This is a genomic window from Nocardia sp. NPDC049707 (assembly GCF_040674855.1).
Lineage (GTDB): Bacteria > Actinomycetota > Actinomycetes > Mycobacteriales > Mycobacteriaceae > Nocardia.
Genome location: NZ_JBFANN010000017.1, coordinates 56,917 through 113,531 on the forward strand (window position 1 = coordinate 56,917; position 56,615 = coordinate 113,531).

The 56,615-nt window shown below is 65.6% G+C and carries 54 protein-coding genes, 1 tRNA gene and 2 pseudogenes (2 of these 57 only partly in view); 35 read left to right on the forward strand and 22 right to left on the reverse strand.

The window, feature by feature from the left end; all coding sequences use genetic code 11:
- The 3 genes in view from AB0J29_RS17350 to era are tightly spaced (each overlapping or abutting the next) and all read left to right on the forward strand, a layout consistent with a single transcriptional unit that may run on beyond the window.
- Window positions 1-751 carry the 3' portion of a hemolysin family protein gene (locus AB0J29_RS17350; protein WP_364786608.1) on the forward strand. 584 nt of this gene lie to the left of the window's left edge, so the window shows 751 of its 1,335 coding nt (coding positions 585-1,335); its start codon lies off the left edge, out of view; the stop codon is at window positions 749-751.
- Window positions 748-1,107, forward strand: coding sequence for a cytidine deaminase (locus AB0J29_RS17355; protein ID WP_364786434.1), 360 nt, complete (start codon window positions 748-750; stop codon window positions 1,105-1,107). The genes AB0J29_RS17350 and AB0J29_RS17355 overlap by 4 nt, the downstream gene beginning before the upstream one ends.
- Window positions 1,100-2,011 carry a GTPase Era gene (gene era / locus AB0J29_RS17360; RefSeq protein WP_364501619.1) on the forward strand — a complete coding sequence of 304 codons (912 nt, stop codon included), beginning with the start codon at window positions 1,100-1,102 and terminating at the stop codon, window positions 2,009-2,011. Before AB0J29_RS17355 ends, era begins: the two co-directional genes overlap by 8 nt.
- Before the next feature lie 80 nt (window positions 2,012-2,091).
- Here era and AB0J29_RS17365 read toward each other — a convergent pair whose 3' ends face one another.
- Window positions 2,092-3,522 carry an amidase gene (locus AB0J29_RS17365; RefSeq protein ID WP_364786437.1) on the reverse strand — a complete coding sequence of 477 codons (1,431 nt, stop codon included), beginning with the start codon at window positions 3,520-3,522 and terminating at the stop codon, window positions 2,092-2,094.
- 246 nt (window positions 3,523-3,768) lie between these two features.
- Between AB0J29_RS17365 and AB0J29_RS17370 the strand changes: the two genes are divergently transcribed.
- The 10 genes from AB0J29_RS17370 (at window position 3,769) to AB0J29_RS17415 (ending at window position 11,736) form a co-directional block, all read left to right on the forward strand.
- A complete protein-coding gene (locus AB0J29_RS17370; protein WP_364786440.1) occupies window positions 3,769-4,635 on the forward strand; it encodes an alpha/beta hydrolase in 867 nt (288 codons plus the stop codon).
- Window positions 4,622-5,221, forward strand: coding sequence for a TetR/AcrR family transcriptional regulator (locus tag AB0J29_RS17375; RefSeq protein ID WP_364786443.1), 600 nt, complete (start codon window positions 4,622-4,624; stop codon window positions 5,219-5,221). Before AB0J29_RS17370 ends, AB0J29_RS17375 begins: the two co-directional genes overlap by 14 nt.
- 343 nt (window positions 5,222-5,564) lie before the next feature.
- On the forward strand, window positions 5,565-6,338 hold the full coding sequence (gene recO, locus AB0J29_RS17380) for a DNA repair protein RecO (RefSeq protein ID WP_364786446.1): 774 nt from the start codon (window positions 5,565-5,567) through the stop codon (window positions 6,336-6,338).
- Window positions 6,339-6,418: 80 nt separating this feature from the next.
- The gene (locus AB0J29_RS17385; protein ID WP_364786611.1) at window positions 6,419-7,240 is read left to right on the forward strand and encodes an isoprenyl transferase; all 822 of its coding nucleotides are present in this window, start codon (window positions 6,419-6,421) and stop codon (window positions 7,238-7,240) included.
- A gap of 13 nt (window positions 7,241-7,253) precedes the next feature.
- Window positions 7,254-7,682 carry a hypothetical protein gene (locus AB0J29_RS17390; RefSeq protein WP_364786449.1) on the forward strand — a complete coding sequence of 143 codons (429 nt, stop codon included), beginning with the start codon at window positions 7,254-7,256 and terminating at the stop codon, window positions 7,680-7,682.
- 84 nt (window positions 7,683-7,766) lie between these two features.
- Window positions 7,767-8,729 carry an ABC transporter ATP-binding protein gene (locus AB0J29_RS17395; protein ID WP_364786452.1) on the forward strand — a complete coding sequence of 321 codons (963 nt, stop codon included), beginning with the start codon at window positions 7,767-7,769 and terminating at the stop codon, window positions 8,727-8,729.
- Window position 8,730: 1 nt separating this feature from the next.
- Entirely contained in the window at window positions 8,731-9,510 is a 780-nt protein-coding gene (locus AB0J29_RS17400) for an ABC transporter permease (RefSeq protein WP_364786455.1), read from the forward strand.
- Window positions 9,494-9,868 carry a hypothetical protein gene (locus AB0J29_RS17405; protein WP_364786458.1) on the forward strand — a complete coding sequence of 125 codons (375 nt, stop codon included), beginning with the start codon at window positions 9,494-9,496 and terminating at the stop codon, window positions 9,866-9,868. The genes AB0J29_RS17400 and AB0J29_RS17405 overlap by 17 nt, the downstream gene beginning before the upstream one ends.
- A complete protein-coding gene (locus tag AB0J29_RS17410; protein WP_364786461.1) occupies window positions 9,859-11,019 on the forward strand; it encodes a sensor histidine kinase in 1,161 nt (386 codons plus the stop codon). Before AB0J29_RS17405 ends, AB0J29_RS17410 begins: the two co-directional genes overlap by 10 nt.
- Before the next feature lie 111 nt (window positions 11,020-11,130).
- A complete protein-coding gene (locus AB0J29_RS17415) occupies window positions 11,131-11,736 on the forward strand; it encodes a response regulator transcription factor (protein ID WP_364786464.1) in 606 nt (201 codons plus the stop codon).
- Between the two features lie 228 nt (window positions 11,737-11,964).
- On the opposite strand, the gene AB0J29_RS17420 is transcribed toward AB0J29_RS17415, so the two are convergent.
- On the reverse strand, window positions 11,965-12,585 hold the full coding sequence (locus AB0J29_RS17420) for a TetR/AcrR family transcriptional regulator (protein ID WP_364786467.1): 621 nt from the start codon (window positions 12,583-12,585) through the stop codon (window positions 11,965-11,967).
- Between the two features lie 102 nt (window positions 12,586-12,687).
- Between AB0J29_RS17420 and AB0J29_RS17425 the strand changes: the two genes are divergently transcribed.
- Window positions 12,688-13,665, forward strand: coding sequence for a hypothetical protein (locus AB0J29_RS17425; RefSeq protein WP_364786470.1), 978 nt, complete (start codon window positions 12,688-12,690; stop codon window positions 13,663-13,665).
- Window positions 13,666-13,734: 69 nt separating this feature from the next.
- Here the strand turns inward: AB0J29_RS17425 and AB0J29_RS17430 are convergent, their stop codons facing one another.
- The 3 genes from AB0J29_RS17430 to AB0J29_RS17440 all read right to left on the reverse strand — a co-directional run bounded on the left by AB0J29_RS17430 (window position 13,735) and on the right by AB0J29_RS17440 (window position 15,596).
- On the reverse strand, window positions 13,735-14,694 hold the full coding sequence (locus AB0J29_RS17430) for a hypothetical protein (RefSeq protein ID WP_364786473.1): 960 nt from the start codon (window positions 14,692-14,694) through the stop codon (window positions 13,735-13,737).
- Between the two features lie 114 nt (window positions 14,695-14,808).
- Window positions 14,809-15,243 (reverse strand): Fur family transcriptional regulator, encoded by a 435-nt coding sequence (locus AB0J29_RS17435; protein WP_364786476.1) that lies wholly within the window; start codon window positions 15,241-15,243, stop codon window positions 14,809-14,811.
- 2 nt (window positions 15,244-15,245) lie between these two features.
- Window positions 15,246-15,596 carry a metalloregulator ArsR/SmtB family transcription factor gene (locus AB0J29_RS17440; RefSeq protein ID WP_364786479.1) on the reverse strand — a complete coding sequence of 117 codons (351 nt, stop codon included), beginning with the start codon at window positions 15,594-15,596 and terminating at the stop codon, window positions 15,246-15,248.
- 195 nt (window positions 15,597-15,791) lie between these two features.
- Between AB0J29_RS17440 and AB0J29_RS17445 the strand changes: the two genes are divergently transcribed.
- Window positions 15,792-17,183 (forward strand): glycine--tRNA ligase, encoded by a 1,392-nt coding sequence (locus AB0J29_RS17445; protein WP_364786482.1) that lies wholly within the window; start codon window positions 15,792-15,794, stop codon window positions 17,181-17,183.
- An 87-nt stretch (window positions 17,184-17,270) separates the two neighbouring features.
- Here AB0J29_RS17445 and AB0J29_RS17450 read toward each other — a convergent pair whose 3' ends face one another.
- Entirely contained in the window at window positions 17,271-17,669 is a 399-nt protein-coding gene (locus tag AB0J29_RS17450) for a DUF1707 domain-containing protein (protein WP_364786485.1), read from the reverse strand.
- Between the two features lie 133 nt (window positions 17,670-17,802).
- On the opposite strand from AB0J29_RS17450, the gene AB0J29_RS17455 reads away from it, so the two are divergent.
- Window positions 17,803-18,723 (forward strand): NADP-dependent oxidoreductase, encoded by a 921-nt coding sequence (locus tag AB0J29_RS17455; protein WP_364786488.1) that lies wholly within the window; start codon window positions 17,803-17,805, stop codon window positions 18,721-18,723.
- On the opposite strand, the gene AB0J29_RS17460 is transcribed toward AB0J29_RS17455, so the two are convergent.
- Window positions 18,720-19,346: a transcriptional regulator gene (locus tag AB0J29_RS17460; RefSeq protein WP_364786491.1), complete on the reverse strand. Its 627-nt coding sequence runs from the start codon at window positions 19,344-19,346 to the stop codon at window positions 18,720-18,722. The genes AB0J29_RS17455 and AB0J29_RS17460 overlap by 4 nt on opposite strands.
- Window positions 19,347-19,417: 71 nt before the next feature.
- Between AB0J29_RS17460 and AB0J29_RS17465 the strand changes: the two genes are divergently transcribed.
- Window positions 19,418-20,683, forward strand: a complete 1,266-nt coding sequence (locus AB0J29_RS17465) for an acyltransferase (protein WP_364786494.1) — start codon at window positions 19,418-19,420, stop codon at window positions 20,681-20,683.
- 12 nt (window positions 20,684-20,695) lie between these two features.
- Here AB0J29_RS17465 and AB0J29_RS17470 read toward each other — a convergent pair whose 3' ends face one another.
- The gene (locus AB0J29_RS17470; protein WP_364786497.1) at window positions 20,696-21,091 is read right to left on the reverse strand and encodes a PPOX class F420-dependent oxidoreductase; all 396 of its coding nucleotides are present in this window, start codon (window positions 21,089-21,091) and stop codon (window positions 20,696-20,698) included.
- A gap of 48 nt (window positions 21,092-21,139) precedes the next feature.
- On the opposite strand from AB0J29_RS17470, the gene AB0J29_RS17475 reads away from it, so the two are divergent.
- Window positions 21,140-21,562 (forward strand): MarR family transcriptional regulator, encoded by a 423-nt coding sequence (locus AB0J29_RS17475; protein WP_364786500.1) that lies wholly within the window; start codon window positions 21,140-21,142, stop codon window positions 21,560-21,562.
- 83 nt (window positions 21,563-21,645) lie between these two features.
- Window positions 21,646-23,097 carry a molybdopterin-dependent oxidoreductase gene (locus AB0J29_RS17480; RefSeq protein WP_364786503.1) on the forward strand — a complete coding sequence of 484 codons (1,452 nt, stop codon included), beginning with the start codon at window positions 21,646-21,648 and terminating at the stop codon, window positions 23,095-23,097.
- Window positions 23,098-23,333: 236 nt separating this feature from the next.
- On the opposite strand, the gene AB0J29_RS17485 is transcribed toward AB0J29_RS17480, so the two are convergent.
- Window positions 23,334-25,313 (reverse strand): TPM domain-containing protein, encoded by a 1,980-nt coding sequence (locus AB0J29_RS17485; RefSeq protein ID WP_364786506.1) that lies wholly within the window; start codon window positions 25,311-25,313, stop codon window positions 23,334-23,336.
- A gap of 3 nt (window positions 25,314-25,316) precedes the next feature.
- Here AB0J29_RS17485 and AB0J29_RS17490 point away from each other — a divergent pair, with 3 nt between their 5' ends.
- On the forward strand, window positions 25,317-26,018 hold the full coding sequence (locus AB0J29_RS17490; RefSeq protein ID WP_364786509.1) for an MBL fold metallo-hydrolase: 702 nt from the start codon (window positions 25,317-25,319) through the stop codon (window positions 26,016-26,018).
- A gap of 5 nt (window positions 26,019-26,023) precedes the next feature.
- On the opposite strand, the gene AB0J29_RS17495 is transcribed toward AB0J29_RS17490, so the two are convergent.
- Window positions 26,024-26,893: an NAD(P)-binding domain-containing protein gene (locus tag AB0J29_RS17495; RefSeq protein ID WP_364786512.1), complete on the reverse strand. Its 870-nt coding sequence runs from the start codon at window positions 26,891-26,893 to the stop codon at window positions 26,024-26,026.
- Window positions 26,894-27,071: 178 nt separating this feature from the next.
- On the opposite strand from AB0J29_RS17495, the gene AB0J29_RS17500 reads away from it, so the two are divergent.
- The 3 genes from AB0J29_RS17500 to dnaG are packed head-to-tail and all read left to right on the forward strand — an operon-like array spanning window position 27,072 to window position 30,975.
- Window positions 27,072-27,755: a YdcF family protein gene (locus tag AB0J29_RS17500; protein WP_364786515.1), complete on the forward strand. Its 684-nt coding sequence runs from the start codon at window positions 27,072-27,074 to the stop codon at window positions 27,753-27,755.
- Between the two features lie 6 nt (window positions 27,756-27,761).
- Window positions 27,762-29,003, forward strand: a complete 1,242-nt coding sequence (locus AB0J29_RS17505) for a deoxyguanosinetriphosphate triphosphohydrolase (RefSeq protein ID WP_364786518.1) — start codon at window positions 27,762-27,764, stop codon at window positions 29,001-29,003.
- A gap of 46 nt (window positions 29,004-29,049) precedes the next feature.
- Window positions 29,050-30,975, forward strand: coding sequence for a DNA primase (dnaG, locus tag AB0J29_RS17510; RefSeq protein WP_364786521.1), 1,926 nt, complete (start codon window positions 29,050-29,052; stop codon window positions 30,973-30,975).
- Window positions 30,976-31,156: 181 nt separating this feature from the next.
- Here dnaG and AB0J29_RS17515 read toward each other — a convergent pair whose 3' ends face one another.
- Window positions 31,157-31,402: a hypothetical protein gene (locus AB0J29_RS17515; protein ID WP_364501699.1), complete on the reverse strand. Its 246-nt coding sequence runs from the start codon at window positions 31,400-31,402 to the stop codon at window positions 31,157-31,159.
- 216 nt (window positions 31,403-31,618) lie between these two features.
- On the opposite strand from AB0J29_RS17515, the gene AB0J29_RS17520 reads away from it, so the two are divergent.
- Window positions 31,619-31,691, forward strand: a tRNA-Asn gene (locus tag AB0J29_RS17520).
- A gap of 87 nt (window positions 31,692-31,778) precedes the next feature.
- Here AB0J29_RS17520 and AB0J29_RS17525 read toward each other — a convergent pair.
- Window positions 31,779-32,330, reverse strand: coding sequence for a dihydrofolate reductase family protein (locus AB0J29_RS17525; RefSeq protein ID WP_364786524.1), 552 nt, complete (start codon window positions 32,328-32,330; stop codon window positions 31,779-31,781).
- 268 nt (window positions 32,331-32,598) lie between these two features.
- On the opposite strand from AB0J29_RS17525, the gene AB0J29_RS17530 reads away from it, so the two are divergent.
- The gene (locus AB0J29_RS17530) at window positions 32,599-33,339 is read left to right on the forward strand and encodes an alpha/beta hydrolase (RefSeq protein ID WP_364786527.1); all 741 of its coding nucleotides are present in this window, start codon (window positions 32,599-32,601) and stop codon (window positions 33,337-33,339) included.
- A 319-nt stretch (window positions 33,340-33,658) separates the two neighbouring features.
- Here the strand turns inward: AB0J29_RS17530 and AB0J29_RS17535 are convergent, their stop codons facing one another.
- The 3 genes and pseudogenes from AB0J29_RS17535 to AB0J29_RS17545 form a co-directional block, all read right to left on the reverse strand.
- On the reverse strand, window positions 33,659-35,101 hold the full coding sequence (locus AB0J29_RS17535; RefSeq protein WP_364786530.1) for an ATP-binding protein: 1,443 nt from the start codon (window positions 35,099-35,101) through the stop codon (window positions 33,659-33,661).
- 524 nt (window positions 35,102-35,625) lie between these two features.
- Window positions 35,626-35,874, reverse strand: a complete 249-nt coding sequence (locus AB0J29_RS17540; RefSeq protein ID WP_364786614.1) for a helix-turn-helix domain-containing protein — start codon at window positions 35,872-35,874, stop codon at window positions 35,626-35,628.
- A 131-nt stretch (window positions 35,875-36,005) separates the two neighbouring features.
- Window positions 36,006-37,148 (reverse strand): annotated as a pseudogene (locus tag AB0J29_RS17545) (PucR family transcriptional regulator ligand-binding domain-containing protein); the annotation flags it as partial.
- A gap of 193 nt (window positions 37,149-37,341) precedes the next feature.
- Here AB0J29_RS17545 and AB0J29_RS17550 point away from each other — a divergent pair.
- The 5 genes and pseudogenes from AB0J29_RS17550 (at window position 37,342) to AB0J29_RS17570 (ending at window position 45,965) form a co-directional block, all read left to right on the forward strand.
- Window positions 37,342-38,130, forward strand: a complete 789-nt coding sequence (locus tag AB0J29_RS17550) for an FAD binding domain-containing protein (RefSeq protein ID WP_364786533.1) — start codon at window positions 37,342-37,344, stop codon at window positions 38,128-38,130.
- Window positions 38,127-40,825 (forward strand): annotated as a pseudogene (locus tag AB0J29_RS17555) (molybdopterin-dependent oxidoreductase); the annotation flags it as partial. The gene AB0J29_RS17550 and the pseudogene AB0J29_RS17555, both read left to right, overlap by 4 nt.
- 425 nt (window positions 40,826-41,250) lie before the next feature.
- Entirely contained in the window at window positions 41,251-42,735 is a 1,485-nt protein-coding gene (locus AB0J29_RS17560) for an ATP-binding protein (protein ID WP_364786536.1), read from the forward strand.
- Between the two features lie 224 nt (window positions 42,736-42,959).
- Complete coding sequence (locus AB0J29_RS17565; protein ID WP_364786539.1) at window positions 42,960-43,916, forward strand: cytochrome c oxidase assembly protein; 957 nt, start codon at window positions 42,960-42,962, stop codon at window positions 43,914-43,916.
- A 375-nt stretch (window positions 43,917-44,291) separates the two neighbouring features.
- Complete coding sequence (locus AB0J29_RS17570; RefSeq protein WP_364786542.1) at window positions 44,292-45,965, forward strand: LCP family protein; 1,674 nt, start codon at window positions 44,292-44,294, stop codon at window positions 45,963-45,965.
- Between the two features lie 229 nt (window positions 45,966-46,194).
- On the opposite strand, the gene AB0J29_RS17575 is transcribed toward AB0J29_RS17570, so the two are convergent.
- Both AB0J29_RS17575 and AB0J29_RS17580 read right to left on the reverse strand, forming a co-directional pair.
- On the reverse strand, window positions 46,195-46,818 hold the full coding sequence (locus tag AB0J29_RS17575; RefSeq protein WP_364786617.1) for a TerD family protein: 624 nt from the start codon (window positions 46,816-46,818) through the stop codon (window positions 46,195-46,197).
- Between the two features lie 809 nt (window positions 46,819-47,627).
- The gene (locus AB0J29_RS17580; protein ID WP_364786545.1) at window positions 47,628-47,804 is read right to left on the reverse strand and encodes a hypothetical protein; all 177 of its coding nucleotides are present in this window, start codon (window positions 47,802-47,804) and stop codon (window positions 47,628-47,630) included.
- A 95-nt stretch (window positions 47,805-47,899) separates the two neighbouring features.
- Between AB0J29_RS17580 and AB0J29_RS17585 the strand changes: the two genes are divergently transcribed.
- From AB0J29_RS17585 to AB0J29_RS17595, 3 genes are all read left to right on the forward strand, one after another.
- Window positions 47,900-48,265, forward strand: coding sequence for a hypothetical protein (locus tag AB0J29_RS17585; RefSeq protein WP_364786548.1), 366 nt, complete (start codon window positions 47,900-47,902; stop codon window positions 48,263-48,265).
- Window positions 48,262-48,462 (forward strand): DUF6186 family protein, encoded by a 201-nt coding sequence (locus AB0J29_RS17590; protein ID WP_364786551.1) that lies wholly within the window; start codon window positions 48,262-48,264, stop codon window positions 48,460-48,462. The genes AB0J29_RS17585 and AB0J29_RS17590 overlap by 4 nt, the downstream gene beginning before the upstream one ends.
- 191 nt (window positions 48,463-48,653) lie before the next feature.
- Window positions 48,654-49,352, forward strand: a complete 699-nt coding sequence (locus tag AB0J29_RS17595) for an AIM24 family protein (protein WP_364786554.1) — start codon at window positions 48,654-48,656, stop codon at window positions 49,350-49,352.
- 130 nt (window positions 49,353-49,482) lie between these two features.
- On the opposite strand, the gene AB0J29_RS17600 is transcribed toward AB0J29_RS17595, so the two are convergent.
- Window positions 49,483-50,499, reverse strand: a complete 1,017-nt coding sequence (locus tag AB0J29_RS17600) for an alpha/beta hydrolase family protein (RefSeq protein ID WP_364786557.1) — start codon at window positions 50,497-50,499, stop codon at window positions 49,483-49,485.
- A gap of 463 nt (window positions 50,500-50,962) precedes the next feature.
- Complete coding sequence (locus AB0J29_RS17605) at window positions 50,963-52,309, reverse strand: family 1 glycosylhydrolase (RefSeq protein ID WP_364786560.1); 1,347 nt, start codon at window positions 52,307-52,309, stop codon at window positions 50,963-50,965.
- Between the two features lie 727 nt (window positions 52,310-53,036).
- On the opposite strand from AB0J29_RS17605, the gene AB0J29_RS17610 reads away from it, so the two are divergent.
- On the forward strand, window positions 53,037-53,666 hold the full coding sequence (locus tag AB0J29_RS17610; RefSeq protein WP_364786563.1) for a hypothetical protein: 630 nt from the start codon (window positions 53,037-53,039) through the stop codon (window positions 53,664-53,666).
- A 167-nt stretch (window positions 53,667-53,833) separates the two neighbouring features.
- Window positions 53,834-54,463 carry a glyoxalase gene (locus AB0J29_RS17615; protein WP_364786566.1) on the forward strand — a complete coding sequence of 210 codons (630 nt, stop codon included), beginning with the start codon at window positions 53,834-53,836 and terminating at the stop codon, window positions 54,461-54,463.
- 13 nt (window positions 54,464-54,476) lie between these two features.
- Here the strand turns inward: AB0J29_RS17615 and AB0J29_RS17620 are convergent, their stop codons facing one another.
- The 3 genes in view from AB0J29_RS17620 to AB0J29_RS17630 are tightly spaced (at most 9 nt apart) and all read right to left on the reverse strand, a layout consistent with a single transcriptional unit that may run on beyond the window.
- On the reverse strand, window positions 54,477-56,129 hold the full coding sequence (locus tag AB0J29_RS17620; RefSeq protein ID WP_364786569.1) for a bifunctional 3'-5' exonuclease/DNA polymerase: 1,653 nt from the start codon (window positions 56,127-56,129) through the stop codon (window positions 54,477-54,479).
- Window positions 56,126-56,473: an SDR family NAD(P)-dependent oxidoreductase gene (locus AB0J29_RS17625; RefSeq protein ID WP_364786572.1), complete on the reverse strand. Its 348-nt coding sequence runs from the start codon at window positions 56,471-56,473 to the stop codon at window positions 56,126-56,128. The genes AB0J29_RS17620 and AB0J29_RS17625 overlap by 4 nt, the downstream gene beginning before the upstream one ends.
- Before the next feature lie 9 nt (window positions 56,474-56,482).
- Window positions 56,483-56,615 carry the 3' portion of a class II glutamine amidotransferase gene (locus tag AB0J29_RS17630; protein WP_364786575.1) on the reverse strand. It continues 734 nt past the right edge of the window, so 133 of the gene's 867 nt are visible here — the last part of the coding sequence; its start codon lies beyond the right edge, outside the window — the gene reads right to left on this strand; the stop codon is at window positions 56,483-56,485.

A 56,615-nucleotide genomic window follows, 5' to 3' on the forward strand; every position in this document is an offset into this window, starting at 1 on the left:
TCGCGCGGTCATGGTGCCGCGCACCGAAATGGTTTGGATCGAGGCGGACAAGACTGCGGCACAGGCGACGTCGCTCGCGGTGCGCAGTGGGCACTCGCGCATTCCGGTGATCGGCGAGAACGTCGACGACATCCTCGGCGTGGTGTACCTGAAAGATCTTGTGCCGTACGCGGATAGAAGCCGCAAGGTGCAGGTACGGGATGCCATGCGTCCAGCCGTGTTCATGCCCGACTCCAAACCACTGGACAGCTTGCTCGACGAAATGCAGCGCCGCAGAAACCATATGGCGCTACTGGTCGACGAATACGGCGGCATTGCCGGCCTGGTGACCATCGAGGATGTGCTCGAGGAGATCGTCGGTGAAATCGCCGACGAATACGACACCGACGAAACCCCGCCCGTCGAGGACCTCGGCGAGGGCCGCTACCGGGTTTCGGCCCGACTGTCGGTCGACGATCTGGCCGAGCTGTACGGCCTGGAAATCGAGGAGGAGGACGTCGATACCGTCGGCGGCCTGCTCGCGCACGCACTGGGCCGGGTGCCGCTGCCCGGCTCCAAAGCCGTTGCGCACGGCTTGGTGCTGCGTGGTGAAGGCGGTGCCGACGCGCGAGGGCGGGTGCGGGTGCACACCGTCGTGGTGCGTAAGGCGGCGGAGAAATCGCAGGCCGAGAATGCCAACGGCAAGCGCAGAAGTAACGGAGCGGAGCGGGAAGTCCCGCCCGATCGTGATGCGAACGGAGATGGCGAATGACGGAATTGGATGCCGAGGACACCAAACTCGTGGTGCTGGCCAAGGGGGCGCTCGGCCGTACCGGCGGCAGCTCGGGTGCGGCCATCCGCGATACCGACGGCCGCACCTACGCGGCGGGTGATGTCGTCCTGGAGTCTCTGCGCTTGACCGCACTGCAAGCCGCCGTCGCAGCCGCGATCTCCAGTGGCGCAGAGGGATTCGAGGCGGCCGTGGTCGTCGGCGGCAGGCTGTCGGATGCCGGTGTTTCCGCGGTGCGCGAGGTTTCGCCCGGGGCGCGCATCGTCTTCACCGATCGTTCGGGTGCGGTCTTCGAGATCGTCGACGACGCCGTGAGCGCGGAGGTGCAGGGTGGCTGATAAGTCCACCGAATTCCGTTCCGGCTTCGTCTGTTTCGTCGGTCGTCCGAATACCGGCAAATCGACGCTCACCAATGCGCTGGTCGGCCAGAAGATCGCCATCACCTCCTCGCGCCCGCAGACGACCCGCCACACCATCCGCGGCATCGTGCACCGCGATCACGCCCAGCTCATTCTGGTCGACACCCCAGGGCTGCACCGGCCGCGTACCCTGCTCGGCCAGCGGCTGAACGACCTCGTCCGCGATACGTATTCCGAAGTCGACGTGATCGCGCTGTGCATTCCGGCCGACGAGAAGATCGGACCCGGTGATAAATGGATTCTGCAGCAGATCAAGCAGATGGCGCCGAAGACCACCCTGCTCGGTGTGGTCACCAAGATCGACAAGGTAAGTCGCGACCAGGTTGCCGAACAACTGATGGCGCTGTCGCAACTGCTCGGCCCGGACCATGATGTCGTGCCAGTGTCTGCCGTCAAGGGCGAACAGGTCGAGGTTCTCGTCGACGTGATCGCCTCGAAAATGCCGGAGGGCCCGGCCTTCTACCCCGACGGCGAGCTCACCGACGAGCCCGAGGAAACCCTCATGGCCGAGCTCATCCGCGAGGCCGCCCTGGAGGGCGTCCGCGACGAGCTCCCACATTCGCTCGCCGTGGTCATCGAAGAGGTTCTCCCGCGCGAGGAGAACGAAGACATGCTCGACGTGCACGCCCTGCTCTATGTCGAACGTCCCTCGCAGAAGGCCATCATCATCGGCAAGGGCGGCGCCCGCCTCAAAGAGGTCGGCACCAACGCCCGCAAACAGATCGAACACATTCTCGGCGTCCGCATCTACCTGCACCTGCACGTCAAGGTTGCCAAGGATTGGCAGCGCGACCCGAAGCAGCTCGGCAAGCTCGGATTCTGATGGCGGAAATCATGGGATGTGATATCTCGATGCCGCTGCTGATGCACCGATCCAGCATCGATAGTTCTCGAACGCTGACCTCACCACCAGGGTTCGGGACGGCGGCGCTCCCAATGGAGTTCCGATTCTAGTTGTGCCGCAACGGAAACCAGGAGCGTCTCGGTGTTCGCGGTCCCCATGAGTTGTGCGCCCACCGGCAGGCCGGTGTCAGTGAAACCCGCGGGGACATTCACCGCGGGCCAGCCGAGTACATTCCAGGGCCAGGTATACGGGCAGGCGGCCGTGATGAGGTCGTTGGTCGCATTGACACCGATGCCGTCGATCTCCTCGGCGCGCGGCGGGGGAGTCGCGGTGGTCGGGGCCAGCACCAGATCGTAGTCGCGGAAGAAGCCGCCGATTCGCTTGTGCAGCAACGTTTCCGCCTGCCGTGCCGCGAACAGTGCGGGTCCGCTGAGCGCACGCCCGAACCGGACGTTCGCGATCGTGCGTGGATCCACCTGCACGCCAGGCATTCCGTCGTAGACGTGTCGGACACCTGCCAGTGAGCGCGGCAGGAAGGACGCGCCGATCATGATGCCGTAGTGCAGGTCTGCCACGGTCACCGTATGACCGAGGCGACGCAGTGTAGTTGCGACGCGCTGCACCGCGACCTCGACCTCCGGATGCAGCGCTGTTCTGGTGGCGGTGAACGGGATTCGCAGCGAGAGGGCGATGCGCAGCCGTCCCGGATCCCGGCCGACGGCATCGGAGACGGTGAGCGGTTCGGGGGTGTGCAGATCGCCGGGATGCGGTCCGGCGGCGATGTCGAGCAGCAGTGCGGCATCGGCGACGGTGCGTGCCAGCGGTCCGTTCACGGTGAGACCGTGGAATGCCTCGGCCGCCGGCCAGGTCGAGATGCGACCGCGCTGTGGTTTGATGCCGACCAGATTGGTCCATGCGGTCGGGATGCGGACCGAGCCCGCGCCGTCGGAACCCAGTGCGGCGGGTACCAATCCGGCCGCGACGGCGGCCGCAGAACCGCCGGATGAGCCGCCAGGGGTGTGCTCGGCACTCCACGGGTTGCAAGTGTGGCCGAAGGCGGCACCGCTGGTGAATGGCAGTTGGCCGAGTTCGCAGGTATTGGTCTTGCCGACGATTACCGCACCGGCCGCGCGCAGCCGTCGCACCGATTCCGCGTCTTCGGTTTTCGGCGGGAGATCGCCGCCGCAGCCGAAAGCCGTTGGTTCACCGGCGATATCGGTATCATCCTTGATCGCGATCGGCACGCCGAGCAGCGGGAGTCGTTCGCCGGCGGCCAAGCGTTGGTCGGCCGAGGCCGCCTCGGCGAGTGCCTTTTCGCGCCGGACGACGCGGAAGGCGTTCAGTGTCGGCTGGCTCGCCTCGATCCGGTCCAGGGCGGCGCCGACCGCCGCCACGGAGCTGATCCTGCTCTGCGCGAGGGCGGTTGCGAAGTCCGCGAGGCCGAGTTCGGCGGTTTCCCATGGGCGCAGGGTGGGGTCCGACTCCATCATGTGAGCTCAGTCTCCTTCGTCATTCGTTGCACGTTAGCGCGCAATCTGGTCAGTCGTCCACATTCCTCCCCGTACCTCGAGCCGCCCGGCGGGAACCTCGACGGTGCGGTTGCGGGCTGGCGGTTGAGCATCCGGCTGAGTTCTGGGCGTACACGGTGACCACGTGCTCGCGAGACCAGTTCGCTATAGACATACATACCGTATGTATGTAACAGTGGATGGAAGCTGCGAACACCTGGAGGAACCATGGGAATCAGTACGTCACTCGGCCGCACGCATGTGGTAGATCTCCCCGGCGGCCGCATTCGGTATCACGACACGGGGGAGGGCGCGCCCGTTGTCTTCGTGCACGGCCTGCTCGTCAACTCTGATCTCTGGCGCAAGGTCGTCCCCGTGATCGCGGCGGCGGGGTACCGTTGTCTCAGCCCGGACCTGCCGCTCGGCTCACACGAAATCTCCGTCCCCGCAGCGGATCTCACGCCCACCGGGGTCGCCGATCTGACCGCCGACTTTCTGGATCGACTCGACCTCACCGACGTCACCGTCGTTGCCAATGACACGGGCGGCGCGATCACCCAGTTGTTGCTGACCCGTCGACCGGAGCGGATCGGCCGCGTCGTTTTGACCTCATGCGACGCCTACGAGGCGTTCTTCCCGCCGCTGTTCGCGGCCCTGCCGGTGCTGGCGCGGATGCCCGGCTCGCTTCGGCCGCTGACCGAGTTGTTGCGCATTCGTCCGCTGCACCGGCTGCCGATCGCCTTCGGCTGGGTGACCAAGCGTCCAGTACCGCCGGAGATCGCCGACTCCTACCTGCTGCCGAGCCGGAATTCGGCGGCGATCCGCAAGGATCTGCGCCGGTTCCTGAAGACCGTGCATCGCCGCTACACCCTTGACGCCGCCACCCGATTCCCGTCGGTGCGAGTTCCGGTGCTGATCGTCTGGGCGCGCGAGGACAAGATCTTCCCCGTGTCGCTCGCGGAACGCTTGGCCGCCGACCTGCCGAACGCCACCCTGAAATTCATCGACGACTCCTACACGTTCCTCGCCGAAGATCAGCCCGAGTTGCTCTCTGAAACGATCCTGGAGTTCACTCGGCTGCATGCAACGCCGTAGTCAGGAGGATCGCTCCCGTGCCACCCGAGCCGCGCTCGAGCAGGCCGGTCGCCGGTTGTTCGGCGAGCGCGGTTTCGCGGCGACCTCGGCCGAGGAACTCGTGACCGAGGCGGGCGTCACCCGCGGCGCCCTGCACCACCACTACGGCGATAAGCGCGGGCTGTTCCTCGTCGTGCTCGAACAAATAGAGAGCGAGAGCACCCAGGAAATCGAAAAAGCCATCGGTGCAGGGAATCCCGACGACGTTCTTACCTCGATGGCCATCGGTCTCGATGTCTTCCTGGCCATCTGCCAGCGCCCCGAGATGATCCGCATCACCCTCTACGACGCCCCCGCCGTCCTCGGCTGGGAGGCCTTTCGCGAATTCGAGGCGCGCCACGGGCTGGGCTTGGTCATCGCTCAATTGGAACGCGCCCACGACTCCGGACTGATCGCCGATGCGCCGATTCCGGTCCTGGCCCAATTGATCTTCAGCGCGGTCTCCGAGGCAGGGCTGATTGTCGCGCACGCCGCGGATAAGGACGCCGCCCGAGTACGGGCACAACAGTCCCTGATGCTGCTGATCGGCGGCATCCTCCGCACCTGACGTATGCGCGGTTGACGACCTCATGTTCCGAACCGGGTGTACCTGCGACCAGGTCGCAGATGAGGCAGGGCCTCGACCGCACCCGCTGTTGATAGGCCGCCAGATCGAAAGGCCCCGATCTCCCCGCCTGTGCCCTCCGTCGTAGAAAGCTGATTAGAGTAAATCTATTTACCTTGATCAGCGTAAATCTTGCCTGCTGAAGACCCGATGTTGGTTCGTGTCGTGGTCCCGGCGAGGCGCGGATGGGCACCTATCGCCCCAGGTCGTCGCGTCGAGTGCGATCGAGTTGAGTCCAGGCTCGCGCCTGACGGTGGGCATCGGCCATTCGTGACAGGATGGGCAGGTGCGGTTGTATCGGGATGAGGCGGTTGTGGTTCGCCAGCATAAGCTGGGCGAGGCGGATCGCATCGTCACGTTGTTGACGCGGCAGCACGGGTTGGTGCGGGCGGTGGCCAAGGGGGTGCGGCGGACCAAGTCGCGGTTCGGGGCGCGGTTGGAGCCGTTCGCTTATGTGGATGTGCAGCTGCATCCGGGGCGCAATCTCGACACGGTCACCCAGGTGCACACCATGGAGGCATTCGCCGCCGATATCGTCGACGACTATGGGCGCTACACCACCGCCTGCGCGGTACTGGAGACCGCGGAGCGGCTGGCCGGTGAGGAGCGCGCACCCGCGCCGAAGCTGCATGCGTTGACCGCGAGCGCGCTACGGGCGATTGCCGCCAAACAGCGCCCGCACGAGCTGATTCTCGACGCATACCTGTTGCGCGCCATGGGTTTTGCGGGTTGGGCTCCCGCACTGGATGAATGCGCGCGCTGCGCCACCCCCGGCCCGCATCGTGCGTTTCATGTTGCGGCGGGCGGTGCGGTCTGCGTGCACTGCCGTCCGCCGGGTTCGGCCACGCCGGCCCCGGGCGTGCTCGACCTGCTGATCGCCCTGCTGAAGGGGGAGTGGGACTACGTCGAGCAGGTCCCCGATCCGATCCGCAGACAGGCCAGCGGCCTGGTCGCGGCGCACCTGCAGTGGCACCTGGAACGTCAGCTGCGCACGCTGCCGCTGATCGAGCGGTCGCGCCCGACCGACGCGGAGCCGGCGACCGCTGGGCAGATGGGTTGAACGGCACCGACCGGTTCAGTGCATCCGATCAGGTGGTCCGCACAATCTCTCCACAACCATCAGGCAGGATAGGAGCCGTGATCCTCCGTCGAGACTCTGCCGCGCCGACCAGCTCGACTCGCGCCCGGTCGGGTGCCGAACGCACCATCCGTCCGCCGTCACCGCATCCATCGGGGGCGACGCCGCCGGAACTGCCGCGGGAATTGGTGCCCAATCATGTGGCGCTGGTGATGGACGGCAATGGGCGCTGGGCGCAGGAGCGCGGGCTGCCGCGCACCGCGGGGCACGAGCGCGGTGAGGCGGTCCTGATGGACACCGTCGAGGGCTGTATCGAGATCGGCGTGAAGTGGCTTTCGGCCTACGCCTTCTCCACCGAGAACTGGCGGCGCAGCCCGGAGGAGGTGCGCTTCCTCATGGGGTTCAACCGGGATGTCATCCGCCGTCGTCGCGACGAGATGCACGAGATGGGTGTGCGGGTGCGCTGGGCGGGGCGGCGACCGCGCCTGTGGCGCAGTGTGATCAAGGAACTGGAGACCGCGCAGGAGCTGACCAAGGACAACACGGTGATGACCCTCACCATGTGTGTCAACTACGGTGGTCGCGCCGAAATCGCGGATGCGGCAAAGGAAATAGCGCGCCGCGTGGCCGCGGGCGAAATCGATCCGGAGCGGGTGACCGAGGCGACGGTCGCCAAATACCTGGACGAGCCGGATATGCCGGACGTCGATCTGTTCCTGCGCCCCTCCGGCGAATTCCGCAGTTCGAACTTCCTCATCTGGCAATCCGCCTACGCCGAATACGTCTACCAGGACACGCTGTTTCCCGATTTCGACAGGCGCAACTTGTGGGAGGCCTGTCTCCAGTACGCTTCGCGTGACCGTCGCTTCGGGGGGACCAAGTGAACGGCGGCAGCAAATGAACGGCAGCATCGATATGGACGCAGCAGTCACCCCCGAACGAGAGCTACAGGCCCGCGCCGGCGCCTGCCTATCGCTCTACGACGTCGATGTGCGCATCGACCCGGAGGGTTCGCTCGGTTTCGAATACGAGGGCGCGCTGTGCTCATTGCGCGCGGTGACCCTGGCACCCGGCCTGGACGTACTGACGCTGACCTGCGTGCTGGCCTGGGACCGGCCGCTCAAGCCGCAGCTGCACAAGCGTGTCGCCGAGCGCAACAGCGCGATTCAGTTCGGTTCGATCACACTGATCACCCGCGGCAACCAGGCCGATGTCATGTTGCGCTACACCTTCCCGGCCGCCGGTCTGGACGATCAGGCGCTGGCCACCATGCTGCTGCTCGTGCTGTCCGGCGCGGGTAAGGCGAGGAAGGGACTGCTGCCCTGAGCCGCTGACCGCATGACAGATGTCATGGCAGGTTCGTGACACTCATGCGAGGTACCGGCCCCCGATTCGGGTGACCGTTGAGTCATGACATCGGCACTGACATCCACGGCCATCTTCGCCGCCGCGGGCGGCTCGGGCAGGCACCGGGCATCGTCCGCGATCGAACTGCGCGATCTGCACAAGAGCTTCCGGCTCCCTGGCGGCGGCGCGGTGCATGCCGTCGACGGACTCGATCTGGTGGTCGCGCCTGGCGAGATCGTGGCCTTCCTCGGCCCTAATGGCGCGGGTAAGACGACCACCATCGATTTGCTGCTCGGTTTGGCGAAGCCGGACTCGGGCAGCATCCGGGTTTTCGGCGGCACACCGGCGGAAGCGCTTGCGGCGGGCCGCCTTTCGGCGGTCCTGCAATCCGGTGGACTACTGCCCGATCTGACCGTTGCCGAGACCGTGCAGCTGGTGGCCACGCTGCACGCGCATCCCCATTCGGTCGATGAGGTACTCGCTCGCGCCGGTATCGCCGATATCGGCAATCGGCTGGTCGGCAAATGCTCGGGCGGGCAGAAGCAGCGTCTGCGGTTCGCGCTCGCGTTACTGCCGAATCCGGACCTCATCGTGCTCGACGAGCCGACCACTGGCATGGATGTGGAAGGGCGCCGGGAGTTCTGGAATGCGATGCGGGAGGATTCCGATCGCGGCCGCACCGTTGTCTTCGCCACCCATTACCTCGACGAGGCCGATGCGTACGCCGACCGGATCGTGCTGGTGCGCGCGGGCCGGGTAGTCGCGGACGGCAGTGCCGCCGAGATCAAGAACCTGGCCGCTGGACGCGCCGTCAGCGCGACCCTGCCCGGCGCCGATCCGGCCCGCCTGCTCGCGGTCCCCGGTGTCGACGATGTGGAACTCCGCGGTGACCGAATTATTTTGCACACCAACGATTCCGACGCCATCGCGCGTTTTCTTCTCACCGAAACCGCTGCACTCGATCTCGAAATCACCTCGCACAATCTCGAATCCGCGTTTCTGGCGCTCACCACCGGAGACAACTGATATGACCACTTCTGCCCCACAAGCTGTTTCGGTGCGTATTCCGCTCGGCGGCTTCAGCCTCGGCTTCCTGCGGCTGGAACTGCGGCGCATGCTGCGCAATCGGCGCACCATGATCTTCACGCTGGTCATGCCGCCGCTGCTCTTCGTCATCTTCGGCCTGCAATCCGATTACAAGACGCAGTCTTTCGGCTCCGGCAATGTCACCGGCTATGTGATGGTGTCCATCGCGGTGTACGGCGCGATGTTGGCCACCACCAGCGGCGGCGCGATGGTCGCGATCGAACGCGCACAGGGCTGGAGTCGCCAATTGCGGCTCACCCCACTGCGTTCCGTCGCCTATATCGCCACCAAGGTGGCCGTCGCGATGGTGCTCGGCCTGGTCTCGGTTACCGCGGTCTTCGCCGTCGGCGGGATTCTCGGCGCCCACCTGACGGTCACCGCGTGGGTGAGCTGCTTCCTGCTGGCATGGATCTCCTCGCTGGTATTCGCCGCCTTCGGCCTGTTCGTCGGCTACCTGTTGCCCTCGGAGAAAGTCATGCAGCTGCTCGGCCCGGCCCTCGCTGGGCTGTCCTTCGCGGGCGGTCTGTTCAAGCCGTTGCACGGTTGGTTCGAGACGGTCTCCAAGATCTTCCCGACCAATGGCGTCGCCACTCTGGCCCGCATGCCCTTCGGCGACACCAGCGCAGGATCGATCGCATTGGGCATCCTCAATGTCGTCGTCTGGGCCACGATCTTCGTCGGCGGCGCGGCCATCCTGTTCCGCCGTGACACCGCACGCTGAACCATCGGGCACCAGCCGCCTGTCCAAGGGAGGAGGCGGCTGGTGCGATGTCGTGCGGGTCGACCACACGCTGCGAGGCGCGGGCGCGCGGGGGACGCTCGGTGATGTGGTGTGGGTTGGCCGGGCGGTATGTGGTGGGGGAGTGTGGTTGCTTGGTGATGACGTGTGGGGTGATCAGGTGACGTGCGGTGCGGGAGCCGGGCCGTTCGATGATGCGGTGCGAGTGGTCCGGGCGCTGCCGGGAGTACGTGTGGCTGCCCGTTCGGTAGCGTCGTCCCTTGTGATCGAGCACTGTGCGCGCAACCGGGATCAGGTTTCGGTGTGCGCGCTGGCCGGGCGGGAACGGCGATGGGCGTGAAGTCCGCATTGCGGGGGGCTGCGACATCCGATTTTCTCGATCGGGTGGTCCAGGACGGCGGAATCAGCGCGACCGGTAAGTGGCGCGGATGGTTCGGTGGGCTCATGTCCGTCGCGTGGCTGTCGTTCATGATCGGACCGGTTATCCGGAGTTGGCAGCGCGCGGATCAGCCGACAGCGAGTCTGGCGACCGCGGCTTTGCTCGCGTACGCGGTACTGATCGTCGGTTCCTTCATCGCTTTCCGGCGCACCTTCGGCACCAGCCCGTTGGTGGAGCGTCCCGTCGACTGGCGCATATGGGCAGTGCTCGCCGGTATGACGGCGTGCAGCGCGGGGTTGATGGCGTTGCTCGGCGCGATCGCGCTGGCGACATTGATCTTCGTCGGCGTGATCGCGATCTTTCATATGCCCTCGCGCGAATCCGGCTATGTGGCCCTCACGGTGACGATCGCGATGCTGCTGGTGCCGGTGGCTTTGCCGAGCCTGTCCGGTGTGCCGTTCTACGTGTCTTTCGTGCCCACCGTGATCTGGGTGGCCAGGCAGCTCGGCCTGCGCGGCGAGCGGTTGGCCGAACTGGCTCGACGGCAGCAGGCCGAACTCGCGATCGTCGAGGAGCGCAACCGGGTCGCGCGCGACGTGCACGATATCCTCGGCCATTCGCTGACCGTGATCACGGTGAAAACCGAACTCGCGCAACGTCTTATCGATGTCGATCTGACGCGGGCGAAGGCCGAGATGGCCGATGTCGAGCGACTGGCCCGGGAGGCGCTGGCCGGGGTACGGGATACCGTCGGCGGTCTGCGCGAGGTGTCGCTGCGCGGTGAACTGGCCAATGCGCGGACCGCGCTGGCGGCCGCCGATATCGACGCCACGCTGCTGGATGCGGTACCCGATACGCCCCACAGCGAATTATTCGGTTGGGTGCTGCGCGAGGCGGTCACCAACGTGATCCGGCACAGTGCCGCCCGACACTGCACGGTCACCGTGACCGATTCCAGCATCGAGGTGGTCGACGACGGTCGCGGGCTCGGGACCGTCGATTCCGGATCCGGACTGGCCGGCCTGCGCGAACGAGTGCGGGCCGCCGGGGGAACATTGACACTGTCGTCGTCCGAGGGAGGTGTTCGTGTGCGTGCAACGGTGCCCGAGTGATCCGGAAATGGTTCCGAGCGTAGACATTTCGCGGTTTCGCGGCATTATCCGCCACGATTCGGCCGAAACCGCACCTGCGGACCCATTCCTGTCCTCGAAGGACCATGTCGCATGATCCGCCTCTTGCTCGCCGACGACCAAGCGCTCGTCCGCGGCGCACTTGCCGCACTCCTCGGTCTGGAATCCGATCTGGACGTTGTCGCGGAGGTCGGTCGCGGTGACGAAGTCCTGGACGCGGTCGCGCGCACCACACCCGATGTGGTGCTGCTGGATGTGGAAATGCCGGGCATGGACGGCATCGCCGTCGCGGCGCAACTGCACGCCGCCCACCCAGATGTCCGCATCCTCATGGTCACGACCTTCGGCCGCCCCGGCTATCTGCGGCGTGCAATCGATGCGGGCGCAAGCGGATTCGTCGTAAAGGACACTCCGGCCCGCGAACTCGCCGATGCGGTGCGTCGAGTCCACATGGGCTTACGCGTTGTCGATCCCGCCCTCGCCACCGAAACCCTGGCCGTCGGCACCTCGCCACTGACTGCCCGCGAACGCGAGGTCTTGGCCGCCGCGGCCGACGGTGCCGCCGCGGGCACCATCGCCAAACAGCTACACCTGTCGGAAGGCACTGTCCGCAACCACCTTTCATCCGCCATCGGCAAAACCGGAACCAGCACCCGCGCCGAAGCCGTCCGCGCCGCCGAACGCCTCGGCTGGCTCTGACCACCGAGTCCGCACAGGCAGTGACTACCTCACACGAGGGGTGGAGCCTGTTGCCGAATACTCTGCCCGTCGCACCGCCCGCGCAAAGGAGGATCAAACCCACCCAGCAGTGGGCATGATTTCGCCTCAGCTGCCTATAGGCGTATGACCTGGGTCAAGGCTGAAAACCGCGCCAATTCGGCAACAGTCGCTGTGCCTTATGCGAGGCAGTGACTGGATATGCGACGTCTAGGAATCGACCGGCTGGACGGCGGGCTCGCCATAGGGCAGCAGGATCGCTACGCCGCGTGCGAGGGTTTCCGGATCGGGATCGCCGACGATCAAGTGCTGCAACATGAATCCCGGCACCAGGCCGACGATCGCCGTGGTGACGGCGTGGATATCGGTATCGGGCGGTAGCCAGCCGACCTCCACCATGCGCTCGACGTACTCGGTCCACCGATCACGCATCGCGCGCACGGACTCCTTGACGTACTCGGCCGCCTCGGGATGCACCAGTGCCAGCGCCCATGCCTGTGGTGCGAGCCGGACCGGTCCGTCCGGGCCGCTGTTCGCGACGACGAACTCGGCGATGACCCGGATGAGCTGGGCTGGGGTCGGCAGCGGATCGGACCGGATTGCCGTGGTCATGGTCGCGCGCAGTTCGACCGTCGTCTCGGCGGCCAGGGCCGCGATGATGTCGTTCTTGCTCTTGAAGTACCGGTAGACCGCCCCGGCGGACAGGTCCGATTCGGTGAAGATGTCCTGCATCGAGGTCTCGTGGAAACCCTTGTGGGCAAAACAGAGCTGCGCGGCGTCGAGGATCTGCTGCCTGCGACGTTCCATGTGTTCTGCACTGACTCTGGGCATGGTTCCAAAGTAAAACGAATGCTCGTTCTTGACAAGCCGGATGGGCCGTGCGACGGTATCCCTCACGAAAGAGAATGATCATTCGATTTTCGGGAGAACGTCATGAATACGACCCAGCGGGCAGTAGCTGCCGGCGTCGCCGCGGCCCTGCTCCAGGCATTGATGCTGATCGCCTTCGCCTGGCCCGCGGCCCATATCGCGCCGCGCGATCTGCCCATCGCCGTCAGTGGCCCACAGGCCGCCGTGGTCGCCGACAAACTGACTCAGCACGAACCCGACGCCTTCGATATCAGCAACCCCGCCGACGAGGCGGCGGCGCGTGCGGCGATCGAGAACCGGGACGTCTACGGCGCCATCATCACCGGTGGCGGTGCGCCGCGTGTGCTGGTCGCCTCCGGCGCGAGTCCCGTTGTGGCACAACAGCTCACCGCGATTGCCCAGCAGCTTTCCGGGGTGCCGGCCACGCCGGTCGAGGATGTGGTGGCCGCCGATCCGGACGATCCGCGCGGCACCGCCTTCGGTGCGATGGTATTGCCGCTGGTCATGTCCGGTATCGCGGCGGGTGTCGTACTCAGCCTCTTGATTCCGTCGGTCGGTGGTAAAGCGCTCGGACTGATCACCTTCGGTATCGCGGGTGGGTTGTTGAGCATCGTGATCATTCAGACCTGGATGTCGGTGGTCCCCGGTCCGTATCCGACGCTGGCCGCCGTCGCCGGTCTGGTGTCCTTCGCGGTCTCCGGTACGGTCGTCGGCCTGTCCAGCGCGATCGGCCGTGCGGGCATCGGTCTCGCGGCGCTGACCATGCTCCTGATCGGCAACCCGTTCTCGGCCGCGACCTCGGCTCCGGAACTGCTGCCGCAGCCGTGGGGTGCCGTCGGCCAGTTGCTGCCGCCGGGTGCCGCCGCCTCACTGCTGCGTTCGGTCGCCTTCTTCGACGGTGCTGCTGCTACCAGACCTCTTGTGGTCCTTATCATCTGGGCTGTGGCCGCGCTGGTCCTGCTGGGCCTCGGCGCACTCCGTGGACGGCGTCCGGCCGCGAAGCCCGCCCCGGTCCGCTCCGGCGACCCAGTCGCCGTCTGATCCCGCACCGCCTCGAAATCGACTGCGGGCCACCACTGTTCGGCAGTGGTGGCCCGCGTCGTCCGGTTATCAGGAGATGGTGAAGGAGGAGTTCGGGGCGCTGCCCTCACCCTGCTTCGCGTCGTAGGTCACCATATAGGTGCCGGTGGCCGGGGACGGAACCACGAAAATGGCGTAGTTCTTCGCATTGTCGATGGTTTGGTTGGTATTCAGCAGCTCGTTGATCGGTCCGCGGATATCGGCGGGAATCGTTTGGCCGTCCGGGGTTTTCACGGTGAAGTAGTCGTGGAAGATATTCAGTCCGCCCGCGGAGATCCCGGGGCCACCAATGATCTTGATGTGCAACGAGAGATCCATCTTGTCGCGCTCGTTCTTGGTGTAGCTCGGAGCCAGTGTGCCGCCGGTGATTTCGATCGTTGTCTGATCCTGCACCAGCTTGCCGGTGACATTCAGCGTCTTCGGTGCGACGCCCTCGACCTGAGCCGAGGCTTTGAGTGGAATTTTGGTCTGGTTATCCGATGCCTGCCCGTAGATCACCGTAATGGTGTCGAGCAGGTGCTCGGCATCGTGCAGCGTCTTGACCGAGGTGGTGACTTCGCCGGTGGCCGAACCCTTTCCGGGCACGGTCGGCGAGTCGAAGCTCGCCCCGCCGTCGACCTCCTTGTCGACCTGCAGGTAGGTGTTATTGCTGATCGTCTTGTTGTCGGGAGTGGTGTTCTTATAGGTGATATCGATCAGCACCCTGGCGCCGCCGAATTCGTCGGGCACCACGGTCGCCTTGTCCACCGTGATATCGAAGCCCTCGTACCATCCGGTCTTGCCGATGGTGCGGACGGTCGATTGGCCGTTCTTCGCCCCCGGTTGCCCCTGGCCGATGGTGTTCGCTGCGGACGCCGTCGTGGTCGGCCCCGACTTGGTGTCCTTGTCGTCGCATGCCGTCATGAGCAGGGCGGAACTGCCGATGAGTACGGCCGCTCCGATAGTGGTGATTTTCCGGTGTCTGTCCGCCGCGAAAATGGTCGATCGCACGCTGCCTCCCAGAAGATTTCGATCTCAGTGCGCGACGCCCGGAAGCGTCCGGACGTCAGGTGATACGCAGTGAAATCTTCTTGGACGCCAGCGCCGTTAACTATGTGACCGCCATCACAACTTCGAGTGGTCTACCTTGGCGCATTCGCAGCAGGTGCCGAAGATCTCCATGGTGTGGCTGACCTCGGTGAATCCGTGTTCGCCTGCGATGGTTTCGGCCCATGCCTCGACCGTCGGTCCCTCGACTTCCACGGTACGTCCGCAGTGTCGGCAGACCAGATGGTGATGATGCCCGGTGGAGCACTGCCGATAGACGGACTCGCCGGTGTCGGTGCGCAGCACATCGACGAGTCCGGCATCGGCGAGTGACTGCAGGGTGCGGTAGACCGTGGTCAACCCGATGCCCTCGCCGCGGCGGCGCAATTCGTCGTGCAACTCCTGCGCGGAGCGGAACTCTTCGATATCCCCGAGCAGCGCGGCGATCGCGCTGCGCTGCCGGGTACTGCGAACGCCAACCGGCTTCTCTGGCAAGGCTGTCTTATCTGGCACGGTCACCCTTCCTCGGCATGGGCCACGGCGTCGACAACGATATGCGCCAGATGGTCGTCGACGAGTTCGTACAGCACTTCGCGTCCGGAGCGTTCCCCGTGCACCACACCCGCGGACTTGAGAATCCGCAGATGCTGGCTGACCAACGGTTGGGTGACACCGAGGACATCGACCAGTTCGTGTACGCAGCGCGGCGATTCGCGCAATTGGAGCACAATGGCGATGCGCACCGGGGCGGCGAGGGCGCGTAGCAGCTCGCCCGCGTCCTCCAGGACGCTCCGTGTCGGCACCGGCGCGGGAGCGGGTGATCGGTACGGGTTGTGCGGATGGGCGGTGGCGGTCTCGGTGGTCATCGAACCAACTCCTTATTGGAAAGCGATTCCATTTTGATATGCACAGTTGCGCATGTCAAACGAGCGTGCCAATCGGCAAGGCGTGTGCGGTGCAAAACCGGTTGGCCGGTGCCGATAGGCTGGAGGGCAATCTTCCGCCGAGTCGAGCGACTCGGCGCAATCGAATCCGACTCGTAGTGGATGGAGAATTCTCGAGTGGCACCCAAGTCGAAGGTGGACACCGTTGCCAACCTCGCCAAGCGCCGGGGTCTGGTGTACCCGTGTGGTGAGATCTACGGCGGCACCAAATCGGCGTGGGACTACGGTCCGCTCGGTGTCGAGCTCAAGGAGAACATCAAGAAGCAGTGGTGGCGTTCCATGGTCACCAGCCGCGAGGATGTGGTCGGCCTCGACTCGTCGGTGATTCTGCCGCGTCAGGTGTGGGTCGCATCCGGCCACGTCGGTGTCTTCAACGATCCGCTGGTCGAATGCCTGAACTGCCACCACCGGCACCGGCAGGACCACCTGCAGGAGGCCTACGCGATCAAGCACAAGATCGACGACCCGGACTCCGTCTCGATGGAGCTGGTTGCGTGCCCCGACTGCGGCACCGTCGGTCGCTGGACCGAGCCGCGTGACTTCAACATGATGCTCAAGACCTACCTCGGCCCCGTCGAGTCCGAGGAGGGTCTGCACTACCTGCGCCCGGAAACCGCACAGGGCATCTTCATCAACTTCGCCAATGTGATGACCACCGCGCGCAAGAAGCCGCCGTTCGGCATCGCGCAGATCGGCAAGAGCTTCCGCAACGAGATCACCCCCGGCAACTTCATCTTCCGCACCCGTGAGTTCGAGCAGATGGAGATGGAGTACTTCGTCAAGCCGGGTGAGGACGCGGAGTGGCACAAGTACTGGATCGACACCCGGTTCGCCTGGTACACCGACCTCGGCATCGACCCGGAGAACTTGCGGCTCTTCGAGCACCCGAAGGACAAGCTGTCGCACTACTCGGCGGGCACCACCGATATCGAGTACCGCTTCGGCTTCCAGGGCAATGAGTGGGGTGAGCTGGAGGGCATCGCCAACCGCACCGACTTCGACCTGAAGACCCATTCGGAGCATTCCGGCAATGACCTGAGCTACTTCGACCAGACCACCAATGAGCGCTACACCCCGTATGTCATCGAGCCCGCGGCCGGTCTGACCCGCTCGCTGATGGCGTTCCTTGTCGATGCGTACACCGTTGACCAGGCGCCCAATGCCAAGGGCGTCATGGAGGAGCGCATCAGTCTGCGGCTGGACCGCCGGCTCGCGCCGGTGAAGGCGGCGGTGCTGCCGTTGTCGCGTAATGCGGACCTGACGCCGAAGGCGAAAGATCTCGCCGCGCAGCTGCGCAAGAACTGGAATGTCGAATTCGACGATGCCGGCGCCATCGGCCGCCGCTACCGGCGCCAGGACGAAATCGGCACGCCGTTCTGCATCACGGTCGACTTCGATACCCTCGATGACCAGGCGGTCACCGTCCGCGAGCGCGATTCCATGGCGCAGGAGCGGATCGCGCTGGACAAGGTCGAGAGCTACCTGGCGCAGCATCTCATCGGCGTCTGAATTCGATAACGAGCAACGCCCTGTCGCGCCGCGACGGGGCGTTTTCGTACCTCGTTGGCTACCGGATTGCCTGCGCCGCAGGTGAATTCAGCGCGTATCCGGATTCCGGTTCGACTGGAGGAGCAGCCCGATCGCGCTCGGGATCAGCAGCGCGCAGCCCCAGGGCACTGCGACCCAGAACGGCCAGAAGTATCCGGCGCCGGTCGCCACCCAGATCGTGAGGCACAGTGCGTTCACCGCGACCCATGGGATCCACATGATGATGACCCATTGCGGCACTCGTTGGGCTGCGGAGACCGCTTTGCCCAGTACGGGTAGGTCCGACAGCAGCGGAGTCAGCTCACCATAGGTTTTGGCGGCGTACACCTGTTTGAGACGATCGTCGTATTCGTGCAGCGACAACCGGCCGTCGTTCATTGCCACCCGCAATTGTTCGGCGATCTTCTCGCGATCTGCGTCCGATGCGCGCAGCCTGTCCTGACCCACGAGTGTCAGCTTAGGGGCTGACCCCGTCCGTGGCAGTGCGTCTCGAGAATCATCGGGTGCATGGAAATATCCGGCGGGGTTACTCGGTTGACGGGCGATATGCCGTATGTCATCGAGTAGGCGGGAGCCGGACATGGCAACAGCTGTGAAGTTCGATCGTTATGGCGGAATCGAAGAACTGAAAGTGGTGAAGGTACCGACGCCGAAGGCGGGACCTGGTCGGGTCGTCGTCGAGGTCGTCGCGGCCGGCATCAACCCGGGGGAGGGGTATATCCGTTCGGGTGCGCTGCACGAGCAGTGGCCCGCGACATTTCCTTCGGGCGAGGGGACCGACTTCGCGGGTCGGATCGTGGAGATCGGATCCGGCGTCGGCGGGCTCGAGGTCGGAGCCGAAGTGGTCGGATTCACCGATGAGCGGGCCAGCCATGCCACCCATGTGGTTGTGTCCGCCGCGCAGGTGACGCTGAAGCCCGCGAAACTGGATTGGGATGTCGCCGGAGCGTTGTATGTCGCGGGGACAACAGCTTTCGCCGCCGTACAGGCAGTTGATCCGCAAGCAGGCGATACGGTCGCGGTTTCGGGTGCCGCGGGTGGCGTCGGCTCGATCGCCGTCCAACTCCTGCGGGCCAGGGGCGCAACGGTTCTCGGCATCGCGAGCGAGGCGAATCACGACTGGCTGCGCAAGCTCGGGGCGGTGCCGGTGGCCTATGGGGCGGGGCTGATCGACCGGATCCGTGCGGCCGCCCCCGACGGTGTGGACGCATTCATCGACACCTTCGGTGCCGAATATGTCGATCTCGCAATCGAACTCGGCATCCCACCCGAACGCATCGATACGATTATCAACTTCGAGGCCGCCGACAGATATGGCGTGCAGACCGACGGCAATGCCGCGGCGGGCACCATCGATGTGCTTGCCGAACTGGCCGATCTGGCCGCCGCGGGCACGGTGGAAGTCCCCATCGCGGCCGTCTATCCGCTCGACAGGGTCCAGGACGCCTATCGCGAACTGGAGCAGCGCCACACGCGCGGCAAGATCGTGCTGCACCCTTAGGCGGGCACGTTCCAGAACTCGTTTTCGTGGCGCATGCCCTCGAGGAACAGCTCTTCCGCACGCGCCGGATCGCCACCCGCCTCGTCGAGCATCTGCCCGCAGCGGCGGGTGAGCGCCGCGAATCCGGGATCGGCATAGGTGTCGACCCAGCGCCGGTAGCGGGGTTCCGGCGGCGGATTCTCGGCGAGGATCGCGCCCAGGGTCGAATACCCCCACATGCACGGATACAGCGCCGCCAGCCCGTCGGCGTAGGACGCGGCCGACTCCAGCAGGAATGCGGTGTAGGCCGCGCACGGCGCCCCCTTCGTCGCACCGTCGAGATCCGCGCCGAATTCGGCGGCCAGCGACCGATGCAGGGAAAGTTCCTCGTGATATGTCGCGTACGCGAGATCCACCAGATCGCCGAGATGTGACGCGGGCGCCTGCCAGGCCAGCCGGGTGAACACCCGCACATAGTCCAGCAGGAACATATAATCCTGTTCGAGCCAGGACCGGAAAACCGATTCGGGCAGATCGCCTTTGGCGATCCCCGCCACAGTCGGATGCGCCAGCTGGCTGACCAGCAGCGGATATCCGAGCTCCTCCAGATGCGCCGTAAGACCGATGTGTGCCGTGGGACTCATGTGGGCAGTCTCTCTCAGGCGGAGTTGCTCCGGAATTGCGCCCCGGTGGGTAGTGCCGCACGCTGAGCCATGTGTTGTGGGATGAGGAGGATTTGGTGCGGGTGTTGGGTGCCTCGGAACAACGTTTCGTGCGCGCGGGGACCTACACCGGACGGTCCGTGACGGTCGTCGGTGATCTCGATACGAATGCGCTGGGGGCTGCCTTCACCGCACTACAGCGTGCCTATCCGGTGGTGACCTGCCGGATCGGTGAGGACGCTACCGGTCGCGGCTATCTGCTACGCCGCGGCGATACCCCGCCGATCGGCATGACGGCGAGTTTCGGTGATCCGGATCCCGTCCGCATTCCGGAGCCGATCGATCCGGCCGGACAGCTGGCCTACCTGGATGTCGTGTACTCCGAGCGGGGCCGCTCGCGCGTCACACTTTTCGCCCACCACAGCATCGCCGACGCGGGCTACTGCATCGAACTGCTGTCCCGACTATGGGACTTCTATACCGATTACGTCGAATCCGGTACGACAACCGTTGTGCCGCACGACTATCCGCAGTCGCTGGAATGGCATGTGGCGGCGCGCGGGATCGCCCGCCACTCGGTCTCCGGCTTCGAGGATGTCACCAATCCGCTGCAACCCGTGGTTATTGCGCCCCCATCCGCGATCCCCGCACCCGCCGCGCTGGTTCGGCCGTGGCGCATCATCTTGGACGAGGAGGTGAGCGCCCGCATCATCGAGCGCGGGCGCTATCCGGGGGTGACGGTCAACGGGTTGGTCACCGCCGCCCTGTTACGCGCCTTCGCCTCGGAAAAGGCCGGGGCCACCGGCGATCCGGTGTCGCTCGGCTGCCTGTACCCGGTGGATATGCGCACCCGCCTGGAACCGCCGGTCGCGCGTGCCGAGGGCACCAATATGGCGGGTCTGGCCTCTTTTGCCGCGGCGGTAGACCGGTCCGCGGACATCGTCGAACTGGCCCAACGCATTTCGGCCCGTTTGCGACATGATCTCGCCGAGGGCATCGTCGAGCAGTCGGTGCTGCACTTCCCGGATTATTTCGGCCCCGCCCGGATCCACTCCCTGGCCGGGCACGTCGCGGTGACGAATACCGGTGCCGTGCCCGCCTTCCGCTGCCCCGCGAATATCGCGCTCACCGACTACGAGATCGTCTATGTCTCCGCGCATCCGCGTCCCTCCGCGGGTGCCTCGGCGGCAATCACCTTCCTGGTCTACACCTTCGAAGGCCGACTGACCGTCGGCGTGCTCGGCAGCGGCGCCGACCGGCTCGTGCCTGTGGTGCGCAACGAGTTGACGGTCCTCGCTGAGGAGGCCGTCAACTCCTGAAGGCACGAGCCACTATTGGTAGGTGGCGTGCGTCGGGCGCATGACCAGCACGACCCGGCGCTGATGGTCGGCGACCGGACGCTGATACCGCAGGTCGTAGCGGCGCGCGAGCACATCGAAGAAATCGCCGTCGGGATCGGGTTCGATGGCCTCGATAACACCGCGGACCTCGAGGTAGCGGTAGGGCTTCTCCGGATCGTTGATGCTCACCGCGACGTCGGGATTCTGCTTGGTATTGACGGCCTTACGCCGATCGATCGTGGTGGTGAAGCGCAGGCGCCCGCCATCCCACACCTGCCATACCGGCGTCACCTGCGGAGTGCCGTCCGGGTTGAGCGTGGCGAGATGGGCGAACAGCGGTCGCGATAGCAGATCGGCGTGGCTCTCGGGGATTACGGAATCATCCATGGCCCAAAGACTATCAAGGCTTTGATAGGTCAGCTATCTTTGACACTTATGAAATTGCCCGCGGAACAGCGGCTCGGTCTGGACCTCAAGCGCGCCGAGCAGGAGCTGATGGCCGTCAAACACGAGGCGGTCAAACCGCTTACGGTGCCGCAGTACGCGGCGCTCTACGCACTGTCGGAGAATCCGGGCATCTCCGCCGCCGCTCTCGCCCGCGAATGTCTGGTGACACCGCAGGCGATGACCGTGGTCCTCAAGAACCTGCAGGAGCGCGGTTTGGTGGAGCGCACACCGCATCCCTGGCACCGCGGTGTGCTCGAAACCCGCCTGACCCCCGCCGGTCGCAAGGCCTTCGACGAGGCCGATGCCAAGGCCGCCGCCATCGAGCGCCGCGTATCCGCCGCCTTCAGCGCGCAGGAGCGCCAACAGTTGCGAGCGTTGTTGGCCCGGTTCACCGAAGCTCTTCAGGAATGAGGGCGTGGGCAGGGGAAGGGGCGGTAGGTTCGTAGAGAAGGCTGATTGCGCGGCCGTGATCGAGGAAAGCGGGTGTTCGAACAGTGCGGACCAACGGAGACCGAAGGCGCGGGGGTGGGCTCGGTGCCGCCGCCATCGGCGTCGGGGCACTCGGCGTCGGTGAGTTGATCGCGGCCTCGCGCGGTGATTCGCTGATCGATGCCATCGGCCGGGTCACGGTGGATGCCGCGCCGGTGCCGGTTGTCGAGACGACCGTCGCGCTCTCCGGTAAGCACGATAAGGCCGTGACGCGTCTCGGCGTCGGGGCTGGTGCGGTTGCCGCGACGGTCGGGCTGGGGGCGCTGTCCGATCAGGCGCGCACGCCCGTTGTCGCCGCCTTCGGTGTCGCCGCAGCTGCTTCGGGTTTCCGTCGACCAACCCGTTCACCAGCCACCGTCGCCGGTGCGGCCGCCGCCGCGGGTGTGCTCGGCCTCGGGCTGCGCAGGCGCCCGCGTGGGCTGTTCGGCGCGCTGCTGTGGGCGGGTGCCGGTACCGGACTGTTGGCGGGGGCGCGGGCGCTGATTCATGACTACGACCGCAGGCAGCGCGATGCGATCCGTCGGGTCGGCCCGCTGGGTGGGCTCTCGATGGTGCCGCAGGACGGGTTGGAGGACGAGCCCGGTTTGTCGGCACTGATCACCGGGAACCGGAGTTTCTATGTCGCCGATGTCAATCTGAGTCCGCCCCGGATCGATCCGACCCGCTGGCGGCTGTCGGTCACCGGGAAGGTCGCACATCCGCTGCGCCTGTCGCTGGCCGAATTGGCCGCGGACGCGGTGGAATTCGATGCGGTCATGGTGTGCGTGCACAATCGGCCCGGTGAGCGTCGCGCGGGTAATGGCCGCTGGTACGGGGTTCCGCTGGCCCAGCTGCTCGAGCACGCGATCCCCGAAACCGGTGCGACCCGGCTGGTGACCAGGGCCGTCGACGGCTACACCATTTCGCTGCCGGTGGAGCCGCTGCGCTCCGGTACGTGGCCCGGATATGTGGTGATCGGGGTGAACGGCGAACCGCTCACCCCGGAGCACGGATTCCCGGCCCGCGTCTTCGTGCCCGGCCTCTACGGCCAGTACACCGGCGCGAAATGGCTTGCCGAACTGGAACTCACCGACGACAGCCATGTCGACTACTGGTGGAAGCGCGGTTGGCCGTCGGAACCGATCTGGGTGACACCGCAGGCGCGCATCGACGTCACCGCCCCGGGCCGTGCGGCCGCGGGCACCACCAGCATCGCTGGTGTCGCATGGGCGCCGCCGCACGGCGTCGAGTCGGTCGAACTCCGTATCGACGAAGGCGATTGGCGCCAAGTGGATCTCGGCACCGAACTCGCCCCCGCCGCCTGGCGCCGCTGGCGCACCACCGTCGACCTGCCCGCGGGCGAACACACCGTCCAGGCCCGCGCCATCAGCCGCTCCGGCGAGATCCAGGACGGCACCCCGCGCGCCCCCTTCCCCTCCGGCCCAACCGGCTTTCACACCGTCACCATCAAAATCTGACCACTCCGTCAGGTGTGAATGGGTTCTCGGAGTTCGGTGACCCAGCCGGACGGGTCCTCGGTGTATTCGAGGTCACCTCGCGGGCGAGCCCTGCGCAGCGGTAGCCATTGGCATAGATCCATGTGCCCGGGGACTGCCATGGTTCCAGGACCTCGCCCATGCTGCCCCGGTGCACGACGGCGGCGGCTTGCGACACCGCGGGCAGATCGACGATCGCCAATTCACAGCGTCAACCCTCAGAACCGACCGCCCCGGTTGATGCGGCGGGATCCGCTGGAACCGCCATACGAGCCGGGGGTGTAGCCGCCGGAGCGTTGACGGCTGGCGCTGCCCGCACCGCGCAGCAGTCCCTCGATCAGAATTCCGCCGAGCACCGCACCCGCCTGGGCCGTGCCCGAGGGCGGCTGGCTGTTCTCCCAGGCCCGCACGCTGGCCTGGGCCTCCTGCAATGCGCGACCACCCAGGTCGGCGGCGGCCTGCGCGCTGATCAGCGCCTGAGCCGGATCGGTAGTGGAAAGCTGTTGTGCCGCATCGAGATTGCGCTGCGCTTCGGATAGGCGAGTGCGTGCCTGTGCATCGATACCGCCGCGTCTGGTGCTGATGTAGTCGGCTGCCGCGCCGATCCGGGCGCGGGCATTGGTGAGCGCTCGGTCGAGTCGGCGCTGGAGCTCCTCGGCGGCCAGTTTGCGGTCGGTGGCCGCGGCATTGGCGAGATCCAGCGCATTATCGGCGGCAACGGCATTGTGGAAGGCGTCCAGTGGGTCGCTGTTTGCGGTGCCGGCCGCGGTGGTGAGCGCCGTCTCCGCCGCGATGATGGCGGCCTGCAGATCGACACCGCCATAGCCCGACAGCTCCCTCGCGGTGGCGATATCCGCGCGCAGTTCGGCGAGTACAGCAGGCAGTCCATCGGTCGCCTGCCGGATATTCGTCGCCGCATTGTCGACGGCATCGAGCAGCGTACGAGCCTGTCCCACCGCCCCTTCCGCGGCCCGGATGGCGGCGACCGCAGCACCCTGCTTGCCGACCGGCTGGGTGATGGCGGCGCGTCCGGCATCGATGTTCTGTTCCGCGAAGGTGATTCGCTCGCGCGCCATGGTCACATTGTCTCGAACCGGAGCGAGCACGCTGGCCGGATACGCGGTGGTGAGTCGGGTGAGTTCGGTCTCCGAACTCGGTGCACGCCCGGTCAACTCGACCAAATCCCGTGTCAGTCCGTCCAATCGAGTGGATGCGTTGATGAGCAGATCGCGCATCGCGTCGAATTCGGCCACCTGAGCGTCGAGTTCCCGATCGGCCCGCCCGACCGTGCCGATCAGATCGACCAGCATGGTGCGCTGCTGATCCGGTGTCTCGGGAATATCGTCATCGAGTTGCTGCCTGATCGAGAAGGCCTTGGCGGCAGCCGATTTCGCATTCGCCAGGGCGTTGTTGAACGGCGTGGCCGCGGTATCGCCGAATTCACCGGTGGCCAACTCCAACTCCTCGGCACTGGTCCGCACGGCATTGTCGATCTCGACCAGCACCTCCTTCGATCGGGCCTGTAGTGCGTCCAGTGACAATGCCGCGAGCGCGGTGGAGTTGTCCGGATCGACCTGTCGCGCCGCCGCCAACTCGGCACGTCGTCGATCAGCGCGCCGCTTGCGCGAATACAGCACCAGCCCACCGACAGTCAGCACGATCAGCGCGGCGACGATCAACAGTGGCCGTATGCTGATTCCACCGCCGTGCATCGCCGAATCCAGCCCATCGGCCATCAGCACCCCGGCATCGGCCCACCGGGCGTCCCGCAGCGCGGGCTCCACTTTGCGGGTCAATACGGTGTCCAGTGCGGAATCGCTGACTCTGCTCGGCAACTTGCCGTCGAACCAATACGCGCGATCCTCGGTAGCGACAGCGAGCAATAGATCACGCGCACCGAATCCGGACATGGTCGCGGTGCGATCGGCCCACGCCTGCGGACTCATCCCGTTGAAATCGTGTACATAGACAACCCAGAGCCGCATCTGCTGATCGGCGTAGAGGGTGTCGACCGCCGCTGACACCCGATGGAGTTGCCCTTGATCGAGCACCCGCGCCGAGTCGACCACATACGACCCCATCCGCAGCGGCGGCTCGGCGCCGACCGGGCCACCGGCCAGTGCGACACAGAGAAACGCCACGCCGAGGACCACCACGGCCACCCAGCGGGTTCGACGAATCTGCGGTAAGAACAGCATGGGATGAATGTAGCTGGATACCATCGAACCGTGATCACGATCGACCTGCCGTACACCGGTCACGTGTCCCGTGGATCGAATCCGCAACAGCGGGACGTCCCTGGTGCGCGCATTATCAAAATGTCCGTCGGCGGCATCGACAACAACTGCTATCTGGTGCAGTGCACCGCCACCGGCGCGGCACTGCTCATTGACGCCGCCAACGAAGCCGACCGCATTATCGAACTCGTCAACCAGGAGACGCCGGACCGCGTCGCCCTGGTCGTCACCACCCATCAGCACCGTGATCACTGGTCGGCCCTGGAAAAGGTCGCCGCAGCCACGGGCGCACCGACCGCCGCGCATCCACTCGATGCCGCGCCGCTCCCGGTGCGCCCCGACCGGTTACTCGCCACCGGCGACCTCATCGAGATCGGCGACCTGGCCTTCGAGGTCATCCACCTACGTGGACATACCCCCGGCTCGATTGCCCTCGCCCTGGTCGCCGGTCCGGGCGTGCACCTGTTCACCGGCGACGCCCTTTTCCCGGGCGGCGTCGGCCGCACCACCAACCGGGAGGATTTCACCTCCCTCTACACCGACGTCACCACCAAGATCTTCGATCGCTATCCGGATGACGCCGTCGTCTATCCCGGTCACGGTGACGACACCACGCTCGGCACCGAACGCCCGCACCTCGGCGAATGGCGTGAACGCGGCTGGTAGTCGATTTATGTGGCCCGCGGGTTGAGGCTTTCGAACATCCGCTCACTGCTCTGCGCACCGTAACCGTCGGCGACCTGGCGATCGACGAGGTTCTTGATCGTGCCGATGATGTCCAGGTCGACGCCTGCATCGCGGCTGGCCGACACGATGGCGTCCAGAGCGGCCTTGGTGAAATCCAAGGGCTGGAACGGTTTCGAGTAATCGCCGGAGTCGATGGTGGCTCCGGCCGTCGGAAGTGATCCGGTCATCGCGGCGATCCAGCCCGATGCGCGTTGGCCGAAGTCCTCGGCCGACATACCGATCGCGCGAACCATGGCGGCGCCGTGGTAGAAGCCCGCGAACATGGTGTACATCCCGGCGAGCAGGGCGAAGTCGACCAGTGCGGCCTGTCCGGCGTCCGCGCCGAAATACTCTGCGCTGCCGAGCAATTCGAGGGTTGTGCGGTGTTCGTCGAAGAGTTGGCTGGAGCCGCTGTAGAGCACGGATGAGCCGGGTTGGCCGATCATCGGCGGGACGGCCATGATGCCGCCGTCGAGGAAGTCGATGCCGTGCTTCGCGGCCCATTCGGCCAGTTCGCGCGATCCACGCGGCTCGGTGGTGGTCAGGTTGACCAACGCGCGGTCGGCAAGGATATCGGTGACCGGGTCCAGTACCTCGTGCACGGACCGATGGTCCAACAGACAGGCCACCACGAGGTCGCTCGCGGTCACCGCCTCGGCCACGGTCCGCGCCGACTTCGCCCCTGCTGCAGCGAGTTCCGCGTCCCGACCGGCGCTGCGATTCCACACCGTCGTCGGGTGTCCGGCCCGTACGAAGGCCGCGGCCAGCGCCTGTCCCATCGCGCCGAGCCCAAGGACCGTCACGGATGTCGTCATGTATCCACTCCTCAAAGTATCGAGATGGCTGGGGTCGGCGCGCCGGAATCCATTCTGGATATGCACTGCACTGTCGACAAGTACCGACTAATAAGTTCAGTACTAACCAAGAGGTAAGTTTTGCCGATCGATGTGCGCCTTACGTTCTCGTCGACGGTGACCTGGCAAACTTGGTCAGGTGTATTCGGCGACCCTGGCCTCGGCTCCCGGATCCGGCCCGTCCCGCGGCGTCGGAGGTGGGCTGGCGCGCTGGGCGCGACGACTGGTCCTGGGCGCGATCTTGATAGGGGCGGTGCTGGTCGGCGGCACGGCATTCCGGGTCTGGCATGTCGCGCGCATCGACGACTACACCAAGGCCGACGCGATCGTCGTACTCGGGGCCGCGCAATACTCCGGCACGCCGTCGACGGTGTTCGAGGCGCGATTGGATCAGGCCTACAAACTGTTCAAGGCCGGTGTCGCACCCAAGGTGATCACCGTGGGCGGTAAGCAGGACGGCGATCTGTACACCGAGGCCGCCTCCGGCAAGAACTATCTGGAGGAGCGCGGCATACCGAGCGACCGGATCCTGGCGGTGGAAACAGGTTCGGACACCCTGCGAAGCATCGAGGCCGTCGCCGCCGCCATGAGCGCCCGCAAGATGTCCTCGGCGGTGCTGGTCAGCGATCCGTGGCATTCGCTGCGCACCAGAACCATGGCCCGCGACGCCGGGTTGGAGGCATGGACCGCGCCGACCCGGACCGGCCCCGCCGTGTACACCAGAGAGTCGCAGGCGCACGGAATCGCAAGGGAGACCGGCGCTTTGCTCTGGTATCAGCTCACGCACTTCTCATCGGACTTCAAATACTCAGCGGGGCAGTGAGATTCGATGTACACCGAGCATGACCGTGAGCGAATGGTGGTGGAGGGAGCCAAGACCGCCGGTCTCGGTCCGCCGCGCAGTGAGTTCGAAACCGGCCACCGCACCGAATTCGCCCGCGACCGCGCCCGGGTGCTGCACTCCGCCGCCCTGCGCAGACTCGCCGACAAAACCCAGGTCATGGGGCCGCGTGATGGTGACACCCCGCGCACCCGCTTGACCCATTCGATCGAGGTGGCCCAGATCGGGCGCAGCATCGCCGACGGTCTCGGCTGCGATCCGGATCTGGTCGACCTGGCCGGATTGGCGCACGATATCGGCCATCCGCCCTACGGCCACAACGGCGAGCAGGCCCTCGATCTCTTCGCCGACGCGTACGGCGGATTCGAGGGCAATGCGCAGAATCTGCGCATCCTCACGCGGCTGGAACCGAAGGTTCTTGATGCGGACGGCACAAGCGCGGGCCTGAATCTTACCCGTGCCGCACTCGACGCAGCCATCAAATACCCTTGGGCCAGAACAGGTTCGGGCACCAAATTCGGTGCTTACGATATCGATCTGGATCGGCTGGAATGGGTACGCAAGGATGCGCCGGACCGGCGCAAGAGCCTCGAATGCCAGATCATGGACTGGTCCGACGATGTCGCGTACTCGGTGCACGATGTGGAGGACGGCGTGATTGCCGGGCGCATCGAATTGCGGGCGCTAGCCGATCCGTCCGAACAGGCGGCACTCGCCGAACTCGGGCACGGCCAGCACCGGACGCTTTCGGTTGACGACCTCATCGGTGCCGCCCAGCGGCTTTCCGAATTGCCCGTCGTCGCCGAAGCCGCCTCCTATGACGGCACCCTCGCCAGTTCGGTCGCGTTGAAGCGCCTCACCAGTGAACTGGTCGGCCGTTTCGCCACGGCCGCGATCATGGCCACGCGGGTGGTCGCCGGTGACAGGGCGTTGTCCCGATACGCCGCGGACCTCGAGATTCCACCGATCGTCGCCGCTGAGGTTGCGATGCTCAAGACCGTCGCCCTGCGGTACGTCATGTCCGACCTCCAGCACAAGCAACGGCAGGCCGTGCAGCGGGAGCGGATTCTGGCGGTCGCGCACCGACTGCTGGCGACGGCACCACAAGGACTGGACCCGCTGCTGCTGCCGTGGTGGCACGCCGCCAGCGACGACACCGCGCGAGTTCGGGTAATCGTCGATCAGATCGCGTCGTATACCGAGAGTCGGCTGGAGCGGGTAGCGGCGTGACCAGCCGCTGGGCCTGTCGAGGGCGGGCTGGCCTAGACTGACCGCCGTGGCCGGACGACTCCCAGATCGCGATATCGCGGCAATACGCGAACGCGTCCGGATCGAGGATGTGGTGGGGGAGTACGTCGCCCTGAAGCGAGCGGGCGCGGACTCCATGAAGGGCCTGTGCCCGTTCCACGACGAGAAGTCGCCGTCGTTCCACGTGCGGCCCAATCACGGCCTGTACCACTGCTTCGGCTGCGGTGAGGGCGGCGATGTCTTCGCCTTCCTGCAGAAGGTCGAGCACATCGGCTTCGTCGAGGCGGTCGAGCAACTCGCCGATCGGATCGGCTACCAGATCAATTACGAGGGCGGCGGCACCTCGGTGCAGCGCGACCGCGGCACCAGGGCGAGGTTGGTCGCCGCCAACGCCGCCGCGCATGAGTTCTACATGGCCAAACTGCGCGAGCCGGATGCCGAGGCGGCGCGCAAGTATTTGACCGACCGTAACTTCGACGGCAATGCCGCTCAGCTGTTCGGTTGCGGCTACGCCCCGGCAGGCTGGGATACGCTCACGAAGCATCTGCTGCGCAAGGGCTTCGACTTCAAGGAGCTGGAGGCGGCCGGGCTGGCACGGCAGGGGCAGCGCGGCCCGATCGACCGCTTCCACCGGCGGCTGCTGTGGCCGATCCGCAATCTCGGCGGCGATGTCATCGGCTTCGGTGCGCGCAAGCTCTTCGACGACGACACCATGCCCGGCAAGTACATCAATACGCCGGAAACCTTGCTGTACAAGAAGTCTCAGGTGCTCTTCGGCCTCGATCACGCCAAACGTGAGATCGCCAAGGGCCACCAAGCGGTGGTGGTCGAGGGCTACACCGATGTGATGGCCATGCATCTGGCCGGGGTGAAAACCGCCGTCGCCTCCTGCGGCACCGCCTTCGGTGATGAGCATCTCGCACTACTGCGCCGCCTGCTCATGGACGACAACTTCTGGCGCGGCGAAATCATCTATACCTTCGACGGTGACGCGGCCGGCCAGGCGGCGGCGCTGAAAGCCTTTGCGGGCGACCAGAAGTTGGCCGGGCAGACCTATATCGCCATCGCCCCGGACGGCCAGGACCCGTGCGAACTGCGCCAGCGCTCCGGCGACGGTGCCGTGCGCGACCTGGTGGCCCGGCGAACCCCGTTGTACGAGTTCGTGATTCGTGGCCTGCTCGCCGACCACAACCTGGATACCGCCGAGGGCCAGGTGGAGGCGTTGCGCCGTGCCGTGCCGGTGGTGGCGCAGATCAAGGACAACGCGCTGCGCAAGGCATACGCGACGAAGCTGGCGGGCTGGGTCGGCTGGGACGATATCCAAACGATCGTGCGGCGGGTCGGTGAGGAAGCCAAGCACAATCGCAACGGTGGGCGTCCAGGCGGTCGTGGCCCAGCGGGCACACCGCAGCAGCCCAACACGGTCGTTGCCGAGCGTCCCGCCGCGCGCCCCAACCCGAACGATCCGACGCTGCTGCCGCAACGGCAGGCACTCGGTGCGGCTCTGCAGTATCCGGCGATGGCCGGTGCGGTCTTCGATTCGATCGAGGCCGAGGCGTTCACGCATCCGGCCTATGCGGCCGTTCGGGCCATGATCGCCGAGGCAGGTGGCACCGCCTCCGGACTCGGCGGTGCGGAGTGGGTCAATGTCGTTTCCGACGGCACCGATGACCTGACCATGCGAGCGCTGGTTTCCGAGCTGTCCGGCGAACAGATGCCGGTGAAGTCCGCCAACGACATTCCCCGATTCGTCACCGGCGTGCTGGCTCGCGTCCAGGAAGCCTGGGTAGGCCGCCAGATCGCGGAGTTGAAGTCGAAGCTGCAGCGTGTGTCGTCGACCGAGCAGGCCGATGCGTATATGGCGTTGTTCGGTGATCTCGTTGCGTTGGAGCAGTACCGCAAGAGTTTGCTGACCCAGGCGATGGGGAATCACGACGACTTCACAGCGCACTGAGTAGCGCCGGAGTTCGGGTAGCCGCCGCAGCCGATTCGTCGGTTGCTCGAGCGTCGGTTTCGCGCATCCAGAGTTGCCGCGCTGACGGTCAGCCGCTGCGGTTAGCCGGGCACATTGACGACGACCAAGTCCACTACCTCCGATTGTTGATCGGCAGTCTTCTGGTCGGCGTCCCGCGAACTCAGCGCCGCAGTTGATCTTGTGGCACCAGAAGTGTGGTCCGCTCATCCAACGGCACCATCGGCTCCAACTTCGCCCGGGTGCTGAGCTTGTCCGACAGCCTCTGCCTACCCACGAGCACCAGCTTGCGAGTCACCGGACTCTCGGTCACAGCACGGGTAGCCGCACTGATCTGCTCATAACGACCCCGCCCTGCCTTCGTCCCGAGCACATAACCGGCCGCAATGCCGATGATCAACCGCAGCATTTCGTAGAACTCCTCCCAAATTGCCTGTGCGCGCGGCTACTATCCTGCCCGACGCCCCGTACGTCTGTCGATCCGGATCCACCCGACCGCGCGCCGCTCCCAGACACGCCGAAGCCGCCGCATGTCTCCAGGTAGAGACGCGATTTGGGAACCCGCCAGCCGATGCGCTAAAGTTTCACCTCGGCCCGCCCAGTACGGACGAGCCACCCAGGATAATCCCCTATAGCTCAATTGGCAGAGCAGCCGACTGTTAATCGGCAGGTTTCTGGTTCGAGTCCAGATGGGGGAGCTTTGACCAGGGCGAACGTACCAGTTCGACCCTGGTTTTGTCCGTTTCGGGGGGCGAACGACACGGAACGACACGCTTTCACGGACCTCAGTCGGCGACATAGCGCAGCATCACCGCGGTGTTGAAGTGCCTCGTCTCCGCCAATCGGAGCTGCGTGCGTTTGTCCAGCGATGGGAAGAGCGGTGTGCCGCCGCCGAGCACCACGGGCGAGAGGAACAGTTGGTACTCGTCGATGAGCCCGTGTGGCATCAGCGAGGCCGCGAGGCTCGCGCCACCGACCTCCATGACACCATCGTCTCCAGCCTTGAGCCTGCGGACCTCCTCGACCGCGTTCTCGCTGATCAGCGTGCTGTTCCAGTGGACCTCGGTGAGCGTGCGGGAGAAGACGACCTTCGGCTTCTCCGTCCAGAGCCTGCCGAACTCACGCTCGATGCGCGACGCGTCCTCGGGCACGTGCGGCCAGTACTCGGCCATCAGCTCGTACAGGCGACGGCCGTGCAGCGAGACCTCGATCTCGCGGTAGCGGTCGTTGTGGAACTGGTGCAGTTCCTCGTCCGGGTTGGTCCAGTCGATGCTGCCTTCGCGGTCGCTGATGTAGCCGTCCAGGGACACGCTGAACCCGTAGCTCAGTCTCCTCATGACCGGGTCGACGTTCTACGAGCTCGAAACTCATCGTCGCTCATCGGACTTCAGGTGTGTGACTTCGTGGCATCCGGCTACGGAAGCCTCCGCGAAAACCTGTTGGCGGCCGACGGCGACCACTGCTAGCCTTCCGGAAGCCGTGCCAGAGAACGAGGAGGTGGTACCCGTGAACGCAGTATCTACATGGGTGCTCCCCTCTGGGGTCACGGTCGGGCGATAGGTCGTCCGGGAGCGCCGTTCGCAAGCACTCCCGAAAGGCACGACCGTGCAATTCATTTCCGAAAAGCGCCTCGACGACGACAGCATCCTGGAGCGCGCATTCGCTCTCGGCGAGATCCCCGGCATCCTGTGGACGCCCGCATCCGCATCCACACCGGTGCCACTGATCCTGCTCGGCCAGCCCGGCGGTCTCGGACCGCAGAAGATGTATCCGCGACTGCTGGCCCGGGCCCGGTACGCCGTGGCGGAGGGCTTCGCCGCGGCCACCATCGAGCTCCCCGGTGACGGTGAGCGGCCCCGTTCCGCTGCCTTCGATCAGGCCCGCGCCGACCTGCACGCGGCGCTGGCCGCTGGTGAGCCGGTCACCGACGACATCGTCGACCGGCTCATCCTCCCATTGGTCGACCAGGCGGTCCCGGAATGTCAGACCGCCCTGGACGCCCTTCTCGCGCTGCCCGAGATCGGCGGCCCGGTCGGGTATTCGGGCGGGGTGATCTCCATCGGCACCCGGCTGGCGGTGGTGGAGCCGCGCATCACGGCCGCCGTCCTGTTCGCGGGAAGTTACGTGCCCCGCGCCATCTTCGAGGAGGCCCGGCAGGTCACCATTCCGCTGCATGTCCTGCTGCAATGGGACGACGAAGGAAACGATCGGCAAATGGCTCTGGACCTGTTCGACGCCTTCGGCTCCAAGGAGAAGACGCTGAACGCCAATATGGGCGGGCACACCGGCGTCCCGCAGCACGCCGGGGAGGAGGCGAACCGGTTCTTCGCCCGGCACCTGAAGTGAGGCCGGGCTGTCAGGCCGGCAGCAGACGTTAGGAGGTCAGGGATGCCGCTCCATCGAGGACAGGTCCCGGCCCTCCTCGATGAGGCGGCCAGCAGATGCACACCTGCCCCGACCGCGGCGGTACCGGCCGATGGCGGTAGGTCCCAAGGTTGTTGCGGCACAACACGCGTGCTTCGTAGCGTCCATCGGGAACCTGTCAGATCTGGGGTTGCTCGGCCGTGCCGGGTTTCATAGCCGGATTGGACATCCACGCTACGTAGCATCCAAAACGGCTGTGCCGCAACGAGCCCAACTTCTGCAAGCGGGGTCCAGACCTTCCTCAACTCCAGGCAGAGAGCACGTCGGAGGCGTTCCACACCAGGTCGACGGTGTCTGCGAGAGTCGGCTCGATATCGGCCAAGGACACTACGGCCAATGCTGTTTCGTGCGGGACAAAGCCTGGAACACTGGCGACCCCGCGGGTGAGTTCGGCTAGATCGTGGCGGTCGAACGGGGTGCCGAGCCATTTGATCGATCCGGCGAAGATCACCCGATTGGCAACGGGCGAGCGGTCGGCGCCGATGAGGTCTATCTCGGGGTTGAAGGCGCGGTTCCACCAGCCGCCGACCACGGTGACGTCTTTCCAGGGCAGCGCTCCCGCGAGCGCGGTCAGTTCGAGGGCATCGCGCACGAGGGGTTCGACGGCTTTGCCGCGCCAGGAGGTCCAGCGCCGAGCGAACAACTCATAGGCCGCGTCGACTCGTCCTCGCCGAACCAGGTCCTGAACCGAGCGCAGGGCGGCGAGGTAGAGCCGCAGGTTGCTGTCAGCGACCCGGTAGAGAGCTGGTTTCCCAGGTTTGACCGACAGTGGCTGGTCTACCGACAGCACCTGCTTGTCTGTCGAGAGTCGGTGCAGTAGCGGCGATAACGATCCGGAGGGCAATGCCCCGCTGCGGCTGCCTGCGGCGGCCGCGATGGTGGCGTGGGTGCGTTCCCCGCTGCCGATCGCTTCGAGTACGCGTCGCGCTTGGTCGGGTGTCGGGAACTCGGCGAGAAGGGTGGACTCGGGCACTCCGAACAGCGGCGCGGCGGGGTCGCCGCATTCGCGTCGTACGAACTGAAGTGGTGGCAGCCCATGCGGCCAGCTACGTAAGATGCCTGGCAGCCCGCCGGTGATCAGATGTGCGTCGATGCTCTCGGCTGCGTCGAGTCCGAGAGCATGACCGACTTCGGCTGGGTTGAGCGGATCGAGGACGAGGTTGTCGGCTCGACCGTAGAACGGGCGGTCGTAGGCGGTGAGTCGTTCCATCATGTGGATGTCACTGCCCAGGAGTAGCAGCAAGACTGGGCGTTGCTGCAGCAACCTGTCCCACGCCGTTTGCAACGCGCCATCGAAGACGGTGTCTTGTTCTGCCAGCCACGGCAATTCGTCGATCACGACGACGGTCGGCGTATCACCGAGCGAGGCCGCCAACAGACGGAATGCGTCGGTCCAGCCGCCGATGCCCTCGGGGAGGGTCTCGGGATCGGATGTGATCCCCGATCTCTTCAGCTCCGCTAGAAAGATCGCGAGCGATTCGGAGACCGGCATACCCTTGGTGGCCGTGAAATACAGGTACGGCATTTGTGCCGTGTCGCAGAACTCCTGAACCAGTCGCGATTTTCCGACCTGTCGGCGGCCTCGGATCGCAACGGCGACGCCTCTGCGGGACTCTGCGACACGCTGCAAGCGAGTCCTCAACAGTCCCAGCTCGACACTTCGGCCGACGAACCCTGATGTCACTGCCGCTCCTTGGGTAGTTCAGATCTATATAGATGGAATCTACATAGCCAAAATCTACATTGCTGAGCTGGTGTGCGGCAGGAGATCCTTGCCGGGGCAGTTCCGGAGCTTGCGTGGGTCGGGGAATCCGAGGGAGGTGTATCCGAGTGCGCGTTCGATAGCGAGGATGCGATGACCGGGGTCTGGACGTCGTGGTAGCCGTGGACAGTGGCAGCGGTCTTGCCAGGGTGAGTTCGGCCGGGTCAGCAACTGCTCGGCCAGCTTCTTCGTGCGGTCCACCGCATCTTTGCCACGGCGTCGAGTGTCTCCGACGCTGCTCGATCCTTCCTGCCGAACCGTCAGGTTCGGCGGGGCAGACCAAGGTCAAGATCCGTAGTTCCGACGTCCCCCCGCCTGGTTTCGACGGGGGCATCGAAACGCTACGTCCGCGATATCTACTAGTTCGAGCCGAGGTCGTCCGGTCTGATTTGTGCCGCACGACGCCCTCTGTCCGCTGAACCGGACGCGGCGGAATCCGAACCTGTTCAGGATGCATTCTGGATCGCGTCACCCGGCTCGGTGGCGGCGGCGAGCAGGGCCGCGCGCACATCGACGCGATCGGCGAGACTGGAAAGGTCGCGGCCGGTGAGTTTTTCGACGCGTTCGATGCGGTAGTGGACCGTGTTGACGTGCAGGTAGAGGGCTTCGGCGGTTTTGGTCCATGACCCGTTGTTGTCGAGGAACGCCGCCAGGGTTGCGCGGAGCCCGGCGTGGGAGGCGCTCGGCTCGAGCAGTGCGCCGAGGACACCGGTGCTGTAGGCGGCGCGGACCGCAGCGGTATCCCGGCCAGCAGTTCCTCGAGCGTCGCGAGGTCATCGGCGGCGGCGATTGCTCGGTCGAGTGCAGCGGCGGCTCGTTGTGCGTGGTTCGAGCGGACAAAACTGTCGTGAAGTGCGGCCGCGGTGTCCGCGGCGGGACCGACGCCGACATGGATACCGGTCCCCGGATCGCAGGACCGCACGAGCCCATGGACTGATCGCAGTCGTTCGACCGGATTCGGGATATCGCCGATGATCGCGACGGCCTGCGCACCGTGGCTGCCGACGGCGAAGGGGCGATCGGTGATGTGGGACAGCAACTCTCGTAGCGCTCCGACCGCGGCAACCGGTCGATACGGCACCGTCGCGGCACTGATCACCCGATATCGGCCCTGTTCGGCCAAGCCGTGGGCGCGCATGGCCAGTTCCAGCGGTGCGCGCTCGGATGTCGCGTCCTCGAGTTCGACGAAGAGGTCTTCGGCTGCCGATTGCCGGTCGTTGTCGACCTGTACCGATAGCTCTCGGTAGTGGCACAGAACTTCGGTGACTTCGCGCAACATCAGCGGCGGTACCTCACAAGGGACCGGCAGGTGCAGATACCACGCGTCATAGGGTGAATCCGCGGAACCGATCTGCTGATCGGTGCTGTCGGCGCGCCGCAGACCAGCGACGATGGTATCGGGTGCGTACGCGCACGAACCGCTGCCAGCGAGCGTCCGTCCGCTGGCGGTCACCAAGGCGCAGGGCTGGCCACCGAGGTATGCGGAGATCCGATCGAGCAGGACCTGCGGCGCTACCCCGTCGCGGACGAGCTGGTGCAGCGATTGCGGGACATTGTCGGGTACGGAGAGTGGTGCCGAGCGGAGATCACTCCAGCGGCGTACGTAGATCGCATCGGTGATGGTTCGAAAGGTCGTATCCGCCGGAACTGTCAAAAGCGCGATCCGCTGTTCCCGGCAGGCTCGCACGATCTCGGCGGGAATGCCGTTGTGCCGGACCACGCCTGCGAGCAGGGCCAGCGCGCCGACGTTGCGCAGAGCTGCCACGAATTGGTCGGCCTTGTTACGACCACCGCGGGGTGTCCACCAGACCAGGCCGCTCAGGACGACCTCACCGGATTGCACGTAGGCCGTGGGATCCCGCAGGTCTGTGGCCGTCACCCCGCTGACCTCACGGCGCAGCAGCCCGGAATCTCCCCACACCAGCTGCAATCCCAATGATTCCAGGCGAAGCAGGTCATCTACCCGCATGAGCTGCCCCTCTCGCACAGTCCGCTGCGACAGTCGATCACCGCATCGTAGGTGCCTCGGTAGTCCGCGGTCCTTGTGTGATCAACCGACAATCGCCGTCACTGGACCGGCTTTTCTGGGTGCCGCAGCCGATGGCATCGCCCGGCCCACCGCATTGAATCGAACGCACCAACCCGTGAGGACGGTGTCGAGGATGGATCTGAACACGGTGGCCGAGGTGTGCGACGCCCGGACATATCGGAGCTGGCGCCCTGGTGATGCGTGGCTCGGCGGTGGCACGTATCTGTTCTCCGAACCCCAGCCGCACTTGCGCAGGCTCGTGGATCTGAGCCGAACCGGCTGGACGCCGTTGCAGTGGCTGCCCGGTGGCGCGCTGGAGATCGCCTCGACCTGCACTATCGCTCAACTCTTCCGCTACACGCGGCGCAGCTTGTTCGCGCAGTGCTGCCATGCTTTCCTGGCGTCTTTCAAGATCTGGAATATGGCCACAGTCGGCGGGAACCTGTGCAACTCCCTGCCTGCGGGGCCGATGATCTCGCTGACCGCGGCCCTCGACGGCATCTGCCTACTGCACTCTCTCACCGGTGCGCAACGACGCCTGCCCGTTACCGAATTCGTCACCGGCGCAGGCGAAAACGTGTTACGCGAAGGCGAGTTGCTCCGCTCGATCACGCTGCCCGCTGCCGCACTCGACCGCCGGACGGCGTTTCGTCAGGCTTCGCTGTATGGGCTCGGTCGTTCCGGTGTGTTGGTGATCGGCACCCGCGACCGCGATGGCTCGCTACAGCTGACCGTCACGGCATCGACCACCCGACCGATCCGCCTGTGTTTCCCGCGGCCGACCGATCGTGTCGAATTCGCCGCCGCGTTAGAGCGGGCGGTCCCCGACGACGCGTGGTTCGACGACATCCACGGCCTACCCGAGTGGCGCAAACATATGACCCTGCGGCTGGCCGAAGAGATCAGAACAGAGCTGTTATGAGCTTCGAAATACACGTCAACGAACGACCATTCGGCGATGATCCGCGACCGGGCCAATGCCTGCGCACCTACCTGCGCGAGCACGGCTGGTTCGGCGTGAAGAAGGGCTGCGACGCGGGCGACTGCGGCGCATGCACCGTGCACGTGGACGGCGCGCCGGTACACAGCTGCATCTATCCCGCGGTCCGCGCCGACGGCCGTCGCGTCACCACGGTGGAGGGGCTGGCATGCGGCGGGGAACTACACCCTGTGCAGCAGCGATTTCTTGCGGCGCAAGGATTCCAATGTGGTTTCTGCACGGCCGGGTTCCTCATGACGACGGCCGCCCTCGAGGAGACCCAGCTTGCCGACCTGCCGCGTGCGCTCAAAGGAAACCTGTGTCGCTGCACCGGTTACCGGGCGATCGAAGACGCCATCCGCGGAATCGAGCACACAGAGGATCCGAACGCGGGTGCGAGCGTCGGCCGCAATCTGGGGGCACCGGCCGGACCGCAGGTCGTCACCGGGACCGCCCGCTATACCTTCGATATCGAGATCCCGGGCCTGCTGCACATGAAGCTGCTGCGCTCGCCACACGCCCACGCCCGGATCGAGCACATCGATATCGAGGACGCGCTGCGCGTGCCTGGTGTGCGGGCCGTGTTCACCCACCATGACGCGCCCGACAAGCATTACTCCACCGCCCGCCACGAACGTCCCGAAGAAGACCCGGACGACACCCGTGTCCTCGACAACGTCGTCCGCTACGTCGGACAGCGGATGGCGGCGGTGGTCGCCGACAGCGAAGCCGCCGCAGAGGAGGGCTGCCGTCGGATCACCGTGACCTATCGCGTACTACCGTTCGTCCTCGACCCCGAACAAGCGATGCGCCCAGGCGCGCCTCTCGTCCACGACAAGGACGCCGCCACCGCTCGCATCGCCCGGCCCGAGAACAATGTCGTCGGCGAGGTACACGGTGAAATAGGCGATGTGGCAACCGGATTCGGTGAGGCTGCGATCGTCTACGAGCAGACCTTCCGCACCCAGCGAGTCCAGCACGCCAGCCTCGAAACACACGGTGCGGTCGCGTGGTTCGACGACGACGGCCGACTGAATGTCCGTTCCAGCACCCAGACACCGTTCCTGACCCGCCGCGCACTGTGCACGCTGTTCGACTTACCACTCGACCAGGTGCGAGTGGTGGCCGGACGCGTCGGCGGCGGCTTCGGCGGCAAACAGGAAATGCTCGTCGAGGACATCGTGGTGCTTGCCGCGCTCCGGCTCAGGCGGCCGGTCAAGCTCGAATACACACGCGCCGAGCAGTTCTACGGCGCCACGACCCGACATCCGTTCACCGTTCGGATCAAAGCGGGAGCACACCGCGACGGTACGTTGTCGGCGATCGAGGCGCGAGTGGTCTCGAATACCGGAGCCTACGGAAACCACGGCCCCGCAGTGCTCTTCCACGCCGTCGGCGAATCATTGGCCGTCTACCGGTGCCCGAACAAGAAAGCCGACGGCTATGCCGTCTACACCAATACCGTTCCAGCAGGTGCCTTTCGGGGTTACGGCCTCGGACAGGTGGTGTTCGCCATCGAGTCGGTCCTGGACGAGTTGGCCCGACGACTCGGCATCGACCCGCTGCGGTTTCGTGAACTCAACATGATCGGCCCTGGCGAACCGATGATCACTCCTGGCGGACATGAGGAAGACCTCCACATCGCCAGCTATGGGCTCGACCAGTGTCTGGGCATCATCCGTCGAGCTCTTGCCGAGCCGTTTCCGGCGGCTCCAGAGGGGTGGCTCACCGGCAGCGGTACCGCGCTGTCCATGATCGCGACCATACCACCCGGTGGACATTTCGCGATGCGCGAATCAGCCTGCTGGCCAACGGTTCCTACGATCTCGCTGTCGGGACCGCCGAATTCGGCAATGGGACCACCACCGTGCACCGGCAGATCGCCGCACAAGAGCTGGTCACTACCGCCGAACGCATCACGATCCGGCAATCCGACACCGATGTCGTCGGCCACGACACCGGCGCATTCGGTTCCGCCGGAACCGTGGTCGCGGGCAAAGCCGTACTGCGCGCCGCCGAAGCCCTGGCCGAACAGCTGTGTTCCTTCGCCGCCGATCATTTCGGGCTCGACCGTACCGACTGCCGGTTGACCGAGGACGCGGTGCTCTGCGGCGAGCACCAGATGCGGTTGACGGAGCTATATCGCCTGGCTGCCACCGACGGCCGCACGCTCGCCGCCGACGGACACTGGGGTGGCACACCACGATCGGTCGCATTCAACGCCCAACTCTTCCAGGTGGCCGTCGATCCCGGCACCGGTGAGCTGCGCATTTTGCGCAGCGTCCACGCCGCTGACGCAGGCAAGGTCATGAATCCCATGCAATGCCGCGGCCAAGTCGAAGGCGGCGTCGCCCAGGCCCTCGGCGCGACGTTATTCGAGAACGTTCGCATCGATGACCGCGGTGAAGTCACCACGGCGGCCTTCCGCCGGTACCGTCTGCCCGCCTATGCCGACGTCCCCCGGACCGAAGTCACCTTTATGCAAACCAGCGACGCAATCGGCCCCCTCGGCGCCAAATCCATGAGCGAAAGCCCTTTCAACCCGGTCGCTCCCGCCCTCGCCAATGCGCTACGCGATGCCACCGGAATCCGCTTCACCGACCTTCCGCTCACCCGCGACCGGATCTGGCTCGCCCTGCACCACAAGCAAACCCGCACCGGTGACAACGAATCCCCCAACACCACACGGCTGCCGGCACAACGCGACATCGCTCGAGGATGGGCGACGACGAGGACGAGTGAACCATCGAAGAACGGTTGAGTCCGCAGCTGCCCGAAACGGTTGTCCCAGCTGCCATCGGCCAGGTCGTGGCGCAGATCCGTGCAGAAGCGATCTCGCGCGGCGGAATTCACGAAACTCCATGCCGAGCACTGAGCCGGGCCTGGGGATCCAACAGCGCCTCGGGCCGCCCGTGGTAGGCCTGGTGCGCCATCCCGGTCCGGCTCGGGAGGGGAGGAGGTTGTCTTCGGACGGGATGTCGCAGGCGAGGAGCTGGCGTGTGGCATGCACGCCTCGTGAGGACAGTCTATAGAAGTGTACTTATTAGAAGTATACTTCTACCTATGACCGCATTGGTGAAGCCGGACCGGGTGTTCGACCGTGACCGCGAATGGGACGGATTGGTGCGGTTCGCGACGTCGCCGAGTCCGGATGTGCGGTTGGGGATCGTCAGCGGGCGACGGCGGCAGGGCAAGACGTTCTTGCTGGATGCGTTGGCCGACGTAGTCGGGGGGTTCTTCTTCACGGCAACCGATGCGACGGAGGTCGAGTCGCTGGAGGGTTTCGGTGCGGCTGTGGCCGCGTACGCGGGCGGTGGTCGGTATGCGTTCCGGGATTGGGACGAGGCGTTCGAGCGGTTATTCGCGGTGGTGCGGGATGGGCTGGTCGTCATCGATGAGTTTCCATATCTGACCAAGGCCAGTCCGTCGTTGCCGTCGGTGTTGCAGCGTGCGCTCGACCCCCGAGGTTATGTGCGTCGGGCGGGTTCGCGGGTGCTGTTGTGTGGCTCGGCGATGTCGGTGATGGGGCGGTTGCTGGCCGGCAGTGCGCCGTTGCGTGGGCGGGCGAGTTTGGAGTTGATCGTCAAGTCGCTCGGTTATCGGGAGTCGGCGCGGTTCTGGGGGATCGAGGATCCGCGGTTGGCGGTGTTGGTGCATGCGATTGTGGGTGGGACGCCGGCGTATCGGCGTGAGTTCGTCGCGGGTGATGCACCGGAGTCGCTGGAGGATTTCGATTCCTGGGTGTTGCGGACTGTGCTCAATCCGCAGGTGCCGCTGTTCCGCGAGGCGCGGTATCTGTTGGCGGAGGAGACCGAGATCCGGGACGTGGCGCTGTATCACGCTGTGCTGGGCGCGATCGCGGGTGGGCACACGACACGGGGTGGTATCGCGAACACCATCGGCCGCAGCTCCACCGACATCGGGCATCCGTTGTCGGTGCTCGAGGATGCGCAGCTGGTTATCCGGGAGGCGGATCCGTTCAATCGGGGCAAATCGGTGTATCGGGTGGCCGAGCCACTGATCGTGTTCTACGAGGCGATCATGCGGCGGGAGTGGACTCGCTTGGAGCGTGGGAATCCCGAAGCGGCATGGCGTAATTCGCGCGCCACGTTCCTGTCGCAGGTGGTGGGCCCGCATTTCGAGGGAATCTGCCGGGACTGGGCGATGTCGGTGGGGCCTGAGGTGTTCGGCGAGTTGCCCGGGCAGGTGGCGGCCGCGACTGTCAATGATCCACGTGAGAAGCGGCAGATTCAGATCGATGTCGCGGTGCTGGCGCCAGAGGAGACCGGGCAGCCGCGACGCATCCTGTCTCTGGGCGAGGTCAAATGGGATCGCACCATGACCATCGGGCATGTGGACCGCTTGCGACGTGCGCGAGAATTGTTGGCGGCCAAGGGATATAACACCAGCCAAACCATCCTGACCTGCTACAGCGGAGCGGGATTCGATGAGAACCTGCAGGCTGTCGGCATCGGCCTCGGGCAGCGGCCGAAGGAAGCCGACAGCCCCATGCTGGTCGACCTGAACACCGTCTACGCCGAGGTGTAGCAGCGGCGACCGGTTCTGGTGGACCCGAGGGAGCGGCGGGCGGCTCGATGGGGGTAGTCGCAGGAGTGATTCCTCAGCTCGGTACGCCCGAACGATGGTCCGTCGGTTTCCGAGTCTGCGTGGGCCCAGGAATCCGAGTCCGCATCCGGCGGCGCGTTTGCGCAGCGATGAGGCGATCACGGGGTGAGAACGTCGTGGTAGTCACTCGGGCGCACACTGGGCAGGTGTCTCCGGTTGATACTCCACTCACCGTCGCCACTGCTGTCAGTTCATGGCGACTCGATGTCGTCACGCTGACGATCGTCGGTGCGTGCGCCTACGGCTACCTGCGCGGGCATCGGAGGGCGGCCCGCGAGGGTGTGGCGGTGGAGTCGAGTCGGCGAATATTCAGCCTGGCCGCCATGGCGCTGTGGTTCCTCGCGACCGGCAGCTTTGTCGGGGTCTACGCCGACACCTTGTTTTGGGTCCAGGCGTTGCAGGTGGTGTTGTTGCTGTTCGTTGTCCCGTTCGGTCTGGCATCGGGGCGACCGGTCACGGTGGCGCGTGCCGCGCTCGGCGATACCGGCCGAGCTCGCATCGACCGTATCCTGGCGAGCCGGTCCGCGCGGGTGCTGACCCATCCGGCCGTCACGTCGGTGCTCATGCTGGCGACGCCCTGGCTGCTCTATCTGACCGCGTGGTATCCCGCCGTGCTGCAGCACCGAGCAGTCGATCAGATCACCCAGTTGGTACTGGTGGGGGTGGGCTTGCTCTACTTCTACTCGCGACTGCAGGCCGACCCGGTGCCACGCAGGTACCCGCAGATGATTTCCATGGTGATCAGCATCGCCGAGACGTTGGGCGACGGGCTGCTCGGGATCGTGCTCTGGCAGGGCCCGGCGATCGCCGCGCAGTACTACACCGATCTCGGGCGGGTGTGGGGTCCGAGCCGTGCTACCGATCAGATCATCGGCGCTGGCATCCTCTGGGTGCTCGGTGACATCCTCGGTGTGCCATTCCTGTTGGCGGTCATGCGCGCCTTCGCCGTCGACGAACAGGCCGCGGCCAAGGAGGTCGATGCCGTTCTCGATGCCGCTGAAGCGACCGGCCAGGTCACCACCACAGTCGGCGACGAGCCCGGCCTGCCGAAACTGTGGTGGCAGGACGATCCCCAGCTGCGGGATCGGTTCCGCAGGGGCTGAACCTCACGGTTCGACCCGTCGTGCCGTGCGGGGTGTGACGGTGGTGGATGTGCGTTTGCCACGGCCGTCGTGCACGATGTTTCAACCTGGTGAAGTGTATCGGCGGTTTCGCCGCGGCACAGTGATGTGAGGTTTGACGGCGAGATGGATGACGAAACCGAACCGATCCCGGCGGTTCCCCGGTCTGGTGGTCGTCATGCCCGGCACGCGCGCCCGGACATCCCTGCCGACGGGGTTCGCGGGAAATCGCCCCGCGCCGCAGACACCCCGCGTTCGGACCGTGCGGCAGACCGTGGTGAGATCAGCCGGTCACGTACCGAGCGCGAGAGATCGGGCACCCGTGGTTCACCCGCCGGGCAGGCAAACGCGCGAACAGTGACCCGCGGTGCCCAGGCAGTGGGTTCGGGTGGTGTTCGAAGCCCACGTGCGAAGGCGGCTGATATCGCCGAGCGCCCCACCGACGAGCGTGTGCCGGCGGCGCAACCCAACCGCCGCGCCCGCCGCGCCCAGGCCGTGCACCCCCCGTCGTGGCAGGTCCGGGCCGCACGGACCGCCGTCCGCCTAGTGGTAGCCGCCACCGCTCTGGCCGTCGTCTCGGGCACCGGATTCGCCTACTACACCGAGCGCGCCGTCGATGACGGGTTCGCCCGGTCCCAGGCCATCAGTTCCGAAGACGCCGCCGCGCTCGACGGCGATATGAACATCCTGCTCATCGGGCTGGACACGCGCAAAGACCGCAATGGCAACGACCTGCCCAAAGACGTCATGGACCAATTGCACGCCGGTGACGGCAGCGAGGGCGGCTACAACGCCAATTCGCTGATTCTGGTGCATATTCCGAAGGATCTGAAGAAGATCACCGCCTTCTCCATCCCCCGCGACGACTACGTTGCGGTCACCGGGATCCCCGGCTACGACCATGCCAAGATCAAGGAAGCCTACGGCCTGAAGAAGGCGTCGGTCGAGCAGAAGCTGGAGAATCAGGGCGTCAAGGACAAGGTCGAACTGGAACGCCAGGGCCGAGAGGCCGGCCGCGAGTCCATCGTGCAAACGGTGAAGGCACTGACCGGGGTGCCGATCAACCGGTTCGCCGAGGTCTCCCTCGTCGGTTTCTACGACCTGGCCAACATTCTCGGCGGTGTCGATGTGTGTCTCAACCACGCCGTCAACGACGAGTACTACTCCGGCGCGGTGTTTCCGGCCGGACCCCAGCACCTCGATGCCGCCAACGCGCTGTCGTTCGTGCGGCAACGCCACGAGCTCGACAACGGCGACCTCGACCGCACCCACCGCCAGCAGGCGTTCCTCACCTCGGTCGCCAAACAACTCAAAGAGTCCGGCACGCTTACCAATCTCGGCAAAATGCAGCAACTGATCAACGCCGCACAGAACGATGTGGTGCTCTCCCAAGGCTGGAACGTTCTCGACTTCGCGCAGACCATGGGCAAGGCCGGTTCGATTCCGATCGAATTCCAGACCCTGCCGGTGCAGGGATACCAGACCATCGACGGCCAAGAGGTCAATATCGTCGACTCGGCCGCGATCAAGAAGATGGTGCGCGCCGCGTTCGGAGTGCAGGCCGCCACTTCCAGCACCCCCAAGACCACACCCACCAGCACCGTCGACGTCGTCAACGCCGGCGCAGCGACGGGTATGGCCGCCAAAGTATCGACGATGCTGGCCGACAAGGGATTCCAGCAAGGCACCATCGGCAACGCCGCCTACACCGATGGTTCCAGCTCGGTCGTCTACTACGGCACCGGCGCTGACACCGACGCCACCGAGGCCGCGGACCTACTCGGCGGGCTACCAACGGCCGCCGCCAAGAACCTCGATTCCGGCCACATCAAGATCGTGATCGGCGCCGACTTCACCATGCCCGACGAATCGAGTTCCAGCACATCATCATCGACCGCCACCCCGACCGGCACCGGCTCGCTCGCCGCCTCCTCGACCAACACCACCACCGCCACACCCGCCGACGGAGCACCCGACTCCGGCAAACCCGTCACCACCAGCATCGGATCCGACATCCCCTGCGTCGACTGACCGGCCGGGCATGCAAGCCCCGACCCTCGATAGGACAGCGCATAGCCATCACATATCTGGAATCGCTCGTCGGGGCACTGTAAAGGTGAGCGAGCTCTTCCTGGTGTCGAGCTGGGGCACAGCATTCTGCTGCCGGCTTGGATCGCTGGTCGGCGGCATCGGTAGCGCCGCGCCATGGTCGTACTTCCTCGCGATCTCCGGCGAGTCGGGCACTTGCCAGCAGGAAGATTCAGATGTTGACGCCGTGGTCGCGGGCGATGCCCGCCAGCCCGGAGGCATAGCCCTGGCCTATGGCGCGGAACTTCCACTCGTCGCCGTGCCGGTAGAGTTCGCCGAATACCAGCGCGGTCTCGGTGGGGGCATCCTCAGTAAGGTCGAATCGCGCCAGCTCGGTACCGGTGCCGCGGTCTACCACCCGGATATAGGCGTTGCGGACCTGCCCGAACGACTGGCCACGGATGTCGGCCTCGTGAATGGAAACGGGGAAGAAGATGCTCGTGATCGTCGGCGGCGTCGCCGCGAGGTCGACATTGATCACTTCGCCGGTCGGATTGTCGCCGGTGTGCTCGATGCTGCCTTCGGGGGAGCGCCGGTTGTTGTAGAAGACGAAATGCCGATCCGAGAGCACTTTGTGGTCCGCTCCGCATGCCAGCGCGCTGGCGTCGAGGTCGAAATCGGCGCCGGTGGTGGCCCGCACCTCCCAGCCCAGCCCGACCGCCACCTGGGTGAGGTTCGGGGCCTGCTTCGACAGCGATACGGTGCCGCCCTTGGTCGAAGTGGCACCCGCCGTGAATCCTTGCTTCTCCCAACGAAACAACGTCACAGGCCACCCGCTGCGACCAGCCGGCGGCATAAACGACCCGGATAGCGCGGGCCCGAACCCCGGATCCGGTGTGCCGCCACCGCTGTTGCCGCGCGGGAGTTCGAAAATGTCGTCGCGCGCGACTACCCGCCGACCAGCAGCACCTGAAGCGGCGGATCCGGGGACGGTAGGCGAGGGGCCGCGGACGCCAGGCACGTCGGAGGAGTCGTTGTGGTCGAACTGCTCGGCGATGCGGATGATGCGCCGCTGCAATGCGAGCAATTCGACCAAGTCCCGGTTCACCGTCCGGCCTCGAGCTGCGGCGGTGTCCGCCGCCCCGACGGCTTCGGCGTGGGCGTCGAACACCGAGGCGCGTAACCGCGCCGACACGCTCGCGGTAGCCGGCGTCGACCCGGGTTCCCCCTCCGTGATCGTCACACTAGTACACTACCGGGGACCGGGCCGGCATACGAATCTCTCAGGTATGTGTCTGCGCCGCAATCGATCTCGCGCAGTGCTTGCCTCGCTGACGCCATACTGTGCGGTCGCCGAACGCTCGGGCCTGTGCTGCGTACGCGCGGCTCACACCGCGATCGGATGCCTGCGCGCGTGCGCGAAAATCGAAGTACCGCACCGTAGTACGGCTTACACTGGAGGTCATGGACTTTCTGCTATCGGTCGTCGGAATAGGGGGTGCGCTGGTCATCGCCGGCGCAGCCTGGATGGCCTTCCTCGTGCTCCGCGGCCGGAAATAACCCAACCGGCCCCACAACGGCCAGGACGGCTGAGAAAACACACTGCGGCCCAATGGATTCGCTGGGCGACAGACCCGAGCGTCCTGCATCGCGCCGCGTACGAAGTTACGGTGGGTCGCGGAATCGGCCCAGGTGCGGTACGGCTTCACCGGGGTGTTTGGTGTGGAACCCTTTGCCGAGTGCGTGGAGTTTCCAGTCCCCGCCGACCGGATACACCCTTGCGATCGCGGTGAACGGCATCCCACCGGCCATGGTGTATCTGGGCAACACCGATGCTGTCATGCCACCGATATGCCCGCATCCGGCGCTCTGGGACTTATCCTGTGCACGTGACAGGGGAACCTGCGCTCTCGATGCGACCGTTCCGGCGGTGGTGGATGCTGCTGGCCGTCGGTGGTGCGCTGGCGGCCGGCGGGGCCGCCACCCGGCCGTTCAGTTGGCCGGCAACCGTGCTGGTGGTGGTGCCGGGGGTCGTGGTGTCGCTGTTGGCGTTCCGCGTGAGGCCCGAGCGCATTCCACGCACCGCCCGGCTGCGGCGCGGAGTGGCCGTTTGGTCGACGCTGTTTGTCCTTGCGTCGGCGTGGGAAGTGTATGCCTTTGTTCGGCAACCGGATTGGACGCGGGCGAGTCACCAGCATCCGACCTTGTCGACGCTGCTGGATCCGGCACTCGAGCAGTGGCCGCTGCGGTTCGCTGGATGGCTGGTGTGGCTGGGTGCCGGCTGGTGGCTGGTGTCGAGATGAGCGATCGGGTGATCGTCATCGTCGGGTTCGTGCTGGTGTTGGTGGTTACGCTCGGCGTGGTCGTGGTCACGCATGTGCGCCGGGATCTCGTCGCGCCCGTGGGTGAAACGATCGCGTACCTCACGCGCACTCGGGTGGGGCGGATTGCCGCTGCGCTCGTGTGGGCATGGGTCGGCTGGCACTTTCTCGCACGGTAGGCGAGGGGGAGAGATCCGCCGGCAGTACGAGAACACCTACATCTGGCTGACCAGCCGGCGCCGCGGCCACCGGCGGCGAACTCGGCCAGGTATCGGGGTATTGGCCGGCACGGTGGACATTGAGCGCCTACGCTGGTGGATGTCGTTGTAGTCCAAGGCATCACGATGCCTCGACGGAACCGGAGTACCGGGTGGACGCCAGAATTATCGGTACCGTGATGCCGGTTCTTGAAGTTTCTCTCATTCCGGGAGAGGGCCTGGTCGCGGAGGCTGGGCAGCTGTCGTGGATGACCGATTCGATTCGGCTGCATACCTCGTCTCGGCTGTCGAGTTCGGGCGGGCTGTTGGGGGCGGTCAAGCGTGCCGCCGCTGGGGCGGGCTGGTACATGACCGAATACACCGCGTCCAAATATCCGGGTCGGGTCGCGTTTGCGGCGAAACTGCCCGGCCAAATCCTGCCCATTGGGCTGGAGCCCGGTATCGAGTACCTGGTGCATCGGCACGGGTTCTTGTGTGGCACCAGCGATGTGCGCGTCACGTTGAGTTTTCAACGCCGCCTCGGCGCCGGCATCTTCGGCGGTGCCGGATTCACCCTGCAGCGTTTGAGCGGCGCCGGGCAAGCGTGGGCCGAGTTGTCCGGCGAAGTTGTGCAATACACCCTGGCGGCCGGTGAAACGCTGCGGGTGCATCCGGGCCACGTCGGAATGTTCGACGCGACGGTCGGATTCGATATCACCCTGTTGCGCGGCATCCGCAACATTCTCTTCGGCGGCGACGGCCTGTTCCTGGCGGCGCTCACCGGTCCCGGACGCGTCTGGCTGCAATCACTGACCATCAGCAACCTCGCCCACGCCCTGACTCCGTATCTCCCACAGCCCAACCCGAACTGACCCGCTGACCTGCATCAGCTTCGGCCGCGCCGAATCGCTTATCGCCGAGCCGGGATTCGACCGGTGGCCGTATACCGCAACGCCCCGGCCTGGGGAGGCCGGGGCGAGGACTACGGGTGAGTGAGGTCGGTCAGTAGAGGTCTTTGGCGAGTACCGGCCAGGATTGCTTGAGGTCGTCTTGCCAGTAGCCCCAGGTGTGGGTGCCGGTGGCCGGGAGGTCGAATGTGGCGGGAATTCCCAACTCGTTCAAGCGGTTTTGGAGGTTGTGTGAGCAGGCGCTCATCGCGGCCTCGATGATGCCACCCATGACGACGTGGTTGGCCACGCTGATCGGGTTGTATTTGTCGTCGCCCATGATGTACGGGTTGCCGGGGGCGTCGTGCTCGCCGGGCAGACCGCCGCCCGCCGAAACCCAGATGTTCGTTCCGCGCAGTTTGTCGGCGTTCAGAACCGGATCGTTCGCCTTCCAGAGCGGATTGTCGGCGGGTCCCCACATATTGTCCGGGTTACCGCCGCCCCACGTTTCGACGGTGGTCTGCACGAACTTCTGGCCGATCGGATCGCTGGTCTGCGCGCAGCCGCTGTAAGCGCCGACATTCTGGAACAGGCCGGGCTTGGTCATCGCCAGCATCAAGACCGATGTCCCGGCCATCGAGTAACCCGCGATCGAGTTCTTGCCGTTGGTGCCGAGTGCCGCATCGATGATCGGTGGCAGCTCCTCGGTGTAGAAGGTCTGCCATTTGTTGACACCGAGTACCGGATCGGGAGCCCGCCAGTCGGCGAAGTAGCTCCACCGGCCACCGAGCAGTTCGACGACGTTGATGTTCTTGTCGCCGAGGAATTCCTTGACGTCGGTCTTCTGCTCCCATGAGGCGTCACCGTCGACGCCGCCGCCGCCCCCGTTGACCAGATACAGCGTCGGGCGCGGGACCGAGTTGTCCGTGGGCAGATCCACCAGGACCGGGAATGTCCGATCCATTGCCGTGGAGTGCACGTCCAGTTGCAGCTTGCGGTCGCCGCGGGTCGTCACCTTCTCGATGTAGGACCCGTCCGGTGCCTTGGCCGCGCTGTTGATCGGCGCGGCCGAGGCCACTGGGGCCACCAGGCTCACGCCCGTGCCGACGACCGTCGCAGCGGCGGCTGCCACTGCGAGAACTCTGAATCGCATACCGCGTCTCTCCTGAAAATCGCATTCGCGCAACATTCGGACCTCTTGGTAATCCACCAAGCTGGCAAATCGTTACAAAGATAGATCGAATCGCACGCCGGATACAGCCGGAAGCCCCCAGTCTCTGGGAAGCGCTGGGTGGTATGGTCGCCGATCTCCGCCGACCGAAGTCTGTCGAACCCCTGCTGGGGCCGCCCGAGGAACGGCACGCCTCAGGGGACATCAACTGGATTCAACGGGATTTGTTGCGTGAAGTCGCATCTTTTCCGGCACGAGATGATCTTGGCTGTCGTCAACGATGGCTCGAGCGGCATTTCGACGCATGCGGACATTCGCTGGGCCGCGCACCATTTGTGCCGAACTTCACTCCCCGGTATCGACGACATGAGCACGGTGGTGGCAACTCGGCACCGGACAACGACCGGGTACGGCGTTTCGCGCACTACGGGCTTGCGACCGGGGACAGGCAGCTGGCCGGTGGATCGATGAACACACAGATCGCTGGGCCGCGGGTGGGGCGGTAACCGGCGGGGAGGCCACCCGTGGCGACGATCTGGGTGTAGGTGCCGACCGCATCGGTCGGGCGGCGGGTGAGGGTCGGGTCGGTACGCACGTCGACGGTGTAGAGGCCGAATCGTGGTGTGTAGCTGCCCCATTCGTAGTTGTCGGTGAGGCTCCAGTAGTTGTAGCCGATGACGTTCATACCGTCGGCCTTGGCGCGCTGGATCCAGTAAACGGTGTCACGAAGGTGATCGCTGCGGGTGTAACCGTCGCCGCGGGGAATGCCGTTTTCGGTGGCCATGCCATTCTCGACGATGAAGAGCGGTTTGCTCGGAAAACGGCGCGAATAATACTGCAGCGCATAGTAGATGCCCTCGGTGCGCACCGGCAGCTCCCAGATGCGCTGTCCGGGCAGCTCCGGCATCGCCGATCCGATGGCCCGGGTGATGGAACTCAGCAGCGGCTGCACCGGATCGTAGGCGAAGTAGTAATCGACGCCCACGTAGTCGAGCCGGTCCGCGATGCGATCGACGAACTCGCCATTGACCTGAGCCTCCGAGCCGGCCACATAGCCGACGTTGCTGGTCACCTGGGCTTCGGGCTGGACCTGGTGGATGTAGTCGTAGATGGCGTTATGGGCCTGTGCGACCCGATCGAGCATCTCGGCCGCGTTGGCCGCGCCCCTGCTGGTCTCGTGCACGATGTAGGCGACCGGCTCGTTCACGGTGACCCACAGCGGATTTCGGGATGCGTAGCGGTCGACGACCGTGCGCATATTGGCCAGCCAATCCTCGACCATGCCCGGGTTGCGCCAGCCGCCACGATCGGCGGCCCAGCCGGGATATACCCAGTGGTCCAGGGTGATCATCGGTCGCATCCCGGCCTGCACGATCTTTGCGATCACCGCGTCATAGAAACGGAATGCGGCGCCATCCCAGGTGCCCGGTGCGGGCTGCACACGAGCCCATTCGATCCCGATCCGGAACACCCGCACACCCAGCGCGGCCGCCAGGTCGATGTCGGAGGCGTACCGGTCGTAGAAGTCGACCGAATCCTGCAGTGCATCGGCACCGGAGTTCGCGATGTATCGCGTCCAGTTACTGTCGGGCGCATGGCCCTCGGACTGGAATCCCGAGGACGCGACGCCCCAGAGGAAATCCGAGTCCAGCGCCGGTAAGGCGGCTTCCGACCGGATCGGCGGGGCCGCCGAGGAGTGCGTGCACAGCAGCAATGTCGACGCCGCGGCCGCGAGCGCGGCGAGAACGGACCGTTGGAACCGAGATCGCATCAGCTCAGGGTAGCTCGATCGCTGGCGGTGATGGACAGATCAGGAATGTTGGGCGGCAAACTGTTTCGTATACCGTCCCGCTCAGCCCTGCCGTACCATTGCGCGGCAGTCGACCTCGACCGGTGCACCACGGTCAGCATGGACCGCGGTGTACGCCGTTCCTCGCGGCACCGGTCTGCTTTCAGACGTCCAATGGCCGCGATTGCGTGGATACACCTCGGTGTCGGATGCCTGGGCCGCAATATCGAGGTAGTCCGATGACGAATTCAGGACTGTCGCAACATGATCCGTTCATCGGTCCGCGGCCGCATCCGGTAGCGCGCCTGTGGATGTCGTCGAGCTGTTCGCGCCGAGATGGATTGCGTACCAGTCGAACTCATGACGCGCTGCAAGACCGCGGCGTGAATGGCCGGCTGAGCCGGGTTGCCGAAGACCATTGGATTTCGGATTCGGATGCCGATCTGGATAAAGGCGACGTGGTCACCGGCACGCCGACCAGCGGTCACGACATAGCAGCATCATGAGCGAGCAGTGGTCTCCGACGACTACACGAGATTCGCGGCACACCAAAGGATTACGGATGCGAGGGCATCGACTGACCGCAGGGCGAACATCCTGGTTCGGTCATATATTCACCGGTGACGATGCGGTTCGGCGCCCTGATTGTCGTACAGTTCGGTGGAGGGGATCGTTGAACGCGGGTCAAGCGGTGGTTACGGAAGTCGATATGGGGAGGCCCCGAATCGAAACATCACAAGCTCATGACGGGCAGGCCAAGGGCGGACAACACGCCGCCACGGCGCCGGGTTCCCTGATCCTGACGGGGACAGTCGTTGGTGTTGGGTTTCTCTTGTGCGTCTACCACGACCGGGCTCCGTTCGTTGGGAACTCGACCGGTCCGGATCGGCTTGTAGTCCTGGTGATCGGCGGGATTCTGCTGGGTGTTTCCCTGCTGGGGTGGGCGATCAAGACGCTGTATCTGCTCGGTCGAGAGCACCGATGGTCTTGGAAAGTCGCCGCAGTGCCGGTGGTTGTGCTCGCGGGCCTGGTGACCGGGTTGATCTTTCGGCCTGCGAGCTTCGGCTCCGCACGTCCGGAAATGGAAGACGTCGCGGTCGAGATGCTGCGCGAGGATGGGCCGAGTACCCGCCAAGCCCTGAGTCTCGGTGGTCTCGACATCAGTCTGGTTCATCGCGAGTCCGATGGGCGCGTCTATTTCTATGACGCCGACGGGTTCGTGGGTTCCACTGTCCGCGGCTGGGTCTTCTCGCCCGGCGACGAGCCGGCAGGGAGTCGCGCACGACGGTTCGAAAAGCTGTCCGAAGATTGGTATGCGTTCGTCTTCGATATCGAGTGAGACCGCCGGTGGCTCGACTCCGCCGTGCGCGCTCGTGAAACGTCACCGCACAGCGACGATCTGTTCGGCCATCACTCGATAGTCGGCAATGGCGGTGCGGCGTTCAGGGCCGAAAGCGATCAGGAATCGAGAAGCGCTGGTTGCCGGCAGAAAATAGTGTTGTTGCCATGAACATCACCACAGACCAGGCCATCGAATCCGTCATCCTCGAGGTGCCCGACACCGTAGTGGCACAGGCCTTCTACACGGCCGCGTTCGGTCTCGGCGACAAGGTGCGCGTGCGCGCCTCGGAGGCGCCGACGACCGGCTTTCGCGGCTTTATCCTGTCGCTCGTGGTGGCGCAACCGAGTACCGTCGACAGCCTCATCGGCACCGCTGTCCAGGCGGGCGCGACGACACTGAAGCCCGCCAAGAAGAGTTTCTGGGGCTATGGCGGCGTCGTCCAGGCTCCGGATGGGGCGATCTGGAAGATCGCGACATCGGCGAAGAAGGACACCGGTCCGGCCACCCGCGAGATCGATGATTTCGTGATCCTGCTCGGGGTCGACAATGTCAAGGCGACCAAGCAGTTCTACGTCGATCGCGGTTTGACCGTCGCGAAGAGCTTCGGCAGCAAGTACGTCGAGTTCGACACTGCGCCGTCCTCGGTGAAGCTCGCGCTCTATGGTCGCCGGGCCGCCGCCAAGGATGCGGGCGTTCCCGCGGAAGGCACCGGATCGCATCGGATCGTCATCGGCGGCAATATCGGGCCCTGCACCGACCTCGACGGGTTCGCGTGGGACGTTCCCTCGGCCTGAGCCGGGTGCGTCTTCACTTGGCGTCCCAGTAGCACTCCACCACCGCTGTCGTGAACGGGAATCGCACCGGTGTCGGTCCGAAGGCGATCCGGCCCGCGTTCTCCGCCGCGGTCGCGATCATTTCGGCGACCATCGAAGCTTCCTCGGTTGGGCAGTGCACGATGACCTCGTCGTGCTGGAAGAAGACCAGTTCGGCGCGGAGCCCGGCGTGCGTCATCGCATGACGCACGCCCGCCAGTAGCAGCAGGGCCCAGTCGGCGGCACTGCCCTGCACCACGAAGTTCCGGGTGAAGCGGCCGCGAGCGCGCGTCGCTGAGGTGGTGCCATACCCGTCCGCCTCGTCGGGCGGTGCGATGGAGGCCGGTGGACAGGTGCGCCCCAGCCACGTGCGCACCAAACGGCCTTCCGCACCGGCGTGCGCAGCGTCGTCGACAAAAGCCACCGCGGCCGGATAACGTCGGCGCAGTTCGGCCATGTGGGCCAGAGCATCGCCGGAGGTCTGGCCGTAAATGGCGCCGAGTAGGGCGATTTTGGCCTGGGCGCGGTCGCCGCCGAAGACACTTTCCGCGAGTGCGGCGTACAGGTCGTCGCCGCGACCGGCCGCCGCCATCAAGCCCGGGTCGCGGGAGACAGCGGCAAGTACTCGCGGTTCCATCTGGTCGGCGTCGGCGACCACCAGACGCCATCCCGGATCCGCGCGTATCGCTTGCCGGATCACCTTGGGAATCTGCAGGGCACCGCCGCCGTTGGTGGTCCAGCGGCCGGAAACCGTGCCGCCGGGCAGGTACTCGGGGCGAAAACGGCCGCCATGCACCCACTGCTCGAGCCAGGACCAGCCATGGGCGGTATACACGCGATACAGCGATTTGTAGGCCAGCAGTGGGGCTACCGCGGGGTGATCGATCCGTTGCAGCTCCCATTTTCGGGTGGAGGACAACGATATCCCGACGCGGGCGAAGGCCCTGATGATGTCGTTGGGCAGGTCCGGCCGGACCCGCACCCCTGCCCCGAAGGCGCGCGACACTTCGTCGGCCAATTCCGCCATCCGGCGCGGCTCCAGCCCGCCAGGAAAGCGTTCACCCAGTAGCTGGTCCAGCAGTTCGCGGTGGACGTCGGCGCGCCAAGGTATCCCGGTTCGGGACATCTCCGCGGCAACCAGCATGCCCGCCGATTCGGCGGCGAGGAGCAGTCGCATTCGGTCCGGATGTTCGGTTTTCGCCGTGCGGGTCAGCTGGCCCGCGTAGACCGCCAGCAGGGCGTCGAACTCGTCCGTGCCGGGTGGCAGTGGTACCGGACCCGATTCGAAGAGCGACGGTTGGGTCTCGGCGGCGCGTGCGGGCGCGTCCTGCGGGACGGTCAGGTTGTGCAGTCGCGCCCACGCTGCCGCCAGCGAGCGGGCCTGGCCCGACTGGCCCTGCTCGTGGCCGATCAGCAGCGCCTCCGCGGCCTGCACGTCGTAGCAGCGCTCGACCTGCACGCCCGCCGCCAGCAACGGTCGGTAGATCTCGGCCGTGGATCGCCACACCCACCGCTCGACCTCGGGGCGGGTGCGCACCGCCTCGGCGAGCGAAGTCTCGCGTAGCACCGGTCCGGCGGGCCGACCGTCCCGATCGAGCGGACACAGACGTGCACCTCCGTCGTCTGTTTCCGCGATCGCCCATCTCACATCCCCGAGTCTTGCAGCGGCATACGACATCCACGTCGAACCCGCGGTGCGTTCCAGGTGGTCCGGGTTGTCGACCAGAATGTCCAGCCGGTCGAACCGGGTGGCGACCTCCTCGGCCGGGGCGTGCGCTCCCTGCGGGTGGACAGGTCGGCGGTGACCGCCACACAGTCGCCGTGCGTGGCCAATTCGTCCGCCGCCGTGGTGATATCCGCGCTCTTGTGGGAGGCGATGGCCACTCGTGCGCCCGCCGTGAGCGGGCCACGCGCGGTCATGCAGCCGCTGCCGCGGGACCTGCCTGTCACCAGTGCGGTCTTTCCCTGGATATCGAACAGTCCTCTGGTCATTCAGTCGAATCAGCGCCCCGACTGTGCCGCCGCTGCGCGGCTGTCGAGCTGTGCCAGTACTAGCGGATGGCGCGGTGCGGTATCCAGGACGATGCTCGATCGGACGTGCAGCTGGTCATCGACATGGAGCAGTTCGCCGGGT

Excerpts from the sequence above, each read along its gene's own strand:
- AB0J29_RS17355 (WP_364786434.1), top strand. The coding sequence starts at position 748 with ATGACGGAATTGGATGCCGAGGACACCAAACTCGTGGTGCTGGCCAAG.
- AB0J29_RS17365 (WP_364786437.1), bottom strand. The coding sequence starts at position 3,522 with ATGATGGAGTCGGACCCCACCCTGCGCCCATGGGAAACCGCCGAACTC.
- AB0J29_RS17370 (WP_364786440.1), top strand. The coding sequence starts at position 3,769 with ATGGGAATCAGTACGTCACTCGGCCGCACGCATGTGGTAGATCTCCCC.
- AB0J29_RS17375 (WP_364786443.1), top strand. The coding sequence starts at position 4,622 with ATGCAACGCCGTAGTCAGGAGGATCGCTCCCGTGCCACCCGAGCCGCG.
- AB0J29_RS17390 (WP_364786449.1), top strand. The coding sequence starts at position 7,254 with ATGAACGGCAGCATCGATATGGACGCAGCAGTCACCCCCGAACGAGAG.
- AB0J29_RS17395 (WP_364786452.1), top strand. The coding sequence starts at position 7,767 with ATGACATCGGCACTGACATCCACGGCCATCTTCGCCGCCGCGGGCGGC.
- AB0J29_RS17400 (WP_364786455.1), top strand. The coding sequence starts at position 8,731 with ATGACCACTTCTGCCCCACAAGCTGTTTCGGTGCGTATTCCGCTCGGC.
- AB0J29_RS17410 (WP_364786461.1), top strand. The coding sequence starts at position 9,859 with ATGGGCGTGAAGTCCGCATTGCGGGGGGCTGCGACATCCGATTTTCTC.
- AB0J29_RS17415 (WP_364786464.1), top strand. The coding sequence starts at position 11,131 with ATGATCCGCCTCTTGCTCGCCGACGACCAAGCGCTCGTCCGCGGCGCA.
- AB0J29_RS17420 (WP_364786467.1), bottom strand. The coding sequence starts at position 12,585 with ATGCCCAGAGTCAGTGCAGAACACATGGAACGTCGCAGGCAGCAGATC.
- AB0J29_RS17425 (WP_364786470.1), top strand. The coding sequence starts at position 12,688 with ATGAATACGACCCAGCGGGCAGTAGCTGCCGGCGTCGCCGCGGCCCTG.
- AB0J29_RS17440 (WP_364786479.1), bottom strand. The coding sequence starts at position 15,596 with ATGACCACCGAGACCGCCACCGCCCATCCGCACAACCCGTACCGATCA.
- AB0J29_RS17455 (WP_364786488.1), top strand. The coding sequence starts at position 17,803 with ATGGCAACAGCTGTGAAGTTCGATCGTTATGGCGGAATCGAAGAACTG.
- AB0J29_RS17460 (WP_364786491.1), bottom strand. The coding sequence starts at position 19,346 with ATGAGTCCCACGGCACACATCGGTCTTACGGCGCATCTGGAGGAGCTC.
- AB0J29_RS17470 (WP_364786497.1), bottom strand. The coding sequence starts at position 21,091 with ATGGATGATTCCGTAATCCCCGAGAGCCACGCCGATCTGCTATCGCGA.
- AB0J29_RS17475 (WP_364786500.1), top strand. The coding sequence starts at position 21,140 with ATGAAATTGCCCGCGGAACAGCGGCTCGGTCTGGACCTCAAGCGCGCC.
- AB0J29_RS17485 (WP_364786506.1), bottom strand. The coding sequence starts at position 25,313 with ATGCTGTTCTTACCGCAGATTCGTCGAACCCGCTGGGTGGCCGTGGTG.
- AB0J29_RS17490 (WP_364786509.1), top strand. The coding sequence starts at position 25,317 with ATGAATGTAGCTGGATACCATCGAACCGTGATCACGATCGACCTGCCG.
- AB0J29_RS17495 (WP_364786512.1), bottom strand. The coding sequence starts at position 26,893 with ATGACGACATCCGTGACGGTCCTTGGGCTCGGCGCGATGGGACAGGCG.
- AB0J29_RS17505 (WP_364786518.1), top strand. The coding sequence starts at position 27,762 with ATGTACACCGAGCATGACCGTGAGCGAATGGTGGTGGAGGGAGCCAAG.
- AB0J29_RS17515 (WP_364501699.1), bottom strand. The coding sequence starts at position 31,402 with ATGCTGCGGTTGATCATCGGCATTGCGGCCGGTTATGTGCTCGGGACG.
- AB0J29_RS17525 (WP_364786524.1), bottom strand. The coding sequence starts at position 32,330 with ATGAGGAGACTGAGCTACGGGTTCAGCGTGTCCCTGGACGGCTACATC.
- AB0J29_RS17550 (WP_364786533.1), top strand. The coding sequence starts at position 37,342 with ATGGATCTGAACACGGTGGCCGAGGTGTGCGACGCCCGGACATATCGG.
- AB0J29_RS17560 (WP_364786536.1), top strand. The coding sequence starts at position 41,251 with ATGACCGCATTGGTGAAGCCGGACCGGGTGTTCGACCGTGACCGCGAA.
- AB0J29_RS17575 (WP_364786617.1), bottom strand. The coding sequence starts at position 46,818 with ATGCCGCCGGCTGGTCGCAGCGGGTGGCCTGTGACGTTGTTTCGTTGG.
- AB0J29_RS17580 (WP_364786545.1), bottom strand. The coding sequence starts at position 47,804 with ATGACAGCATCGGTGTTGCCCAGATACACCATGGCCGGTGGGATGCCG.
- AB0J29_RS17585 (WP_364786548.1), top strand. The coding sequence starts at position 47,900 with ATGCTGCTGGCCGTCGGTGGTGCGCTGGCGGCCGGCGGGGCCGCCACC.
- AB0J29_RS17590 (WP_364786551.1), top strand. The coding sequence starts at position 48,262 with ATGAGCGATCGGGTGATCGTCATCGTCGGGTTCGTGCTGGTGTTGGTG.
- AB0J29_RS17605 (WP_364786560.1), bottom strand. The coding sequence starts at position 52,309 with ATGCGATCTCGGTTCCAACGGTCCGTTCTCGCCGCGCTCGCGGCCGCG.
- AB0J29_RS17610 (WP_364786563.1), top strand. The coding sequence starts at position 53,037 with ATGGGGAGGCCCCGAATCGAAACATCACAAGCTCATGACGGGCAGGCC.
- AB0J29_RS17615 (WP_364786566.1), top strand. The coding sequence starts at position 53,834 with ATGAACATCACCACAGACCAGGCCATCGAATCCGTCATCCTCGAGGTG.
- AB0J29_RS17625 (WP_364786572.1), bottom strand. The coding sequence starts at position 56,473 with ATGACCAGAGGACTGTTCGATATCCAGGGAAAGACCGCACTGGTGACA.